A 56,821-nucleotide genomic window follows, 5' to 3' on the forward strand; every position below is an offset into this window, starting at 1 on the left:
GCCGGTGATCGCGCTGTGCGGCAAGGTGTGGGTCCCGGGGCGCGACCCGAGCAAGTTCCCCGTGTGCCCCACGTGCAAGGAGATCTACGAGGGTCTGCGTGAGCCGCAGGACGGCGAGGGTGACTCCGGCACGTGAGCGGCTCACCCCACCCGTCGTCCCCTGCTCAGTCCTCTCCCCGCACCACGCCCGGCGTCCCTGCGGCGCCCGTCGCCGGCGCTCCCCAGAGCCCGTCGTCGGCCGCCGCGTCGCACCTGTCCCCGGCGTTCCCGCGCCGCGCCCCGTGGGGCTCGGCGTCGAAGCTGCGCGCCTGGCAGGCCGAGGCTCTCGAGCTGTACCGCACGCGTGCGCCGCGTGACTTCCTCGCCGTCGCCACGCCCGGTGCCGGCAAGACGACCTTCGCGCTGCGCGTCGCCACCGAGCTCCTCGAGCAGGGTGCGGTGCGGCGCGTGACGGTCGTCGCGCCCACCGAGCACCTCAAGCACCAGTGGGCCGACGCCGCGGCGCGCGTCGGCATCCGGATCGACCCGAACTTCCGCAACAGCCAGGGCCGGCACGGCGCCCACTACGACGGCGTCGCGCTGACGTACGCGCAGGTCGCGGCCAAGCCCGCCCTGCACGCGGCGCGCACCACCGCGGACCGCACGCTCGTCATCCTCGACGAGGTGCACCACGGCGGTGACGCGCTGTCGTGGGGCGACGCGGTGCGCGAGGCGTTCGAGGACGCGGAGCGGCGGCTGTCCCTCACGGGCACGCCGTTCCGCTCGGACACGGCCGCGATCCCGTTCGTCGAGTACGAGCGCGGGACGGACGGCATCCGCCGCTCGAAGGCCGACTACACGTACGGGTACGGCGAGGCGCTGCGCGACCACGTCGTGCGCCCCGTGCTGTTCCTCACGTACTCCGGCCAGATGCGCTGGCGCACGAAGGCGGGCGACGAGGTCAGCGCGCGGCTCGGCGAGCCGCTGACGAAGGACATGACGGGGCAGGCGTGGCGCACCGCGCTGGACCCGAACGGCGAGTGGATCCCGTCCGTCCTCGCCGCGGCCGACAAGCGGCTGTCCGAGGTGCGGCGCGCGATCCCCGACGCGGGCGGCCTCGTCATCGCGACGGACCAGACGGACGCGCGCGCGTACGCCGGGCACCTCGCGCGCATCACCGGCACGTCGCCGACCGTCGTGCTCTCGGACGACGAGGGCGCGAGCAGCCGCATCGAGGAGTTCTCCGACGGCGACCAGCGCTGGATGGTCGCGGTGCGCATGGTGTCCGAGGGCGTGGACGTCCCGCGGCTCGCGGTCGGCGTCTACGCGACCTCGACCTCCACCCCGCTGTTCTTCGCGCAGGCCGTCGGGCGCTTCGTGCGCGCCCGCCGGCGCGGCGAGACCGCGTCGGTGTTCCTGCCGAGCGTCGCGCCGCTCCTCGAGCTCGCGAACGGCCTCGAGGCCGAGCGCGACCACGCGCTCGACCGGCCGCTGACGGCCGAGGAGCAGGGGGAGGGCTTCGACCCGGAGGCGGCCGAGCTCGCCGCCGCCAACCGCGAGGACAAGGCGTCCGGGGACCTCCTCCAGGGGTCGTTCGAGGCGCTGGAGGCGCAGGCGTCGTTCGACCGCGTGCTGTTCGACGGCGGCGAGTTCGGGACCGGCGCGGACGTCGGCTCCGACGAGGAGCTCGACTTCCTGGGCCTGCCGGGGCTGCTCGACGCGGACCAGGTGACGACGCTGCTGCGTCAGCGCCAGGCCGACCAGATGAGCGCCCGGTCGAAGAACGGCCCGTCGGCCGAGCGCGAGCGCTCCGAGCTCGAGCACCGTCGCGCCGCGGAGCTGCGCAAGGAGCTCCAGCAGCTCGTCTCGGCCTGGGCGCGCCGCAGCGGGCAACCCCACGGCACCGTGCACACCGAGCTGCGGCGCCGGTGCGGCGGCCCGGAGGTGCCGCTCGCGACGGTCGAGCAGCTCGACGCGCGCGTGGCGCTCGTGCGCCGGTGGTTCGTCGGGCAGAAGTAGCCGCCGGCCCGCGTCCCGCCGCCGGACGCGCGGTCTGCCCGCGCGCCGGTCAGTCGAGCCGGCGCACCGTGGTCGGGATCGCCGGGTCGCCCGCGGACAGGCGCCGCGCCCCGCGCGGCAGCTCGGCGCGAGCCTCCCGGTGCCGCTCGGCGGCGTTCTCCACCCCGTAGGAACCGACCCAGCGCGAGTCGACCGCACCGTCCACGACGAGCGGCACGTGCAGCGGGCGCACGTCGCCCGCCTCCTGCTCGGGGTCCCAGTCCCGCACGGCGAGGTCGGGGCCGGTGACGAGGAGCTCCTCGACGGCGCGGCCGTCGTCGTCGTAACGGCGGGCCGCCGCCTTGCGGCCGCCCGCGCTCGTCTTCGCCGTCGACGCCTTCGCGACGGGCTCGAGCATCCCCGAGCCGTTCGAGCGCGCGACGAGCTTGTAGACCATGCCGCACGTCGGGGCGCCGGACCCGGTGACCAGTGCCGTGCCCACGCCGTAGGAGTCGACCGGGGCCGCGGCGAGCGAGGCGATCGCGTGCTCGTCGAGGTCCGAGGTCACCGTGATGCGCGTGTCCCGGGCGCCGAGCGAGTCCAGCTGGCGCCGCACCTCGACCGCGAGGACCCCGAGGTCGCCCGAGTCGAGCCGCACCGCACCCAGCGCCGTCCCGGCGGCACGGACGGCGTTCGCGACGCCGCGGTGCACGTCGTAGGTGTCGACGAGCAGCGTCGTGCCGGGGCCCTGGGACGCGACCTGGGACGCGAAGGCGGACTGCTCGTCGTCGTGCAGGAGCGTGAACGCGTGGGCCGCGGTGCCGATGGTCGGCAGACCGTAGCGGCGTCCCGCCTCGAGGTTCGACGTCCCGGCGAACCCGGCGACGACCGCGGCGCGCGCGGCGGCGACCGCGGCCTGCTCGTTCGCGCGCCGCGCCCCCATCTCCAGGCACGGGCGGTCCACCGCGGCGCTCGTCATGCGGGAGGCCGCCGACGCGATCGCCGAGTCGTAGTTGAGGATCGACAGCACGAGCGTCTCGAGGACGACGGCCTCGGCGAACGTGCCCTCGACGAGCATGACGGGGGACTGCGGGAAGAACACCTCGCCCTCGGCGTACCCCGTGATCGTCCCGGTGAAGCGGTAGTCCGCGAGGTACTCGAGCGTGCGCTCGCCGACGACGCCGTTGTCGCGGAGCCAGTCGAGCTCGTGGGCGGAGAAGCGGAACGACGGCAGCGCCTCGAGGACGCGACCGGTGCCGGCGAGCACGCCGTAGCGGCGGCCCGCGGGGAGCCGGCGCGTGAAGACCTCGAACAGGCAGTGGCGGTGCGCGGTGCCGTCGGCGAGCGCGGCCTCGAGCATCGTGAGCTCGTACCGGTCCGTCAGGAGCGCGGTCGACGACGAGGGCGGGAGGTCGCTCGCCGGACCTGCGGGGCGGTCGAGCGTGAGGGCGTCGATCGTCATCGGCAGGGCGGCGCTGCCCTGGTGGGGGAGGCTCATGCGACAAACCTAGGACAGGTCGGCGCTCGACGGGCGGCGGACGGCCGGGCAAATACAGTGGTGGCGTGAGCCATCCCCCCAGCCTCGTGCGCGCCGGCCGGCCGCGGGTGTCCGTCACGGTCCCCGACGAGGCGACGCACGCCGACCTCGACGTGGCCACGGAACCGCCCTGGGTGACCCTCGTGTGGAACGACCCGGTGAACCTCATGAGCTACGTCTCGTACGTGTTCGAGTCCTACTTCGGCTACGCGCCGCCGCGCGCGAACGAGCTCATGCTGCAGGTCCACCACGAGGGGCGTGCCGTCGTCTCGACGGGGGACCGCGAGCGCATGGAGGTCGACGTGCAGGCGATGCACTCGTACGGGCTGTGGGCGACGATGCAGCGGAGCGACGCCTCGTGAGGCCGTTCCGGCCCGAGGCGCTGGGCTACGTCGCCGAGCTGGAGCCGTCCGAGCGCATCGTCCTCGCGCAGGTCGCGGGCGACGTCGCGCAGATGCTCCAGGACGAGGTCGGCGACCGCGCCGTCCCGCACGCCGGACCGGCGGGGGAGCCGTCCGGCGCCGAGGACGGTCCCGACGGCACGTGGGCGCCCCCGGGGTGGACCGGCCCGCCGCCCGCCGCGGCGGGAGCGACGGAGGGCGCGCCGGCGGACCCGGCGGTGCGTCGTCTGCTGCCGGACGCCTCCGACGACGCCGCGGTCGCGGACGAGTTCCGCCGCTTCACGCAGGGGGACCTCGCGGCGGAGAAGGTCGGCCGTCTCGTGCTGCTCGGGCAGATGCTCGTGGACGGCGAGCCGGCGTCGGCGGCGCCGTTCGTCGTGCCGCGCGACGCGGCGCGCCGCGTCGCGGGCGCGCTGACGGACGTACGCCTCGTCCTCGCGGAGCGGCTCGACCTGCGCACCGACGACCAGGTCGAGGGTCTGTACGACGAGCTGGACGCCGAGGGCGAGGACGGCCCGGAGCTCGACGGCGACGTCGACGGGCGTGCGGCGCGGCGCTTCCTGGTCAGCGTGTTCCTGCTCACGGGACTGCTGCAGGAGTCGCTCGTGGACGGCATGCTCGCGGACCTGCGCGCGGGGCACGGGGACGCCAGGGCCTGACGGGCGACGCGGGAGGAGACCCGCGGGGGGAGGTGGGGAGCGTGGACGGTCCGACGTCGGTCGGTGACGCCCGCTCGGCGCGCCGGGCCTCGATGCTCGCGACGGCGCTGATCGGTGTCGGGGTGATGGCGGCGGTCGACGAGATCGTCTTCCACCAGCTCCTGGCGTGGCACCACTTCTACGACCGGTCGACCGGTGACGTCGCGCTGCTGTCGGACGGGCTGCTGCACGCCGCCGAGCTCGTGCTCGTGGTCGGCGGGTTCTTCTGGTTCGCGGACCTGCGCCGCCGCCGAGCGCTCGCACCGCGGTTCGCGTGGGCCGGCGCGTTCCTGGGTGCGGGCGGTTTCCAGCTGTTCGACGGGTTGGTGAACCACAAGGTGCTCGGCCTGCACGAGGTGCGCTACGGCGTCGACCTCGTGCCGTACGACCTCGCGTGGAACGGCGCGGGCCTCGTGCTGCTGGCGGTCGGCCTGGTGCTGGCCGTGCGCAGCCGCGGCGAGGGCGCGGCCCCGGTGGCGGCGCCGGGCGCGTGACGACCCACGTCCACCACCCGGCGGCTCACGGCGCGGCGCCGGACGTCGTCGGCTGGCTCGTGCCCGTGGCCGTCGTCCTGATGCTCGTGGGCGCGTACCGGGCGCTCGCGGCCCGCCGCGAGCGCGCCCTGGACCGGCGGTGGGGCCGCGCGCGGACCACGGCCTGGGTCACCGGCGCGGCGCTCCTCGCGCTCGGCGTCTCGCCCCCGGTCGCCGAGCTCGCGCACGCGGACGCGCGCGGCCACATGCTCCAGCACCTGCTGCTCGGGATGTACGCGCCGCTCGGGCTCGTGCTGGGCGCCCCGGTGACGCTGCTGCTCGGCGCCGCCACGACGGCGGGCCGTCGACGGGTCGCCGCGGTGCTGCGCAGCGTCCCGGTACGCGTGCTGTCCCACCCGCTCGTCGCGGGCGCGATCGACATGGGCGGCCTCTACGTGCTCTACCTCACCGGTCTGTACGCGGCGAGCCTGTCGAGCACGCTGCTGCACGGCGCGGTGGGACTGCACCTCGTGCTCGCCGGCACGCTGTTCACGTGGGCCGTCGCCGGGCCGGACCCGGCACCGCACCGGCCCGGCGTGCGCGTGCGCGTCGTCGCGCTCGTGCTCGCGGCGGGCGCCCACGCGTACCTCGCCACGCTGCTGTACGCGCGCGCCCCCGCGCTGCCGCCGGGCGGTGGGCACACGGCGGCCGAGATGGAGCAGGCCGCGCAGTGGATGTACTACGGCGGCGACGTCGCCGAGGTCGCGCTCGCCGTCGCGCTGTTCGCCGGCTGGTACCGGGCTCGCGGACGGAGGGGGGACGCGGCCCGGGGCGTGTGGGCGCTGCCACAGGGTGACGCCGCGCGCACGGGCGGTCGTGCGGCGCCACCCCCACTAGGCTCGGGCGGGTGAACGACGCTCCCATCGGCATCTTCGACTCGGGCGTGGGCGGGCTGACGGTGGCGCGCGCGGTCCTCGACCAGCTGCCGAACGAGTCCCTGCTGTACATCGGGGACACCGCCAACGGCCCGTACGGGCCGAAGCCGCTCGCCGCCGTGCGCGCGATGGCGCTCGCGATCATGGACCAGCTCGTCGACGACGGCGTGAAGATGCTCGTCATCGCGTGCAACTCGGCGTCGTCCGCGGTGCTGCGCGACGCGCGCGAGCGCTACACGCAGCGGCACGGCCTGCCGGTGGTCGAGGTGATCCTGCCGGCGGCGCGCCGCGCGGTCGCGGCGACGCGCAACGGGCACGTCGGCGTGATCGGCACGCGCGCCACGGTCACCTCGCGCGCGTACGACGACGCGTTCGCCGTGACGCCGGGGCTCACCGTGACGTCGCAGGCGTGCCCGGAGTTCGTGCGGCTCGTCGAGAGCGGCGTGACGTCGGGCCCGGAGGTGCTGTCCGTGGCGCGCGAGTACCTCGACCCGGTGCGTGACGCGGGCGTGGACACGCTGGTGCTGGGCTGCACGCACTACCCGCTGCTCACGGGCGCGATCTCCTACGTCATGGGCGAGGAGGTCACGCTGGTGTCGAGCGCCGAGGAGACGGCGAAGGACGTCTACCGCACGCTCGTCGCGCACGACCTCGAGCGCTCGCGCGACGCCGGCCCGCCGCGCCACCGCTTCCTCGCCACGGGCAGCGTCGAGCCGTTCGACCACCTCGCGCGCCGCTTCCTCGGCCCCGAGGTGCTCAGCGTGGAGGCCGCCTGATGCGCCTGGTCACCGTCGGCTGCTCCGGGTCCTTCGCCGGCCCGGACTCGCCCGCGTCGTCGTACCTCGTGCAGGTTCCCGCCGCCGAGGCGGCCGCGGCGGGGTTCGAGGCACGGGACTGGAGCGTCGTGCTGGACCTCGGCAACGGGGCCTTCGGGACGCTGCAGCGGTTCGTCGACCCGCTCGACCTGGACGCCCTCGCCCTGTCGCACCTGCACCCCGACCACTTCGTCGACGTGTGCGGGCTCTACGTGTACCTGCGGTACCACCCGGAGCGCGGGTCCAGCCGTACCGGCTCCCCGTCCCGGCTGCCGGTGCTCGGGCCGTCGGGCACGGCGCGCCGCATCGCGGAGGCCTACGGGTCGGAGCCGGGCGACGGGCCCTCCGGCGAGCTCGACGTGCGCACGTGGGAGCCGGGCGTACCGGTGCGGGTCGGCCCGATGACGCTCGAGCCGTTCCGCGTGTTCCACCCGGTCGAGGCGTACGGCCTGCGCGTCACCGGGCCGTCGAGCGTGCGCCCGGGCGAGCAGGCCGTGCTCGCGTACACCGGGGACACGGACGCGTGCGACGGCGTGGTCGAGCTCGCGCGCGACGCCGACCTCCTGCTGTCCGAGGCCGCGTTCCACGAGGGCCGCGACGACGGTGTCGAGCGCGGCATCCACCTCACGGGACGTCGGGCCGGCGAGGTCGCGACGGCGGCCGGAGCCCGTCGGCTCGTCCTCACGCACCTGCCCGCCTGGAACGACCCCGAGCGCTCGGTGGCGGAGGCCCGCGCGACGTACACGGGTCCCGTGGGCGTCGCGACGACGGGCGCCGTCTTCGACGTCTGACCGTCGGCGTCCGACCGCCGCCGCGCGGTCCGGGCGAGCGCCCCGGACAGCCCCGAGGCGGTGGGTAGGGTGGCCGCATGACCACTGCTCCTGCCGCCGGCACGGCCGGCACCTCGGCCGTGCGCGCCGACGGCCGCGCGCACGACCAGCTCCGCCCCGTGACGATCACCCGCAGCTGGCTCGACCAGGCCGAGGGCTCCGTGCTCGTCGAGTTCGGTCGCACGCGCGTGCTGTGCGCGGCGTCGTTCACCGAGGGCGTGCCGCGCTGGCGCAAGGGCTCCGGCGAGGGCTGGGTCACCGCCGAGTACGCGATGCTCCCGCGCGCGACGAACGAGCGCAGCCAGCGCGAGTCGGTCAAGGGCAGGATCGGCGGCCGCACCCACGAGATCTCGCGCCTCATCGGGCGGTCGCTGCGCGCGGTCATCGACGTCTCCGCGCTCGGGGAGAACACCATCGTCCTCGACTGCGACGTGCTCCAGGCCGACGGCGGCACGCGCACCGCCGCGATCACCGGCGCCTACGTGGCGCTCGCGGACGCCGTCGCGTGGGGCCAGCGCCACGGGCACGTGAAGTCGGGCGGCAAGCCCGTGCTCACCGACTCCGTCGCGGCCGTGAGCGTCGGCATCGTCGACGGCGTGCCGATGCTCGACCTGCCGTACGTCGAGGACGTGCGCGCCGAGACGGACATGAACGTCGTCACCACGGGGTCGGGCACGTTCGTCGAGGTGCAGGGCACGGCCGAGCACGCGCCGTTCGACCGCGCCGAGCTCGACGCGCTCCTCGACCTGGCCGTCGCCGGCACGGCCGAGCTCACCGCGATCCAGCGGGCCGCGCTCGAGGCGGGCGCGTGAGCGGCGGGTCGCCCGTCCGGGTGCCGGACGGCGCCCGCCTCGTCCTCGCGACGCACAACCGCGGCAAGCTCGCCGAGCTGCGCGCGATCCTCGCGGCCGAGCTCGACGCCCACCCGGGGCTCGACCTCGCGCCCGAGCAGGTCGTGAGCGCCGGTGACGTGGGGGCCCCGGAGCCCGTCGAGGACGGCGTGACGTTCGCGGAGAACGCGCTCCTCAAGGCGCGGGCGCTCGTCGCCGCGACCGGCCTGCCCGCCGTGGCGGACGACTCCGGTCTCGCCGTCGACGTGCTCGGCGGCGCACCCGGAATCTTCAGCGCGCGCTGGGCCGGTCGCCACGGCGACGACGTCGCGAACCTCGAGCTCCTGCTCGCCCAGCTGCGCGACGTGCGGCCCGAGCACCGCGGTGCCGGGTTCGTGTGCGCCGCGGCGCTCGTGACGCCCGACGGCCGCGAGGTCGTGCGCACCGGTGCGATGCGGGGCGTGCTCCTCGAGGCCCCGCGCGGGACGAACGGCTTCGGCTACGACCCCGTCCTCGAGCCGCAGGACCAGCCCGCGGGCGCCCCGCGGCGCTCGGCCGCCGAGCTCGACCCGGCCGAGAAGAACGCCATCAGCCACCGCGGCACGGCGTTCCGCGCGCTCGCGCCGGAGGTCGTCGCGGCCCTGGTGCGGTAAGGGCCCGGGGCGCGGCGGTTCAGCGGCCCGCGAGGTCGCGCTCGCGGCGACGACGCTCCGCGGGGCGCAGCACCTCGACGAGCGCCACGACCCCGCGCCAGCCGAGCAGCGTCAGGCCGAGGAACCCGAACGACACGAGCTGGAAGGCGGGTGCGACGCCCTGGCCGGTGAGCACGCGCAGCAGCACGCCGAGCGCCCACGCGCAGCCCCACACCACGACGCCCGTCGGCCACAGGCGCCAGGGGCGGCGCCACGCGCGCGTGACCAGCCACCCGACGAGCGCGCCCGCGGCGAACGGCCACGCGACGTACAGCAGCCGCGCCGCGCCCTCGCCCGGCGTGTGCGCCGCGAGACCGCCGGAGGCGAGCGCGAGCACGCACGCGACGTCGGCGAGCGCGGCGAGCACGACGAGGCCGGCGGGGGAGCGCAGGGCGGCTGCGGTGCTCATGCCTCGACGGTACCCGCCGATCTCACAGGGGCGTGCCCACGTGCGTGCGCCCGGTGATGCGGGCGCCCGGGCGCGCGCCACCTAGGGTTGTGCCGTGCACCTCGCCGCCGACGACCTCGCCTTCTCCTACCCGGGGCGGCCCGTGCTCGACGGCGTGAGCGTCCGGGTGACGGAGGGCACACGCCTCGGCGTGGTGGGGGAGAACGGGACGGGCAAGTCCACGCTGCTGCACGTCCTGGCCGGGGGCCTGGTCCCGAGCCGTGGGCAGGTGCGCCGCACGGGCGACCTCGCCGTGGTCGAGCAGGAGCTCGCCGTGGCGACGGGTCAGACGGTGGGGGACCTCGTGCGCGCGACGCTCGCCGGCCTGCGCGCCGTCGCCGCGGAGCTCGACGCCGCGGCCCGCGACTTCGACCACGAGACCGGCGACCTGGCCGAGCTGACCGGCGTGCTGGCGCGCGCGGAGCACCTCGCGGTGTGGGACGCCGACCGCCGGGTCGACGTCGCGCTGTCCCGCCTCGGCGCGTGCCGCGACCACGCTCGCGAGCTCACGACCCTGTCCGTCGGCGAGCGCTACCGGGTGCGCCTCGCGTGCCGCCTCGCCGAGCGGGCCGAGCTCCTGCTGCTCGACGAGCCGACGAACCACCTCGACGCGAGCGGCATCGACTTCCTCACCGGAGAGCTCGTGGCGTGGCGGGGCGGCGTCGTCATGGTCACGCACGACCGCCAGCTGCTCGACGACGTCGCGACCGAGATCCTCGACCTCGACCCGGCGATGGACGGCCGGCCGGTCCTGTACGGGCAGCCGGGCTACCTCGCCTACCGGTTCGCCAAGAACCAGGCGCTGCACCGCTGGCGGCAGCGCTACCGCGCCGAGCGCAAGCGCGCCGAGAAGCTCGCCCAGGTGCTCGACGCGTCGTACGAGGGGCTGTCCGACGAGTGGCGCCCGCCCAAGGGCAGCGAGAAGCACCGGCGTGCCACGCGCGCCCGCATCCACGTCAAGGCGGCCGACCGCATGATCCAGCGCCTCGAGGCGGACGCCGTCGAGGTGCCCGTCCCGCCGCTGCAGCTCGCGTTCCCGGAGCTGCCCGCCATGTCTCCCGGCTGGGACCCCGCCGAGGCCGTCGTCGAGCTCCGCAGCCCGCGGGTCGGGGCACGCCTCGACCTGCCCGGCACACGCGTCGCGGTCCCGCCGTCCGGGCGACTGCTCGTGACCGGCCCCAACGGCAGCGGCAAGTCGACGTTCCTCGCCGCGCTCGCGGGTCTGGCGCCGCTCGACCGGGGCACCCGCTCCGTGGTCGACGGCGCCCGGCTGGGCGTCGTCGCGCAGGAGGGCCCGGACCTGCCGCCGGGCGCCGAGGACCGCACCGGGTTCGACGAGTACGCGCGCGAGGCGCTCGACCTGCTCGGCGCCCGGCGCCTGGACCCGGACCACCTGGTGCCCGTGGCGTTCCTCGGCCTGCTCACCGAGGGCGATCTCGAGCGGCCCCTGCGCGAGCTCTCGGCGGGTCAGCGGCGGAGGTTCGACCTCGCGCGGGCGCTCCTCGCGGCACCGCACGTGCTGCTGCTCGACGAGCCGACCAACCACCTGTCCATCGACCTCGTCGACGAGCTCACGCAGGCGCTGCGGGTCACGCCCGCCGCGGTCGTGGTCGCGACGCACGACCGCCGCATGCGCGAGGACCTCGAGGACTGGCCGCGCCTGGAGCTCGCCGGCTGAGCCGGTCCGGCGCGGCGGGCCGTCAGGCGTGCGGCGCCTGTGCGAGGGGCACGAGCGCGTCCGCCAGTCCTCGGCCCCACGTGCGGGCGCGGTCCAGCTCGCCGTCGCCGAGCGGCCCCTCGACGTCCCCGACGTAGAACGACGCCGGTGGCGTCACCATGCGGAACCCCGCGTGGCGCAGGACCTTCGCCGCGCCGCGCGCGGCGGACCCGGGCAGCGGCTTGACCTTGGTCACGCGCGTGTCGAACGTCGCGGCCAGGCGCTCCTGCGGCTGCCGCGGCACCGACTCGACCCACTCGCGCAGGCCGCGCGTGCGGTGCGAGACCTCCCCGGTCGCCCGCTGGACCGCGTCGGCGCGCGTTGCCGGGCGCGTCATGCCGAACGCGTGCGTCGGCCCACCCGCCACCACGAGGTCGGCCCCGGCCAGCGCGTCCTGCGCCGCGGCGTCGACCGCGTCGACGTCGACCACCGTGACGGCGACCCGCTCACCCAGACCCTCCGCGACGGCGCGCGCGACGCGCTCGCTGTTGCCGAACATCGACTCGTACACCACGACGGCGTCCATGACTGCTCCCTCGTCCCCGCGTCGGCGTCGGGCCGACGGCCTCCCGTCCTCCCACGGTCGGTCGGGACCGGTGCGCGGTGCGACGGGCGTCGGTCACGGGCGGAGGGGACCTCGGTCCCGCCGGGCGACGCTCAGGGCAGCCGGCCGACGAACGCCATCGCCTGGCGCAGCAGAACGCCCTGGCCGCCGTGCATCTCGAGCTGGACGGCGTCGCTGCACGCCTGCTCGGGCGTGAGCCACGCGAGCTCGAGGGCGTTCTGCTGCGGCCGGCAGTCGCCGGACACGGGGACCACGTAGGCGAGCGAGACCGCGTGCTGGCGGTCGTCGTGGTACGACGTGATGCCGGGCGTCGGGAAGTACTCGGCCACCGTGAACGGCTGCGGAGAGGCCGGCACCCGGGGCAGCGCGACGGGTCCGAGGTCCTTCTCGATGTGGCGCAGCAGCGCGTCGCGGATGCGCTCGTGGTACATCACGCGGCCGGAGACCAGCGCGCGCGTCATCATCCCGTCGGGTGCGACGCGCAGCAGGAGCCCGACGGCCACGACGTCGCCCGAGTCGTCGACCCGCACCGGCACCGCGTCGACGTAGACGAGGGGGAGCTGCGAGCGGGCGACCGCGATCTCCTCGGGGCTGAGCCACCCGGCGGGCCGGGGGTTCTCGTGCGAGAAGTCGTCAGGCGGGAAGTCGGCGGTGTCCGTCACCCGACTGTTCTACCCCGCGACGCCCGGGGGAGCGAGTTCATCCCGCGCGCGCCGCCCCGCCCGCCGGCTGGTCCCACGGCTCGGCGACGCGCGCGAGGAGCTCGACGAGCAGCCGCTCGGCGACGGGCCCGGGCAGCGACTCCATGATCGACATGAGGGGCGCGAGCCGGGTCGGCACGACCGAGCCCGCCGACCCGTCCTCCGGTGCACCGAGCACCGTCTGCAGCGTGGCCCACACCTCGTCGGAGGTGGGCGACCCGGCGCCCGCCACGCCGGCGAGCGCACCGAGGACCGAGGAGGTGTCGGGGCGCGGGTCGCCGCGCACCTCGTCGGCGCCCACGACGAGAGCCTCGACGAGCGACTCGACCGCGGCCTCCGTGACGGGGGTGACGGTGAGGTGGGTGGTGTGCGGCAGGCGGGTGCCGTCGTCCTGCGCGAGCCCGGGCTGCGGCTGGAGGACCCAGCCGCGCGCCCGGACGGCGTCCGCCCACAGGTGCGGGTCGACCCGCCGGCCGGGCGCCACGGCGTCGTCCGTCGCGACGGCGAGCAGGGGCCCGGTCGGCGAGCCGACGACGCGCAGGCCCTCGATCGCGGCCACCGCGTCGTGCAGCGCCCCGGCCGCGCGCACGCAGCGCGCCGTGAGCGCCGTGTACCCGTCGGTCCCGAGCGCCTGCGTCACGGCCCACGCCGCGGCGAGCGGTGCGGCCGAGCGCGAACCCGACACCCCCGAGTTGACCACCGGGTAGCCGGGCCAGCCGGTGGTCGCGAAGAACTGGTGCCGGTGCCGGTCGCGGCCGCGCACGAGCAGCACGGACGAGCCCTTCGGCGCGTACCCGTACTTGTGCACGTCCGCGGAGATGCTCGTCACCCCCGGGACCGCGAAGTCGAACGCGGGGACGGGCGCGCCGCCCGCGCGCTCCCAGAACGGCAGGACCCACCCGCCGACGCACGCGTCGACGTGGACGGGTACCCCGCGCGCGGCGGCCGCCGCGGCGACCTCGGCGACCGGGTCGACCACGCCGTGGGGGTACGACGGCGCGGAGACCACGACGAGCGCGACGTCGCCGTCGGGACTGTCCAGCTCGGCGACGAGGTCCGCCGCCGCCGTCACGCCGGTCGCCGGGTCCACCGGCACGAGCGTGAGCGCGAGCCCGAGGTACTGCGCCGCCTTGCGGAACGCCGCGTGCGCGCTCACGGGCGCGACGAGCCGGGGGCGTGCGCCCGGGCGGCGCGCGGCGAGCTGGTCGCGCGCCGTCTTCACCGCGAGCAGGCAGCTCTCGGTCCCGCCTGACGTGACGGAGCCGACGACCGCGTCCGGGCCCTGCGCCGGCCCGTGCAGCACGTCGCGCGCGAACGCGACGAGCTCGCGCTCCATGACCGCGACCGACGTGAACGTCGTCGGGTCGAGGCCGTTGACCGGCAGCACCGCGCGGGCGGCCGCGCCCGCGAGCTCGTCGAGCTCGGCCAGGCCCGGGTCGTAGACGTAGGACAGGACGCGGCCGCCGTGCGTCGGGGCGTCGGCGGCGCGCAGCCGGGCCAGGCGGTCGAGGATGCCCTCGGTGCGCACCGGGACGGCGCCGGAGGCGGGGGGCGACCCGGTGCGGTGGGCGCGCGCGGCGGTCGGGCTGGGCGGGGTGGTCATGCAGCGGCTCCGTCGTGGTCGTGCGGCAGCTCCGTCGCGGTGCCGTCGACATCCCCCCTGCGCAGACCGTACCGCACCAGCGGGAGGAGGCTGGCGAGGATCAGCAGGGCGGGCACGACGGAGAACGACAGCGCGATCCCGTCGACGGCGCTCGTCGGCTGCGCGGCCGCCTCGCCCGCGCGCGTCGAGACGTAGCCCGTCGCCGCCAGCACGACCGACAGCACCGCGGGGCCGAGGGCCATGCCGGCGGTCTCGCCCGCGGTCCACACCCCGCTGAACGTGCCGCCGTGACCGTCGCCGTGCGACCGCGCGTCGTGGGCGATCACGTCGGGCAGCATCGCCAGCGGGAGCACCTGCATCCCGGCGTACGCGACGCCGGCGAGGGCCGTCGGGACGTACACCCACGCCCCGGGCGCCCAGGCGAGCGGCACCATGCCGAGCGCGGCGACGGCGAACAGCACGGTGGCGACGACGAACCCCCGCTCCTTGCCGTCGCGGCGCGCGAGCCGCGTCCACAGCGGCATGCAGGCGAGCGCCGGGGCGATGAGCGCGGCGAACAGCAGGCTCACGGCCGCCTCGTCGCGCAGCACGTGGCGCGCGACGTAGGCGGCGCCGGCGAGCATGAGACCGATCGCGACGGCCTGGAGGAAGAACGCCGCCAGGAGCGTGCGGAACGGGCGCGACCGGCGCAGCGCGTCGAGCGCCTGGCGCACGGCCGTCACCCAGACGCCGCGCGCGGTGGGCGCGGGAGCCGTCGCACCGTCGCCCGCGGGCCGGTCCGGCGCCGGGCGCCCGCGCGGGGCGATGCGTGCGGTGACGAGCATGCCGGCGCCGAGCAGCACGCCGCACACGGCGCCCATGAGGAGGTACCCGGACAGGGAGTCGGGGTCGCCGCGCAGCGCCGGCCCGCCGGCGCCGAAGACCAGGATGGCCAGCGCGAGGGCGGCGACGCGCCACGCGAGCAGACGGGTGCGGCCGTCGTAGGTGAGGTCGAGCTCGGCCGGCAGCGCGATGTACGGGACCTGGAACAGGCTGAAGGCCGTCGCCGCCAGGACGAAGGCGACCAGCACCCACAGCGCCGCGGCGGTCGGTCCCGCGGCCGCGGGCACGGCGAACGTCAGCGTGAAGAGCACGGGGAGGGTGAGCGCCCCGACCGTCAGGAACCGGCGGCGCGAGCCGGTGCGGGCGAGGTCGCGGTCCGAGCCGTACCCGATGAACGGGTCGACCAGCACGTCCCACACCTTCGCGCCGGTGACGATGAGGCCCGCGACGGCGGCCGGGACGGCGAGCGCGTCGGTGAGGTACACGAGGAGCACGAGGCCCGGCAACGTCCCGAACCCGCCGGTGCCGACCGAGCCCGCGGCGTACCCGACGACGGTGCGCCGGTCGGGGCGCGCGAGCCGAGGACGAGGGCCGGACAGGTCGTCGCGCGGGCCGGAGGCCCCGGTGGCGTGCGTCACAGCCACAGCGTAGGGGGCGGGGTGCTGCCGCAGGGGGAATACTCGCTGTTCCCGCGTTGCTTCACCCAGCGGACGCTGACACACCCTCGGAAGGACCCGACATGGCCACGCAGACGCTCACCGAGACGACCTTCGAGCAGACGATCAAGGACAACGACATCGTGCTGGTCGACTTCTGGGCGGACTGGTGCGGCCCGTGCAAGATGTTCGCGCCGGTGTTCGAGGCGTCGTCGGAGGAGAACCCCGACGTCGTCCACGCCAAGATCGACACCGAGGCGGAGCGCGGCCTGGCGGCCGCCGCCAACATCACGTCGATCCCGACGCTCATGGCGTTCCGCGAGGGCATCCTCGTCTTCTCGCAGCCCGGCGCGCTGCCCGCACCGGCGCTCAAGCAGGTCGTCGACGCCGTCAAGGGCCTCGACATGGAGGACGTGCGCCGGCAGATCGCCGCGGCGGACGACGGCGCGCCCGCGCAGGAGGCCTGAGCCCCCGCCGCGCGACGGCCGCGACCACGGTCGCACCACGACGGACGGCCCGTCACCCCGGCAGGGGTGGCGGGCCGTCCGAGCGCCGTGCGCGAGGCGGGACTCGAACCCGCACGTCCGAGGACACCAGGACCTAAACCTGGCGCGGCTGCCAGTTACGCCACTCGCGCGCGGGCGTCAGTCTACGGCGGGGCGCGGTGACTACCGCGGATCGATGCCCAGGTCGCGGCGGAGCTTCGCCACGTGGCCGGTCGCCTTGACGTTGTACTGCGCGAGCTCGACGGTGCCCTCGGGGTCCACGACGACGGTCGAGCGGATCACGCCCACCACGGTCCGGCCGTAGTTCTTCTTCTCGCCCCACGCGCCGTACGCCTCGAGGGCCGACTTCTCGACGTCGGACACGAGGGGGAAGGTCAGCTGCTCCGCCTCGGCGAACGCGGCGAGCTTCTCCACCGGGTCGGGCGAGACGCCCACGACCGTGTACCCCGCGCCCTGCAGCGACGCGAGGCTGTCGCGGAAGTCGCACGCCTGCTTCGTGCAGCCGGGCGTCCCGGCGGCCGGGTAGAAGTAGACGACGACGTGCCGGCCGCGCAGGTCCGACAGCGTGACGGTGCTGCCGTCGGCGGCGGGCAGGGTGAAGTCGGGTGCGGTGTCGCCGGCGGTGAGGCGCGTGGCCATGGGACTCCTTGGTGCAGGGGAGGGACGGTGCTCTCCGAGGGTAGGCGACCCGGGTAGCGTGGTCGCGTGAGCACGACGACGCCCCCGTCCTCCTCCCGTCCCGCACCCTCGGGCGGACGCACCGACCTCCCCGTCCGCATGCTGCACGACCGGCTGCTCGTCGAGCCGGAGGTGGACGCGAGCGAGCGGCAGAGCTCGGCGGGGCTCGTCATCCCCGCGACGGCGGCCGGCCCGAAGCGGCTCGCGTGGGCCGTCGTGGTGGCGGCGGGCGAGCACGTGCGCCAGGTCGCCGTGGGGGACCGCGTCCTGTTCGACCCGGACGAGCGCGCCGAGGTCGAGCTCGGCGGCAAGGACCTCGTGCTCCTGCGCGAGCGCGACGTGCACGCGGTCTCCCAGCTCGTGCTCCTGCGCGAGCGCGACGTGCACGCGGTCTCCCAGGAGGTCGACGAGAGCGGTCCGACGGGCCTGTACCTGTAGCGCCACCTGCAGCGCCCGGGCGGTGTCGCGCACCTCACAGGTGTCCTGGCCGGATCGATTTCCGGCCCCGGTCGGCCTGCTGCTAGTGTTTCTTCTCGCGCGCCATTAGCTCAACTGGCAGAGCAGCTGACTCTTAATCAGCGGGTTCGGGGTTCGAGTCCCTGATGGCGCACCACGCCGCTCACCGGCGCACGACGGCCGTCCACCCCACGGGTGGGCGGCCGTCGTCGTTCCTGCCGCCGCGCGCCCGGCCTTCCGCGCCCGGCCTTCCGCGCCCGGTCCCGCGGCGTCACCCGACCGTCGTCGGTCGTTCCGCGCGCGTTCCTCCTGGCTCGTCCAGGAGTTCACCACCGCCCGGGATCGTCCCGTACCGGGTACGGGTGCCCCGGACGACGGTCGGCCGTGCCCTTCGCCTGTCGACGACGAAAGGACACCCGATGCACGTCCACGTGCACACGCCCCCGCCCCGCAGGAGACGACGCGCGGTCGCCGCAGCGCTCGGGGCGACCCTCGCCGCAGGGGCCCTCGCCCCGGTGACCGCAGGTGCGGTCCTGGCGCCGCCGAGCGCCGCCGCGACCACGAGCGGTCCCGAGGAACCCAGCGGCACCCCGGTCCTGCACCCCACGACGGGGACGTACCTCGACGGCACGGCGACCGTCGAGGCGCAGCCGGTCATGGCGGGCGACCCGGTGGCCGAGCTCGCCGTCGACGGCGAGCCGCTCGACGCGGTGCCGACGCCCGCGACGGCGCGCCTGCTCTTCGACGTCGGCAGCAACTCGATCGAGGCGCGGTACGGCAGCTACGTGCTCGTCAACGGCACACGCCTCGACCTCGACCGCGACATGGTCTCCGAGCGCGTCGCGCTCGACGTCCCGGCCGACCTGCTCGTCCGGGGCACCAACGACGTGCGCTTCGTCGTCGGGACGTTCGAGACGTCGTGCGGCGCGAACTACGACGACTACGACGTCACCGAGGTCTCCCTCGAGCTCCTCGGCGAGGTCGCCGACGGCTCGGGCAACAGCTTCTCCTACGCGTTCGGTGACGGCTCGTGCGGCACGAACACGGCGCGCATCCAGAGCGCCGACCTGGAGTTCGACCTCGCGCAGGACCCGACGGCCACCACCGGCCTCGCGGCCGAGCTCGACACCGCGACGCTCGAGAACGGCGCGCACACCCTCACCGCGACGACCGCGGCGGGCCTCGCGGCGTCGAGCGCGGTCACCGTGAACAACTCCGCGCCCGGCGCCCCCGCGATCACCCCGGCCGACGGCGCCCTGCTCGACGGCACGCAGACGATCCTCGCCACCCCGCCCGACGGCGGCGACACACCCACCGGGATCGCCGTCGACGGCACCGCGCTGGTCACGACCGAGACGCTGGGCGCCGGGACGTCGGCGTTCGTCCTCACCGTCGGGTCGAACTCGATCGAGGCGCGCTACACCAACCACCTGCTCGTCAACGGCCAGCGCATCGACCTCGTCGACCGCGACTACGCGAGCGAGACGGTCCGCATCGACGTGCCCAACGCCTACCTGCGCGAAGGGGCCAACACGGTCCGCTTCGTCGCCGGCACCTACCCGACGTCGTGCGGCGCCAACCGCGACGACTTCACGGTCTCCGGCCTCGGGTTGGAGGTCACCGACGGCACGGCCACCCCGGTGGGGGTCGCGCCGTCGTACACGCTCGGCGACGGGAACTGCGGCTCCGCGACGACGCGCCCGCGCGAGGTCGACCTCCGCTTCGACGTCGTCCGGGACGCCGACGCCCCCGCGCCCGGCCTGCGCGCGGAGCTGGACACCGCGACGCTCGCCGACGGCGTGCACGAGATCACCTCGGCGACGGCCGCCGGGGCGACCGCCCGCCGCACCGTCACGACCGACAACACCGGTCCCGCGATCGCGTCGAGCACCCCCGCCGCCGGCGACCGGCTCGCGACGGCCACGACGCTCGCGGTCGAGCTCACGGACGCCTCGGGCGTCCTCGAGGGCCCGCACGTGGTGCTCGACGGCGAGACGCTCGAGCCCGGCGCCGCGGTCGGTCCGGGTCTCGCGCCCGGCGAGCACGCGCTGGTCGTCACCGCGACGGACGTGCTCGGCAACGAGAGCAGCCACGAGATCGCGTTCACGAGCCTGGGCGTCCCCGACGTGCCGACCGATCTGACCCCGACGACGGGCGCGACCGGCATCGAGGGCTCGGTGGAGCTCGGCGCCCGCGTGGCCGTCCCGGGCGGCGGTGACGTGACCGCGACGTTCTCGCGCGCGGAGGTCGCCTCGCCGGTCGTCGCCGCGCAGGGAGAGACCGCCGCGGTGCCGACGAGCACGCTCGAGGTCGAGGGCGAGCAGCCGGCCGCCGTCGACGCGCTCGTCCCCGGCGACGACGCCGTGCTCGAGTCCGCGGCGTCGCGCGACGTCGCGTTCCAGCGGTTCGAGATCCCGGCAGAGGGTGACGCGACCGGTCAGGTCGTGCGCTGGGAGGGCGTGGTCGACCCGCAGCGCCTGGCCACGCTCCACGTCTGGGACGGCTCCGCCTGGGACGAGCTCGCGGCCGCGCGCGGCGCGGTCGACGGCCCGACGACCCTCGCGGCCACGCTCGGCGCCGGGCACGCCCACGACGGCACGGTGCACGTGCTCGTCACGGGCACCGACCCCTTCGCCGACGACATCGGCGCGGGCGGTTCGCGCGAGGAGACCGACTTCGCCGACCGTGGGGCCTACGACTTCTCGATGGTCCACCTCACCGACACCCAGTACCTGTCCGAGGGCGCGGTCGAGCAGGAGACGCCCGAGGAGCGCGCCGTGTGGGCGCAGGCCTACACGGACGTGGCGCAGTGGGTCGTCGACAACGCCGACGACCGCAACATCGCCTACATGGCCCACACGGGCGACGTGAACGAGAACTACACGCGCGTCCCGGCGGACGAGGCGATGGCCGCGCAGATCCGCGGTGAGTACGAGTTCTCGTCCTCCGTACAGCGCATCGTCGACGAGGCGGGCATCCCCAACGGCGTGCTCGCGGGGAACCACGACAACCTCACCGGGCAGGACAACGGGCCCGGCGCGCTGTTCAACGAGTACTACGGTCCCGAGCGCTACGCGGCCCTGTCGCAGGGCTGGGAGCACGCGTCGTACGGCGGCCCGTGGCGCGAGGGCGACAACCAGAACCACTACGACCTGTTCACCGCGGGCGGTCTCGACTTCGTCGCGGTGTACCTCTCGTACGGCGTGACGGACGAGGAGGCCGCCTGGGCCGACGACGTGCTCGCGCAGTTCGCGGACCGCAACGCGATCGTGCTCACGCACGACTACCTCGTGCCGAGCACGAGCCCGGACGGTCGCGGGTCCCCGCACTCGACGCCCGACGGCCGCCTCGTGCACGCCAAGGTCGTCGAGCCGAACCCCAACGTGTTCCTCGTCCTGACCGGGCACCGGCACGGCGTCGGCATCAACGTCCGCCAGGACGTCGGCACGCAGGGCAGCGGCGTCGTCGAGCTCCTCGCCGACTACCAGTTCTACGAGATCACGGCCGAGGAGGCAGGCCTCACGGAGGTCGGCGGCTACGAGCCCGGGCAGGGCCTGCGCCTCGGCGCGAGCTTCTTCCGGCTGCTCCAGTTCGACGTCGACCGGTCCGAGATGATCGTCGACACGTACTCGCCGTGGCTGGAGGACTTCGGCGCGACGGAGTACGACGACGAGCAGCGCTACGACGGCCGCGAGGACGACTTCACGGTTCCCGTCGACCTTACGAGCCGCACGACGACCCTCTCGACCGACGCGGTCTCGCTCTTCTCGCCGGCCGAGGAGATCGGTGCCGTGACCGTGCCCTCTGGCGAGGTCGCGACGGTCACGTGGGACGGCCTCGAGCCGGGCACGCGCCACGCGTGGTCCGTCACGGCGACCAGCGCGGACGGCGGCCGGACCGTCTCCCCGGTGCAGTCCTTCACGACGGCGCCCGCCCCCGACGGCCTCGTCGTCTCGGCGCAGGCCCGTGCCCAGTGCATGGCGGGCACGGCGTACGTCGCCGTGCGGGCGACCAACGACGACACCGTCCCGGTGGACGTCACGCTCGAGACGCCGTTCGGGTCGCGCACCGTGACGGACGTGGCGCCCGGCCGCTCCGCGTACCAGGCGTTCCCCGTGCGCGCGGCCGACGTCGAGGCGGGCAGCGCGCGCGTGACGGCGAGCGGCGACGGCCGGTCCGCGGAGCTCGACGTCGCGTTCGACGCGGTCGGCTGCGGCTGACCGCGACGGGGCGCGGCGCACGCCGCGGCCCGTGACGACGGCGGCCCGCACGTCCCGTACCGGGCGTGCGGGCCGTCGCCGTACCCTGGTCCGGTGCCCGAGCCCACCCCCGCCCCGACGACCCCCCGATTCCGCACGCAGCCGGTGTCGTTCGTGCGCCGCAGCGGTCGCCTCGGCGCGCGCCAGCAGCGCGCGTGGGACGCGCACGCCGACCGCTACCTCCTCGAGGTCCCGCGCGACGTCGCGCGCACGTCGGTCGACCCGTCGTTCGTCGTCGACCCGCAGGTGCTGTTCGGGCGGACGGCCCCGCTCGTCGTCGAGATCGGCTCGGGGCAGGGCGAGGCGGTCGTCGCCGCCGCGGAGGCGGACCCGGCCACGGACTTCCTCGCCGTCGAGGTGTACACGCCCGGCCTGGCGCAGACGGTGCTGCGCGCCGCGCAGCGCGACCTGACGAACCTGCGGCTCGTGCAGGTCAACGCCGTCGAGCTCCTCGCCACGACGCTCCCGGAGGGCGGCGTCGACGAGCTGTGGGTGTTCTTCCCCGACCCGTGGCACAAGTCGCGGCACCACAAGCGCCGGCTCGTGACGGCGTCGTTCGCCGAGCTCGCCGTGCGCGTCCTGCGCGCCCCGACGGAGGGCATGACGGAGGGCACGGCGGGGGGCACCCTGCGCCTCGCGACGGACTGGGCGGAGTACGCCGAGCAGATGGTCCAGGTGCTCGACGCTGAGCCCGGCCTGCGCAACGTCCACGGGACCGGCGGCGTCGCGCCGCGGTTCGACGGGCGCGTCCTCACGGGCTTCGAGCGCAAGGGCACAGCGGCCGGTCGCGTCATCACCGACCTGGAGTACGTGCGCGTCTGAGGTCCGTCGGTGAGCGCTCGACGCTCCGGACCGCCACCATGGGGGCATGACGACGGACATCCCGACCGGTACCCCGACCGCTCACGACACCGACCCCGCGGGCGGTGCGACCGACACCTTCGACGTGATCGTCGTCGGCGGCGGACCGGTCGGCGAGAACGTCGCGGACCGCGCCGGCCGGACCGGCCTGTCGGTGGCGCTCGTGGAGGCGGAGCTCGTCGGCGGCGAGTGCTCCTACTGGGCGTGCATCCCGTCCAAGACGCTGCTGCGACCCGGCGCGGTGCGCGCCGAGGCGGCCGGCGTACCGGGCGCCCGGGTGGACGCGGACCTCGACGTGCCCGCCGTGCTCGCGCGACGCGACGCGATGGTGTCCGACTGGGACGACGCGGGCCAGGTGAAGTGGGTCGAGGGCGCGGGCATCACGCTCGTGCGCGGCCTCGGCCGGCTGGTCGGGCCGCGCCGCGTCGAGGTGGTCGCCGAGGACGCCGACGCGGACGTCGACGACCTGCCCCGCTCGCGCGTGCTCGAGGCGCGCGACGCGGTCGTCGTCGCGACCGGCAGCGTGCCCGTCCTGCCCGACGTGCCGGGCCTCGCCGAGGTCAACCCGTGGACGAGCCGCGAGGCGACCGGGGTCGAGGACGTGCCGGAGAGCCTCGCGATCGTCGGCGGCGGTGTGGTCGCGTGCGAGATGGCCTTCGCACTCACCGACCTCGGCGCGCAGGTCACCGTCCTCGCCCGGGGCGGGCTCCTGGAGCGCACCGAGCCCTGGGCGGGCGAGGCCGTCGCGGCCTCGCTGCGCGAGCTCGGCGTCGACGTGCGGCTCGGGGTCGAGGCGAGCGCGGTGGAGGCGCTGCCCGACGGCGGCGCGCGCCTCGTGCTCGAGCCCACCGGCAGGGGCGGGGACGAGGCGCCCGACCTCGGGACCGTCGACGTCGCCCGGGTGCTCGTGGCGACGGGCCGCGCCCCGCGCACGCAGGACGTCGGCGTCGAGACGTTCGGCCTGACGCCCGGGCGCGGGCTCGACGTCGACGACACCATGCTCGTGCGCGGTGTCGAGGGCGGCTGGCTCTACGCCGCGGGCGACGTCACCGGGCGCGTCGCGACGACGCACCAGGGCAAGTACCAGGGACGTGTCGCCGGCGACGTGGTCGCCGCACGGTTCGGCGGCGCCGACGCGCCCGACGCGCCGACCGCGGGGGAGTCCGCGCCGCCGGCGGGCGAGGAGCCGCGCCCGTGGACGCGGTACGCCGCGACCGCCGACCACGTCGCGTCGCCCCAGGTCGTGTTCACACGCCCCGAGGTGGCCGCCGTCGGGCACACCGAGCGCAGCGCGCGCGACGCCGGCCTCGACGTGCGGGTCGCGCGCTACGACCTCGCGAACGTCTCCGGGGCCGCCGTGCGCGCCACCGGCTACGCGGGCACCGCGCAGATCGTGGTCGACGCGGCCCGGGAGGTGGTCGTGGGGGCGACGTTCGTCGGCCCGGACGCGGCGGAGATGCTCCACGCCGCGACCATCGCCGTCGTCGGCGAGGTGCCGCTCGGGCGGCTCTGGCACGCCGTGCCCTCCTACCCGACGGTGAGCGAGGTCTGGCTGCGCTTCCTGGAGGAGTACGGGCTCTGACGCGCCCCGCGCACGCCCGGTCGCCTAGGCTCGGGCGCGTGACGACCGAGAACCCCGCCCCGCGCGTCGCGCTCGCGACCTGCTCCGTCCTGCCGCACCTCGACCCTGACGACGCGCCGCTCGTGCGTGCGCTCGAGACGCGAGGCGTCACCGCCGAGGTCGCGGTGTGGGACGACCCCGACGTCGACTGGGACGCCTACGCCGCGGTCGTCGTGCGCTCGACGTGGGACTACTCCGCGCGCCGGGACGACTACGTGGCGTGGGCCGCGCGCGTCCCGCGCCTGCTCAACAGCGAGCGTGTGCTGCGGTGGAACACCGACAAGGGGTACCTGCGCGACCTCGACGCCGCGGGCGTGCCCACGATCCCGACGCTCTGGCTCGACCCCGAGCGCAACCTGTCGTCCCGCGCGATCCACACGCGGCTGCCCGCGCAGGGCGACTTCGTCATCAAGCCGGTCGTGAGCGCGGGCGCGAAGGACACCGGGCGCTACCAGTCGGGCGAGGCGCACTCGCGCGGTCTCGCGATCCAGCACGCGAAGAACCTGCTGGCGTCGGGCCGCGAGGTCATGGTCCAGCCGTACGTCACGAGCGTCGACACCGCGGGCGAGGCGCGCCTCGTCTTCCTCGACGGGAAGCACTCGCACACCGTGCGGAACAACGCGCACCTCACCGGCCCGCACCGCCCGACGCGCGGGCTCTACCCGCAGGAGCGCATGACCGCGGTCGAGGCGTCCGACGAGCAGGTGGAGGTCGCGCGCCGCACCCTCCAGGTCGCGGCCGACGCGGTCGCCGACGGGGACGCGTCCAGCTTCCTCTACGCGCGCGTGGACATCGTGACGGGCGACGACGGGGCGCCCGTCGTCATCGAGCTCGAGCTCACCGAGCCCTCGCTGTTCCTGTCGCTGGCGCCCGGGGCGCTCGACCGCTTCGCGGACGCCATCGCGGCGCGGGTCGGCACGGACTGAGGTCCGTCCCGCCCGCGCCGCGGGCGTCGAGCCGGCGCAGGTGACGCGGCTCAGGCCAGGTCGTTCTCCGCCAGCCAGTCAGCGGCGATGTCCTCGGGGGAGCGCTGCTCCTCGGTGGACTGCACGTTGAGGTCGACGAGGCCCTCGGGCGTGAGCGCCGCGCTCACCGGGTCGATCACGTCGGCGATCTCCTCGGCGACGTCGGCGTCGACGAGCGGCACCACGTTGGACGCGAGGAACAGGCCCTCGGGGTCCTCGAGCGTGACGAGGTCCTCGGTCTGGATGCGCGGGTCGGCGCTGAAGACGTTGGCGACGTTGACCGTGCCCGCGACGAGGTCCTGGACGGTGGTGTCGCCGGTGGCGACGAACGACGCGTCGACGCCGTAGACGTCCTCCAGGCCCTGCGGCCCGTACGGACGCTGCTCGAGCTCGGCGGGGCCGCCGAGGACGATGTCGGTGTCGAGCCCGGCGAGGTCCGCGAGGCTCTCGACGTCGTTCTCGGACGCGAAGGCCTGCGTCACGTTGTACGAGTCCTGGTCCGTCGCGGGCGCCTGGTCGAGCACGGCGAGGCCCTCGGGCAGCGCCTCCTGGAGGGCCGCGTAGACGTCGTCGGACGACGTCGCCGTGGTCTCCGGCTCGAAGAACTGGAGCAGGTTCCCGGTGTACTCCGGGAACAGCTGGATCTCGCCGGCCTCGAGCGCGGGCATGTACGCGTCGCGCTGGCCGATGCTGAAGTTCCGCTCGACGTCGAACCCCTCGGCCTCGAGCGCCTGGGCGTAGATCTCGGCGATGATCTCGTTCGAGTAGTAGGCCTGCGAGCCGACGACGATGGTCTCGGACGCGCCGTCGCCGCCGGCGTCGGACGTCGTGGTGTCGTCGAGCGGGTCGGAGCCGCCGCCGCAGGCGCCGAGCGCGAGGACGGCGGTCGCCGCCCCGGCGAGGACGGTGGCGGTGCGTCGTGTCGTGCGCATTGGTGTCCCTTTCTGGGTGCCCCCGCGTGGGGGCTGGATCTGGGCTGGGGCTTGGGGGTGGTTCGGGGTCAGGACGGGCTCGGGGCGGCGGCGGTGCGGCGGCGCCGGCGCGGGGCGTCGTCGCGCGAGCGGCCGGCCCGCACGCCGCGCGGTGTGACGACGCGCTCGAGGACCGCGAAGACCGCGTCGAGCACGACGGCCAGCACGACGATGAGGAGCGCCGCGCCGAGGATCTGCGAGAAGTCGCGGATCTGGATGCCCTGGACGATGTAGAAGCCGAGGCCCCAGTTCCCGACGTACCCCGCGAGGGTCACGGTCGCGACGACCTGGAGCGTGGCGGAGCGCAGGCCGCCGATGAGCAGCGGCAGGCCGAGCGGCGCCTCCACCTTGCGCAGCACCTGCCAGGGCGTCATGCCGACGCTGCGTGCGCCGTCGACGACGCGCGGGGAGACGGCCTCCACCCCGGCGTACGCCCCGGCGAGGATGGGCGGGATCGCGAGGAGGACGAACGCCGTCGTGGACGCCGCCACCTTGTGGGTCACGCCCAGGAGCAGGACGAGGAGCAGGACGAGGCCGAACGACGGCACGGCACGCGCCGCGCCGGACAGCGCGACGGCGATCTCGCGACCGCGGCCCGTGTGCCCGATGAGCCAGCCCGCGGGGATGGCGATCAGCGCGGCGACGACCACGGCGGCGAACGTGAACGCGAGGTGGGTCCAGACGGCCTCGGGCAGGGGGAGCGAGCCCTCGAGGCGGGCCGGGGAGAAGATCCAGGCGATCGCGTCGGAGAAGAGGTTCATGCGCGCGCCCTCCGCGTCCAGGGCAGCAGCAGCCGGCCGACGAGGACGAGCAGCCCGTCGACGACGAGGGCGATCACGACGACGGCGACGACGCCCGCGAGGATCTCCTCGACGATCTGGCGCTGGTACCCGTTCGTGAACAGGTAGCCGAGGTTGTCGATGCCGATGAGGATGCCGACGGTGGCGAGCGAGATCGTCGAGACGGCGGTGACGCGCAGCCCGGCGAGCACGACCGGTCCGGCGAGCGGCAGGTCCACCTGCCAGAACCGGCGCCACGGGCCGTAGCCGACCGCGACGGCCGCCTGGCGCACGCCCGGGTCGACCGAGCCGAGCGCGTCCGCGACGAACCGGGTCATGATCGCGACGGCGTAGATCGTCAGCGCGACGACGAGGTTGACCTCGGACAGGAAGCTGATGCCGAGCAGCGGGGGCAGCAGGGCGAACAGCGCGAGCGAGGGGATCGTGTACAGCAGGCCCACGACCGTGAGGACGAGGCCGCGCGTGAGGCGGAAGCGGTAGGCGAACCATCCCGCCGGGACGGACACGACGAGGCCGAGCAGGATCGGGACGGCGCTCTGGCGCAGGTGCTCGACGGTGAGGCGGCCGATGAGGTCGAGGTTGTCGAGGACCCAGGTCATGCGCCGTCCTCGACGAGGACCCCCTGCGTGCGCCCCGCGGTGTCCACGAGGACCGTCCCGCGGTCCGTGGGCTTGGGCCGCAGCGCCCGGGTGCCGCGCTCGATGCCGATGAAGCTCGCGACGAAGTCGCTCGCGGGGTTCTCGATGATCTCGCTCGGCGACCCGATCTGCGCGACCTGCGCCGCCGTCTCGAGGATGACGACCTGGTCGCCGAGCAGGAACGCCTCGTCGACGTCGTGCGTGACGAAGACGACCGTCTTGTGCAGCTCCTGCTGCAGGCGCAGCGTCTCGGTCTGCAGCTCGGCCCGGACGATCGGGTCGACGGCGCCGAAGGGCTCGTCCATGAGCAGGATGTTCGGGTCCGCGGCGAGCGCCCGCGCGACGCCGACGCGCTGCTGCTGGCCGCCGGAGAGCTGGCTGGGATACCGCTCGGCGAGCCCGCGGTCGAGACCGACCGTGTCGAGCAGCTCGAGCGCCCGTGCCCGCGCCTCGCCCTTGGGCGTGCCCTCGAGGCGCAGCACCGTCGCGACGTTGTCGACGACCCGGTGGTGGGGCAGGAGCCCGCCGTTCTGGAGGACGTACCCGATGCTGCGGCGCAGCCGCACGGGGTCCTTGTCCAGGACGGACCGGCCGTCGATCTCGATCGTGCCCGACGTCGGGTCCACCATGCGGTTGATCATCCGCAGGAGCGTCGTCTTGCCGCTCCCGGACGAGCCGACGAGCACCGTGGTGCGGTGCGGCGGGATGACGAGGTCGAAGTCGGCGACCGCGGTCGTGCCGTCGGGGTACGTCTTGGTGACCGATCGGAACTCGATCATGGAGCGGTGCCTCCCGACACTCGGTGGTCCGGCGACCAAGCCGACCACAGTCGCGGGCCGGGCGCGAGCCGATCAGCCGGTGCGGCGCACATCGTGATGCGACCGTATGCCAGCGGGGCGGTACGCCGCATTCGCGCCGGTACGCTCCCAGCGAACACGTCGGGGGCGGCTACGCCGGAGCAGTCCTGGCGGCGCGGACCGGTTGCCGCAGGATGGTGCGCAGCTTCTCGGGCGCGGTCCGGCGCGGGTCGCTGAGGTAGATCTCGTGGTGCGTGCCGACCATGCGCAGGCCGTTGCCCGGGATGAACTCCTCGTGCATGCGGGCCAGCACGGGCGCCTCGTCGTCGAACGAGCCGACGTGCAGCGTCTGCACGCACCTGCCCTCGGACAGCGTCGCGAACCGGACGTCGGCCAGGCGCGCCGGGCGGTTCCTCGCGCCGGCCCGCTCGACGGCGGCCTCCACCATCTGCGGGCCGATCCAGTCGGGGACCATGATCATCATCGTCCAGTGCCACCGGGACTTGTCCCGCGCGGTGGTGAACGTCTCCATGTCGTCCGCCCACCACAGGCCCTCCAGCGGCATGACGACGTGGTCACGGCCGAGGTCGCGCCTGCTGGCGAACTTCAGCGCGTAGGCCACGGGGTACAGGGCGGCGAGCGCCTGCGCGTAGCCGGGCGCGGTGTTCGGGTCGCCGTGGCCGTCGACCATGAGGTACTGCAGGTCGGGCACGTCCACGACGCGGAACCGGCCCCGCCGGGCCTGGTAGGCGTCGAGGGTCCTCTTGAGGTCGACCTTCTCGGGCACGGCGCGACTGTAGCGCCGGGCGCGGGGGCCGGGAAGGGGCCGGCCCGGACGGGGAACGCACGAGGCCCGAGCCTCCGCCGAGGTCCTCCCTCGTGCGGCCGCTCGGGCCTCGTGCGTCTGGGGTGAGTAACGGGACTTGAACCCGCGACCCCCTGGACCACAACCAGGTGCTCTACCAGCTGAGCTATACCCACCAGGACCGGGTCGACACCGTCGACCCCGAGGGGAAACGGTGCACCGGCCGTCGAAAAGTGTACCCGGTCCGCCGGGTGCTTCAGGACGCGTGCGGCGTCGGGGCGTCGGCGGGGCCGGTGACGGTGGTCACGGGTGCGGTGTCGCCCACGGTGCTCTCCTCGCGCACCCCGGTGACCGACGTGGCCTTGACCTGCGCGGCGATGCGGCGTGCGGTCGCCGAGTCGGGACCCGGAGCGGGCACGAAGACGGCCTGCCGGTAGTACCGCAGCTCGTCGATGCTCTCGAGGATGTCGGCGAGCGCGCGGTGGCCGCCTTGCTTGTCGGGCGAGGCGAAGTACGCGCGGGGGAACCAGCGGCGGGAGAGCTCCTTGACGGAGGAGACGTCGACGATCCGGTAGTGCAGGTGGCCGACGAGGGCCGGCATGTCCCGGTCGAGGAACGCCTTGTCCGTGGCGACGGAGTTGCCCGCCAGCGGTGCCTTGCCGGGCTCGGGCACCCAGGCGCGCACGTAGTCGAGGACCAGCTGCTCGGCCTCGGCGAGCGTGACGCCGGCGTCCAGCTCCTCCAGCAGGCCCGAGGTCGTGTGCATGTCGCGCACGAAGTCGCCCATCTTCTCGAGGGCCTCGGCCGGTGGGCGGACGACGACGTCGACGCCCTCCCCGAGCACGTTGAGGTCGGAGTCGGTGACCACGGCGGCGACCTCGACGAGGGCGTCGGCGCCCAGGTCGAGCCCGGTCATCTCGCAGTCGATCCAGACGATGCGCTCGTTGGCGTTCACAGGGCTCACCCGGACAGCCTAGTCGTGAGCCCGGTGCGCACGCGGGACGGCGAAGGCCCCGGCTGCGCGGACCGTGCGTGGTCCGGCGGGCCGGGGCCTTCGGGGAGGGCCGTCGTCCGGGGAGGGGGTCCTCGCCGGCGAGCGGTCGGAGCGTGTCATGCGGTGCGGCGCGGCAGGCGGGCCTGCCGGGTCCGCGCCGGGACGCGGGTGGTGGTGCGGCGCAGCTGCGACCGGCGCAGGCTCTGCTCCTGCAGCTGCTCGCGACGGCTCAGGGCCGCCACGTCGAACGTGATCAAGGGGTGCATGGTGCTGCTCTCGTGACGTCGGACCGATGGGTCTGGCCGGACCCTCCGCCGCCCGGTACGGACCGGACGGACGCCACCGCGGTGTGTGACCACACAACCACGCCGCCCCGCGCGGGCGCACGGCATTTACGTGCCGCGACGTCCTCGTCGGCACCCCTTGGCACTCACCGGGTGAGAGTGCTAGAACGGGACGTGTAGCCGCCGCGGGGCGCCTGCCTCGCGGAGCACCGACCGGTCCCGGACCGTCCGGGACCGCCGACGAGGAGGTGATGAGGTGTGGCTGCGATGACCGACCCGTTCACGAGCACCCTGGACGCGATGGACCGTCTCGTGAGCCAGATGGCTCCCGGCGGCAGGGTCTCCGCCGCGTCCTCCGCGATGCCGCTCGACCTGTTCCGCGCGGGGGACCACTACGTCCTGACGATGGACCTGCCGGGGGTCGACCCGGGGACGATCGACGTCTCCGTGGACGACCGAACCCTGACGGTCCGGGCCGAGCGCAGCCCGCGCACCGACCCTGACGTGCAGTGGCTGGCGCGGGAGCGCCCCTCCGGCACGTTCGCGCGCCAGCTCACGGTCGGCCGGGGCCTCGCGCTCGACCGGATCACGGCCTCCTACGAGGACGGCGTCCTGTCGCTGACGATCCCCGTCGCCGAGGAGGCCCGGCCGCGTCGCATCGAGGTCGCGCACCGCGCGGGCGGCGGTGCGACGCAGATCGACGCGGGCCCGGACGAGGCGTCGCGCACCGTCACGGACCCGCCCGCCACGCAGGGGTGACGCCCACGCGGCGGGGCTGATCTCTCGGGCTCAGACCTCGCCGGGGAGCGCCTTGCGCACGACCAGGCGGGTCCACGCCCCGAGGTACACCCGGTCCCCGTCGTCCAGCTCGCGCCGCTGGCCGGCGGGGACCGGCTCGTCCGGCAGCGGTTCGCCCGCGGGGCTGACGTACGTGCCGTTGGACGACTGCAGGTCCTCGACCCACCAGCGCTGGCCGTCCGTGCTCAGCTGGCAGTGCCGGCGCGAGACGCCCGTGTCCGCCCCGCAGTCGACCTGGGGGTGGATGCCGCGCGACGCCGACGGGCGGCCGACGAGCACGCTGCGCTCGCGGAGCACCACGAGGCCGGGCAGACCGGCGGACGGCATGGGGTCCTCCGGCTGCTGGGCGGCGTACCAGTCGGGGTCGACCCAGATCTCGACGACCCACTGGTCCGGTCCCGGCACCGCCGGGGTGGGCAGGTGGGTCGCCGGAGCGGGGGACGGCTCCGAGGGCGTCGACGGCGCCGGGGTGGACGACGGCGTCGGCGGGTCCAGCGAGAGGGCCGAGGGCGGCTCGACCGGCTCCGGGACGGCGCCGGTCGTGAAGTCGTACCCGCAGCTCTCGCAGAACAGCGCGCCGGCCGCCGCCTCGGCGCCGCAGTGCGGGCAGGTCGTGCTCGCGGGGGCCGACGACGCGGCGGGGCCCTCCGGCGCGGGCTCGGCCGGGGCGGCGGGAGCGGGCGGTGCGGCCGGAGCCGTCAGAGGCTCGCCGCAGACGTCGCAGTAGTCCGTCGCCGTGGAGGTGTGTCCGTTGGGGCAGACGACGGGGCTCATCGACGCACCCGCGTCGTCTTCGTCGAGGCGGTGTCGAGCGCCATCTCGTCGAGCTTGTCCGTGTTGCGCTTGAGCCGCACCGTGCCCTGCTCCTCGCTGTCGACGTCGACCACCTTGCGCAGGCGCGTCGTCGCCTCGGCGTTGCCGGTCTGCTGCGCGAGCTGGACGGCGCGGCCGAGCTTGACCGTGGCCGTCGCCTCGTCGCCGGCCGCCTTCGCCGCCAGACCTTCCTGGATGGCCGCCGCGAGCTCGGTCTGGCCGGTGTAGTGCGCGACCTCGGCGTTGATGCGCGTGGTGAGCGACTCGTCGTCGGACCACCGGGCCTTGACGAGGCCCGACGCGACGACCTCGCCCTGCACCGCGAGCTGGACGCGCGCGGCGAGCTGTTCGGAGCCCACCGGCTTCGACGCGACCCGGACGGCGACGTGGTAGTCGCGCGACTCGTCGCCCCACGACCCGGTCGGGTAGGCCCCGGTGAGCGCGTTGACCTCCGACCGCCGCGCCGTGAGGTCCTCGACGGTCGGGGCGACCTGACGGACGAACAGGACCTGCGCACCCTGCGGCGCCCACACGCGCAGGTCGGCCGACGCGACGCCACGCCCCATCGACGCGCGCATGAGCGCCTCGAAGTCCGCCGCGATCTCGCTCGGGTCCGCGATGAGGTCCACCGTGCCGAGCAGCGCCGTCGCGATCTCGCGCAGCTCGTCGACCTGCCAGCGGGAGCCGACGCCGCGCGCGTCGCACTGGAAGCGGCCCGTGACGTCCCGGACGGCGGCGGAGAGGTTGGCGCGCGGCTCGGACTCGTTCTTGCCGTCCGTGAGCAGGATCGCGTGCCGCTGCGTGGCCTGCGGCACGGTCTCGAAGAGCTGGTCGGCCAGGCGCAGCCAGGTGCTCATCGCGGTGCCGCCGCCCGGCGCCATCATCGAGATCGCCCGCTTCGCCTCCGCGCGGGCGCCCGGCTCCATCTGCACCATCGCCATCCGGGCGTTCGGGTACGGGAACGCCCGGTTCGCGACGTGGCTGCCGCCGACGATCGCGAACCACGTGCCGTCGAGGATCTGGTCGACGGCGACCTGCGCCGCGTGCTTGGCGGCCTCGATGTTGCGCCCGGACATCGACCCCGACGTGTCGACCATGATGATCTCCGCCACCCCGCCGGCCGCGCCGCCCCCGGCCGTCCCGGCGCCCGAGCAGGAGACGGTGACGATCGCGTGGACGTCCGTCCCGCCGTCGGACAGGAACTCGTTCTGGTAGACCTCGGCGGAGAACTCGGCCATGGGGGCTCCTTCGGTGGTGCGGTGTGCGGGCAGGCTACCGGGTCGGCGGACCCGGTTCGAAGCGGGCGAGCGCCACGGTGATGTTGTCGCGACCGCCCTGCGCGTTGGCCCACCGGACGAGCGCCGCGCCCAGCGCGCCCGGCTCGCGCCCGGTCGTCGCCTCGGTGGTGCGCACCAGGGCGGCGAGGTCGTCCGCGGGGGAGCAGTAGTTCCACAGCCCGTCCGAGCACACGAGCACCCAGCCCGGCCCGTCGGGGAGCGTCGCGGCGGTGCGCGCGGTCGGGTCGGGGGCGTCCGGGCCGAGCCAGCGCGTGATGGCGTGGGCCTGCGGGGAGGACTCGGCCTGCGCACGCGGGACCCCCTGGGCGATCATCTCCTGCGTCCAGGAGTCGTCGACGCTGAGCTGGTGGGCGCCGCCCGCGTCGGGCAGCCAGTACGCGCGCGAGTCGCCCACCCAGCCCGTCACGACGAGCGGCCCGTCGACGACCGCGGCCACGAACGTGCAGGACGGCGGGTTGGCGCGGTCGCTCACGTCGCCCGCCGACACGCGCACGGCGTCGTCGGCCGCGCGCACCGCGTCGCCGAGCAGCGCCGACCACGCGCCCATCCGGGCGGTCGTCTCGCCGACCACGGGAGCGGCGCCCGTGGGTCCGCCCGCCGCCAGGAGGTCGCACGCCGCGCGCGCCGCGGCGAGGCTCGCGACGTCCGAGTCGGGTGCGCTCGACACCCCGTCGCACACCACGAGCGCCGCGAACGGGCCGCTCGCGGCGAGCGCCATCGCGTCCTCGTTGCGCGCGTGCCGGACCCCGCGGTCGCAGACCCCGGCGACCCACGCGACCGGGTGCTCGGCCCAGTGGTCGCGCTCGGACGCCGCCGGCTCGCCGCACTCGGTGCAGTAGCCGTCGTCGGCGACCGCGCCGCCGCAGCGCACGCACGGACGGCTGCCGGGCGCACCCGCTGCACCCGCCGTGCCCGCCGCGACCGGCGCGGACGGGAAGGTCTCCATCGGCTCGGGGTCCGGGTCGGTGCGCACGGCACCAGGACCGGGGAGGGGACCGGCGGGCGGGAACGGGGCGAGCGGCGTGCCGCACGCCTCGCAGAACCGCGCGCCGTCGTGCGTCGGCTCGCCGCACGCCGGGCACGCCAGGGGCGGCACGTGCCCGCCCGGCCCGGGAGCGGCCCCCGCCGGGTCGACCGCGCCGCTCACCGCAGCGTCCACCGTCGGACCTCGTTCGCCCGGTCCACGAGCTCGATGCGCTCGTCGCGGGCGTCGGTGTGCGCGGCGAGGTCGCGGTACGCGGCCTCGAGCGCGTCGCGCAGCGCCGGCTCCTCGGCCGGGACGCCCGCGATGGTCGTGGTCGGCTCCGGACCCGTGGTCGTCACGGTCTCGAGCGCCGAGCGCAGCACGCCGACGGCGAGACCGGCACGCTCGCGCGGGGCGATCGCCACCGACCCGACGCTCGCGAGCGCGTCGCCCAGGGCGGGCAGCCCGCGTCCCGAGCCCGCCAGCAGGTGGGCGCGCAGCACGCGCGACTCGACGTAGGACCCGCGCGTCGGCGTGACGAGGTCGAGCGCCTGCAGCGCGCCGTCCAGGTCACCGCGCGCGCGGCGCACGCGCGTCAGGCCGAACGCCGCCGGTGCCGTGTAGTTGGCGTCGGTGCGGGCGCAGATGACGTAGAGCGACTCCGCGATGTCCGGCTCGCCGCTCAGCTCGCACGCGGTCGCGAGGGCGAGCTTCGGGGCGAGCTCGCCGGGCACCTGGCCGTAGACGGCGTTGAACGACGCGCGGGCGGTGACGGCGTCGCCGCGCGCCAGCTCCGCGAGGCCGCTCGTCCAGGCGGCGCGCCACTCCCACGGGTCCTCCGCGAGCATCTGCGCGATGGCGTCGCGCACGACGTCGTCGCGGCCGGCCTCGATCGCCGCGCGCGCCCGGGCGAGCCGCACCTCGACGGTGTCCTGCGGCGCGTCGGCGAGGGCGGCGAGCCGCGCGTCGGGCTCGGCGACGTTCACGCCGGCGAGCCAGCTCGCCATGGGGTCGTGCTCGTCGGTGCGCAGCCCGGGCAGCTCGTCCCACGCGAGCGGGCGCTCCGCGACGTCCGACACGGGGGTCTCGAACAGCACGGACGCCGCCGAGTGCAGCGCAGCGCTGCCCGGCCCGCGGTCGGTCGCGACGACCTCGCGCAGCACGCCGAGGATCTGGGCGCGCATCTCGTCCACGGTCGCGAACCGGTCGGACGGGTCGAGCGCGCAGGCCTTGGCGAGCAGGCGGTAGAACGAGTCGTAGGCCTGGAACACGGGCGTGTCCGCGACCGGGGGCAGCGACGCGACGTAGGTCGTCGTGTTGCCCCGGAAGTCGAGCACGAGCGTCGCGAGCGTGCGCCCGATCGTGTAGATGTCCGAGGCCACCGACGGGCCGACCTCGGCCACCTCGGGCGCCTGGTAGCCGATCGTGCCGAAGATCGCCGACGTCAGGTCGTCCACGCGCCGCACGCCGCCGAGGTCGATGAGCTTGACGCCGTCGCCCTGCTGGATGATGTTGTCCGGCTTGAAGTCGCAGAACAGCAGGTTCTGGTCGTGCAGGTAGGCGAACGCGGGCAGGATCTCCAGCACGTACGCGAGCGCCTGGTCGACCGGCAGCGGGCTGATCGCGCCGCCGTTGTCCTCGCGGCGGTCCTTGAGGATCTCCTTGAGGGACTTGCCGCCCACGTACTCCATGACGGTGTAGCCCGCGCCGTCGTGCATCGCGAAGTTGTAGATCTCCACGATCAGGGGGTGCTCGACCTCGGCGAGGAACTGGCGCTCGGAGATCGCCGCGGCGTAGGCGTCGGGGTCCCCGGAGTTCAGCAGGCCCTTCAGCACGACCCAGCGGCCGGAGACGTTCTGGTCGCGCGCGAGGTAGATCCACCCGAGACCGCCGTGCGCGAGGCAGCCGACGACCTCGTACTGGCCGCCGACCAGGTCGCCGGGGGACAGCTGCGGCGTGAAGTCGAAGCGGTTGCCGCAGTGGGGGCAGAACCCGGACGTGCGGCCGGGGCGGCCGTCGCGCCCGCGGCCGACCTTCTCGCCGCACGCGGGGCAGTAGCGCTTGTGCTCCGGCACCTCGGGGACGGCCATGACGGCCTGGAGCGGGTCGGCGACAGGGGCGGACGGCACGGTCGTCAGCCCGGCGCCGAGCCGGTGGCCGCGCAGGCGCGTCGACGACGTGCCGACGCGGCGCGTCGCGCGGGAGCCGGTCGCGGCGGTGCGCGCCGAGCCGAGGGCGGCCGAGGCGAGCCGGCTCGAGCTGGTGCGGCCGGTGCGGGTCGAGCGCTCGGCGTCCGGGTCGGCGCCGGAGGAGACGACGCCGGTGCGGCCCTCGACGAAGCCGGTGCCGAGCACGGCGGACGGGGACGCGGCGGTGGCGCCGGTCGCGGTCCCGGTCGCGACGGCCGGTCCCGAGCCACCGGCGGGCGCACCGCAGACGTTGCAGTAGCCGTCCTCGATGGTGCCCGGGCAGCCGGGCTCCGAGCACGGGACGGTCGCGGTGGTCGTCACGACGACGCTCCTTCCGGGGTGGGCAGGTCGCGGGTGAGGAACTGGTACTGCTCGACGAGGAAGCGCGCCAGGGTGATGTCGCAGGGCGTCGCCTCGACCGCCTCGCGCGCCTCGAGGAGGCCGGAGCGGACGGTCGGCGAGGAGGACCGGCCGTTGGTGCGCGCGCGCTCCGCGAGCCGGTCGAGGCTGTACCGCAGCTCGGCCCGCTCGCGCAGCGGCGCGGTGTAGGCCGACTCGACCGCCTTCACGGCGCGCTCGACGGCGTCGAGACGAGCGGCGTAGGCGTCGAGCTCGAAGCGCGAGTCGGGCACCGGCCCGAGCCGCGACACGTCCGGGACCGCGAGGCGGGGCGGGTGGGCCACCTCCCGGCGGCAGCGGGCCACGAGCTCGCGCAGGGCGGGCTCGCGCGCCTCGAGCGCGTCGCGGCGCTCGGTCGTGCGGGTGCGGTCGCGGGACAGCTCGCGGCGCTGGGCGGACGCCACGATGAGGTCGCGCTCGGCGCGCGCGACCTCCGCCTCGAGCTCGGCGAGCGGACCGGACACGTCGGCGCCGCGCTCCGCCTGGGCGACGAGCCGCTCCAGCCGCTCGCGCAGCGCCGCCACCCGGCCGCGGGCGTCGGGGTCGGACCCGGCGAGGTCCTCGCAGCGCACGAGCTCCGCCCGCACGCCCCGCAGGCGGGCCACCTGGTCCGCGGTGTGGGGGTCGAACGACAGCCGCGTGCGCAGCTGGACGACGAGCGCGTCGCACAGCTTGACCGCCTCGACGAGCGAGACGAGCGCCGCGCCCGACCCGGAGTCGAGCCGGCCCCACACGAGCACGGACATCTTCTCGCGCGCCACCGCGTCGACACGCCCGGAGTCCCACGTGACGCGCAGCTCGTCGGCACGCCCGCGGATCGCCTGCCACAGGGAGAGGGCGAGCACGAGGTCGGCCGTGTACGCGTCCGGCGTCGCCGCGGCCTGCGCGGCGGCGTCGAGGCGGTCCAGCTCCGTGCGGCGCTCGTCGAGCCACGTCTCGAGCGCGCCGAGGTACGCCAGGAGCTCCGCGGCAGGGATCGCCTCGCCGAGCCGCCCGGGTGCCTCGGGGGCGACGGCGCGGGTCACGGCGTGCGGCCGTACACCGCGGCCGGCGGCGCCGGGGCGGGGCCGAGCACACCGAGCCACCGGTCGTAGCTCGCCGCCCACGTGCCGTCGGCCTTGACGCGCTCGAGCACGGCGTTGACGAAGCGCACCAGGTCGGTGTCCTCCGCGGGGACCCCGATGCCGTACGGCTCGTCGCTGATCGCCTCGCCGACGACCTTGGCGTAGGGGTCCTGGGCGGCGAAGCCCGCGAGGACCGTGTCGTCGCCGGTGATCGCGTCGACCCGGCCCTGCTGGAAGAGCACGAGGCACTGGGTGTGCGTCGTCGCGGGCACCGGCTCGATGCCGGAGAACTCCTCCAGGCGCGTGAGCGTCGTCGTGCCCTCCGGCGCGCACACGCGCTGCCCCTCGAGGTCGGCGATGCCCGACGCCGTCGAGTCGCGGTTCACCAGCACCTTCTGACCGGCGTGGTAGTACTCGGCCGAGAACGCGATCTCCTCCCACCGCTCGCAGTTCATCGTGAACGCGCGCGCCACGAGGTCGACGCCGTCGTCCTGGAGCACCTCGATGCGCTGGCCCGAGGTGATCACGCGGAACGTGAGCCGGTCCGGGTCGCCGAAGATCGCGCGCGAGACCTCCCGGAGCATGTCGATGTCGAACCCCTCGATCTGGCCCGAGAGCGGGTTGCGCGCCCCCATGAGGAGGGTGTCCGCCGAGACGCCGACGACGAGCGAGCCGCGCTCGCGGATCTCGGCCATGGTGCTGCCGGCGGGCAGCGCGTCGGGCGACGGCAGCGGGCCGTCGGGCGCGTAGGAGGCGAGGGGGTCCGCGCACTGCACCGGCTCGGCGGGGGAGGGGGCGGCCGTCGTGGCCTCGGGCTCGGCCTCGGGCGTCAGGCGCAGGTCGTCGGCGCCGGACGGGCCGGAGCACGCGGTGAGCAGCAGCGCGGTCGCGGTCAGCGCCGCGACGAGGGCCGAGCGGGCAGCGGTCGTCGTCCTCACCGGTACTCCTCCAGTCGTGCCGTGACGCCGCGCCACGACAGCAGGGCCGCGGCCGCACCGGCCGCGAGCAGCAGCCAGCCCGCGACGGCGGACCGCGTGCCGGCCGACGCCAGGTCGTCGCGCGTCGCGGCGGCGTTCGTCTCGATGTCGTCGCGCGCGGATGCCGAGAACTCCTCGAACGCGGCGTTCGGGCTCCCCTCGTCGATGCTCGTCGCGAGCGCGACGGCGCCCTCCCAGTCGCCCTCGTCGTCGAGCGCGCGGATCTCGGCGTGCCGGGCGACCCACGCGTCGAGGGCCTGCGCGCTCGACCCGTCGAGGACGCCGTCCGCCGCCGCGTCGTCCAGGCGCTGCGCGGCGTCGTCCGTCGCGGCGACGAACTCCTCCTCGTACGCCTGGCCCGACCCGCGCTTGATGAGCGTGAAGGCCTCCATCGACTTCGCGTCGTTCGCGAGCGCGTACGCCTGCGACGCGGCGAGCGTCGCGGCGTACGAGCCGGTCCGCACGTCGTGCGCGCGGGCGCTCGCCTGGGACAGCAGGACCGTGCCGACGACGCCGACGACCACCACGACGGCCGTCGCGGCGGCGAGCCCCACGTTGAGCACGCGGTGCGTGCGCCGCGCGAGCCAGACCTGGCTCAGCACCAGCGCCGCGAGGGCGAGCAGCCCGCCGGCAAGGACCCACAGCGCGTTGCGCACGCCCGAGAAGTCCGCCGCGACCCGGTCGGCGTCGTCGAGCACGACCTCGTCGAGCGTGGGGAGCATCTCCTCGCGCAGGATGGTCGACGCCTGGTCCAGGTAGGCGGAGCCGACGGGGAAGCCCTGCCGGTTGGCGGCGCGCGCCTGCTCGACGAGCCCCGTGTACGTCGTGAGGTCGGCCGCGACCTCGCCGAGGAGCTCGGCGTCGGCCTCGTTGTTGCCGGACAGGGTCGCGAGGTCGCTCGCCGCCCCGTCGACCAGCTCGTCGTAGCGCGCGCGCTGCTCGGCGGGCTCGAGGCCGCCGACGAGGAACGCGCCGGTCGCCGTGGCGTCCGCCGCGACGAGCGCGTTGCGCACCTCCTGGACCCCCACGAGCTGCGCGGCGTCCTCGGCGGCCGCGTCGAGCGCGCGCGACTGCACGGCGCCCGCCTGGAAGCCGAGCGCGCCGAGCACGACCGAGGCGAGCACGCACAGCGCCATCACGAGGCGGAGCCGACCGGGCGTGCGGCGCAGGGCGCCCCGCGCACGGGCGACGCGGGCGACGCGGGCGCTGCCGTCGCCGGACGGCCCGGGTGCCCCGGGGGCGCCCACGGGCGCGGCCGGGGCGGGCACCACGACGCCGGGCGCGGGCGGGCCCGCCGGGCGGACCGGTGTGGTCGTCATGCGTTCTCCTCGACGGTGGGTGGTGCCGGCGGCTCGGCGGGGCCGGCGGGCTCGGCCGGGCCGGGCGTCGGCGGGGCGAGCGTGGCGAGCGACGCAGGCGCGCCCTCGGCGTCGACCACGTCGACGGGCAGGAGCAGGCGCAGCTCGTCGACGGTGGGCTCGGGGGTGTCGCGCAGTCGCCACGCGTGCCGCGCGACCGCCGCGTCGAGCACGTTGCGCGCCCAGCGCGCGTTGCCGAACCCCTCGGTGCGGGGCTGGGCGGCGGCGAGCCGCTCGAACGCGTCGAGCGCCTCCGGCGTCGGCTCGAAGTCGGCGCGCCGCGCCATGCCCGCGAAGATCTCGCGCAGCTCGCCGGCGGTGTAGTCCTCGAACGTGATCGTCGTCGAGAAGCGCGACTCGAGCCCCGGGTTGGTGGCGAGGAAGTCCGCCATCGGCCCCGGGTACCCCGCGACGACCACCACCAGCTCGTCGCGGTGGTCCTCCATGTCCTTGACGAGCGTCGTGACCGCCTCCGCGCCATACTGGTCCTCCGCGAGCCCGTACGCCTCGTCGACGAACAGCACGCCGTCGAGCGCGGTCGCCACCACCTCGGACGTCTTGACCGCCGTCTGCCCGAGGTATCCCGCGACCAGCTCGGAGCGGTCCACCTCGACGAGGTGTCCCTTCTCCAGGAGCCCCAGCGCGCGGTAGATCCCCGCGACGAGCCGCGCGACCGTCGTCTTGCCGGTGCCCGGGTTGCCGAGGAACACGAGGTGGCGCGTGAGCGTGGGCCGCGTGAGACCGGCCTCCGTCCTCAGCCTCTCGACCCGCAGCAGCTCGGTCTGGCGCCGGATCTCCGCCTTGACCCGCTCGAGACCGGTCAGGGCGTCCAGCTCGGCGAGCAGCTCCTCGAGCGAGCGCGGGGGCTCGTCGGCGTCGGCGTCCGCGGGCGCCTCGCCGTCCGCCGTGGGGACCCGTTCGCCGGTGGTGCCCGGGGTCGGTGCCGTTCCTGACGGCGACGGGTCGCCGGGCACCGCCGGTCCACCGGGGCGGTGGGTGGCGAGCGCGTCGAGGATCGCGTCGACGGACGGCACGTCCGGCTCGGGCGCACGGGGCACGCCGAGCGGGGCGAGCGCGTCGAGGTCGAACGAGCTGCCGGCCGAGGGACGCGCGGTCAGGGGCCCGGCGGTCGTGCGCGACGGCGTCGGGACGGGGCGCGCGGCGGCGGGACGGGCGACGGGACGACCCGGGGCGGGCGCGCCGCCTCCCGGGACGGCCGAGCGCTGGACCGCAGCGGCCGCCGCGGCGCTCCCGGCGACGTGCGGGCCGGGCGTGCCCAGCCGCCCTGCGGCCGACGCGACGTCGGCCAGGGCGCCACCGTACGCCGCGGCGTGGGTCGATCGGGCGGCGAGGAGACCGGAGAGCACGTCGCTCGGCGACGTGCGCCAGCGGCGTGCGCTCGACGCGGCCGTGAAGAACGCGCCGGTGGCGGCCGGGTCGTGACCGAGCGCGGCGAGCCACGCGGCCGGGGCGCCGGGGGACGACTCGGCGACGGCGGCGGCGAGGCGGGCCCCCTCGTCGCGCGCGGCGTCCTCGTCGACGCCCGCGGCGCGCGCGGCCGCCGCCAGGGCGTCGAGCGCCTGGTCGAGGTCCGCCGGCGTCGTCACGGGGCCTCCAGGCGCCCGGTGGGGTCCGTGGGCTGCGGGGTGCCCGCGCCCGCGTCCGGGGACAGCGAGACGGAGGACTCGCGGAACTTGTCGGCCAGGAACTGCCCGTGCGCCACGAGCGCGGCGGCGTCGGCGCGCGAGACCGCGTCGGAGATCTTGTCGAGCGTGACGCCCAGCAGGTCGAGCTGGTCGCACAGCAGCATCAGGGACGTCTTGCCGTGCGCGACCACGCGCCGGTCCGCGAAGTCGCGCGGCAGGCGCAGGTACGCGCCGACGGCCTCCGGCAGGTAGCTCGTCGCGGTGGCCACCACCGTGTGCGCCTGCTGCGAGCCGCCACCGAGCCGGTCGAGGCGCGGCACCATCTCCTCGACCGTGCCGGTGATGCGGTGCACGCGCGCCGTGACCGCGGGCGGCACGCGGCCGACGATCTGCTGCTCGACGCGTTCCACGGACGCCAGGATGTCCGCGCTCGTCGGCGGCGGCGGCAGCGCGACGCCGGGCTCCGGTGGGTCCTGGCGCCCGCCGAGCCGCCCGAGCACGTCGGAGAACCAGCCCATGTGGAGGTCTCGTCCCGGCTCAGAGGCGGCCGAGGTCGAGCGCGCCGTCGCCCGCCGCCTGGGACACGTCGGACCGCCGCGCGCGGTCCAGGTACTCGTTCGCCTTGGTCGTCTCGGTCTCGAGCACGCCGATCGTCTGCGCCATCGAGTCCAGCGCCTGCGTCTTGAACGTCGAGATCGAGTCGAGCGTCGCGTAGATGTTGGCGAACGCCTGCTGGAGCTGGGGGAGCCCGACGCTCGCGCTCGCGGCCTGCGACTGGATCGTCGCCGACTGGTCGGCGAGCATCTTCGACGTCGACGCGATCATGTTCGAGGTCGTCGTGTTGAGCGCCGTGATCTGGTCCAGCACGAGGCGCTGGTTCGCCAGCGCCTGCGCGACGATCACGGCGGTGCGCAGCGCGGAGACCGTCGTGGTGGTGGCGCGGTCGACGCCCTTGATGAGCTCGAGGTTGTTCTTCATGATGATGTCCATCGCGAGGTAGCCCTGGATGGACACGGCGAGCTGCGTGAGCAGGTCCTGGTGCTTCTGACGCACGTAGAACAGCACGTCCTCGCGCAGCGCCTGCGCGCGCTCGGGGTCCGTCGCCTCGAGCTCGGCGATCTTCGTCGAGAGCTCGGTGTCGAGGCGCTCGGCGATGAAGATGTACTGGTTGAGCCGCGCCATCGTGTCCCAGAGGTTCTGCTTCTCCAGGTTGAGGGCGGCGTTGTCCTTGCGGAGCTCGTCCTGGCCGTTGTACAGCGACTGGACGATGGCGTTGATCTGCGACTGCGAGCTCTCGTACCGGCGGAAGTAGTCCTGCATCTTGCCGCCGAGCGGGATGAAGCCGAGCAGCTTCTTGCCGAAGGACGCCTCGCTCGGGTCGAGCTCCTCGACCGTGCGGCGCAGCTCCAGCAGCGACCGGCTCACCCTGGAGCCGTCGGAGACGCCGCCCTCGCGCAGCTCCTTGACGGGCATCTCGAGCATGCGGTTGGAGACGTCCGCGGCCGCGCGGATGTCGGCGTCGCCCATCTTGCGCACGTCGTCGGCCTTCGCCGCGAACTCGGGGGAGCGGGTGTCGGCCGCGAGCAGCTGGTCGAGGTACGAGCCGACCTTGGCCTCGAGCCCGGGGATCGCCGCCTCGTCCACGCGCGGCGCCATCGCGGGAGCCTGCGTCGAGGCCACCGGCTTGACCGGCTCGGGCGCCGTCAGCGAGAGGGTCTCGGCGGGGGGCTGGAGCGGTGCTGCCTCGGTCATCTCGGTCCTTCGCTCGTGCGTGCCGTCGGTCGCCGTCGGTGGCGGGGCGGAGCGGCGCGAGGTCGCCCCACGGCCCGGGCGGACCGGGCGCAACCGGCACCGGGCCGGTCCGGCGAGTATATCTGCGACGGGTGGCCGAATCTTTACCCTTTCCCTGCTCGGGAGGGGTGAGAGGTCGCCGGGGCGGTGGGGCGAGCGGGAGCGGTGAGGAGGGAGGCGAGGGCGGACCTCGGTCGTCAGGACGCGACGGGCACCGAGGCGTAGTAGGCACGGATGCGCTCGCGCGTCGTCGGGTCGAGTCGTCGGCGCGGGCCGCCGGAGCTGCCGGGCTCGTGCACGGCGAGCCACGACCGCAGCACCGAGGCGGCGAGTCCGAGCTCGCGCGCGAACTCGGCGACCGTGGGCCAGCCCGGCTGCGGCTCGCGGGCGACGGCGCCGCGCTGCACGGCGTGCAGGTCGGCCCCCCACGCCATCGCCTCGGCGGGCGTCGAGAATCCGCCGATCCGCGTGGTGCGTGCGCCGGGACGCTCCAGGCACCACTCGTCGCCCCGCGGCAGGACCCGGTAGGTGCCCTCGGTGGCGGTGGCCTCGTAGCCGTCCCCGCCGGCGCTCCACTGCAAGTACATGGGCGGATTCTGCACAGATGCTCCACATGCTCCCGCGCACGACACCACGGGAGGGCACACTTTCACCCTGACGTCTACTGGACGCTCGTCCAACTGCGCACGTACCGTCGTGCCCGACGGCGCCCTCGCCCCTGCCCCCGCGGGCGAGGGCGCCGACCACGTGCCCGGGCGTGACGGCGGCTGGTGCCCCGAGCAGGACTCGAACCTGCAACCTACGGATTAGAAGGCCGTTGCTCTATCCATTGAGCTATCGAGGCGCGCAGCCATCGTAGTGGGCGCCGGAGCCACTGGGGAGGTCCGCACGGCGCGACGTCGGCGAGGGGCGGTGCCGCCGACCAGCACCGACGCCCGGGCCGGCCGCACGCCTCCACCGCGCGGTCGACCGGGCCCGGGCGCCGTCGGCGCGTACGTTTTGCGGCGTCGGTCCGAGCCGTCACTATGAACCCGTGAGAACCCCAGACGTCGCCTCGGGCGCGCGCGCCACCGGTCCGGACGCCGTGCCGGGTGCCCGCCCGGGCGCCCAGGGGGACGAGCTGGGCGTCACCGTCTTCGACGTCGCACGTGATCTGCGCCGGGACGTCGCGCGCGTCGAGCTGCCGCTCGCGGTCGCCGGGCGGGACGAGGCCGCGGCGTCGCGCGACCGCCTGCTCACGCAGCTCGAGGAGCACCTCCTGCCGCGGCTCAAGGAGCTGTCGTCGCCGGCGGTCGTCGTCGTCGCCGGCTCGACGGGTGCCGGCAAGTCGACGCTGTACAACTCGCTGCTGGGGGAGGAGGTCTCCCAGGCGGGCGTGCTGCGCCCGACGACGCGCGAGCCCGTCCTCGCGTTCAACCCGCTCGACGCGGACGTGGTCGTCGAGGGCCCGGCGACCCGCATGTCGCGCGTCCTCGAGCACGACGGCGTACCGCGCGGCACCGCGCTCCTCGACGCCCCGGACCTCGACTCGCTGCTGTCGGAGAACCGGGAGACGGCCGGCCTGCTGCTCGAGGCCGCGGACCTGTGGCTCTTCGTCACGACCGCGTCCCGCTACGGGGACGCGCTGCCGTGGAAGGCGCTCGGGCGGGCGATGGAGCGCGGCGCGAGCGTCGCGATGGTCCTCAACCGGGTGCCGCGGGAGACGCTCACCACGATCCGCGGCGACCTCCTCCAGCGCCTGCGCGACCACGGGATGGAGGGCGTGCCGCTGTTCGTCGTGCCCGACGTCGGCCCGCACGAGGGGCTGCTGGACCGTGAGGTCGTCGCCCCGGTCGCGCGCTGGCTGACGATGCTCGCCGGCCCGGACCGGTCGCGCGCCGTGATCGTGCGCACGCTCAAGGGCTCCCTCGCGGCGCTCCCGGAGTGGGTCACGGGCGTCGCGGACGCGGTCGAGCAGCAGGTCGACACCGCCGAGCGGCTGCGTGCGGCGGTGGCGCGCGCGCTGCCGCCCGTGCGCGAGCAGGTCCGCGAGACCGTCCTGCGCGGCGACGCGGCGCGCGGCGCGCTCGAGGCGCGCTGGGCCCAGGTGATCGGAACCGAGCGGGTGGACCGCGTCACGGTGCGCAAGGGCGTCGTCCGCTCGACGCGCCGTCGGGGCAGGGCGCGCGACGCGGCCCTCGGTCCGCTACGCGAGGAGGCGCTCGCCGTCGTCCGCCGCACGCTCGTGGCCGACGGCGTGCGCGCCGCCGGCGCGGTGCGCACCGCGCTCGCGGGTCCCGCGCCGCTGCCCGGGGCGGGCGACGTCCTGCCCGACGACGAGCGCGCCGCCGAGCGTCGCGAGGCCGCGGCCGCCGAGCAGGCGGACGGGTGGTCCGAGCGTGCCGCGGGCGTCGTCGCCGACCTCGGTGACGACACGGCCCCCGAGGCGTCCAGGGCCGCGGTCAAGGCGTTCGGGGGGACGGGGCTCGCGGCCCTGCTCCTCGCGGGCGCCGCCGGCGACGACGACGCCGCGCGCCTGCTCGGCACCGTCCTGCCGGGGACCGCGGACGAGCTCCTCGAGGCCCTGAAGGACGACCTGGCCGACCGTGCCGCCGCGATGGTCGACCGCGAGGCGGAGCCGGTGCTCTCCGCGCTCGACGTGCCCGCGCTGGCGGGCGACGCGGCTGCCGGTCTGCGCCTACGACTCGCCGAGCTGAGGAGGCTCATGTGACGTCCCACGACGCCCAGCTCCGCGCCCGGACGGACGACCTCGCCCGCGCGGTGGACCTCGCGGGCGACCGCCTCGACCCTGCCGTCGCGGCGCAGGTGCGCGACGCCGTCGCCGGCGTGCGCGAGCGGCTCGCGCTGGGCGTGGACCACACCGTCGTCGCGCTCGCCGGCGGCACCGGGTCCGGCAAGTCGAGCCTGTTCAACCGGGTCACGCGCCTGGACTTCGCCGACGTCGGGGTCAAGCGGCCCACGACGGCGCGCGTCACGGCGTGCTCGTGGAGCGACGCCGCCACGGCGCTGCTCGACTGGCTCGAGGTCGACCCCGAGCGGCGCATCACGCGCGACGGCGAGCTCGACGGCGACGACGAGACGGGTCTCGGTGGCCTCGTCCTGCTGGACCTGCCCGACCACGACTCGATCGAGCCGGCCCACCGGGCGGTCGTGGACCGGGTGCTGCCGCTCGTGGACCTGCTGGTGTGGGTCGTGGACCCGCAGAAGTACGCCGACGACGCCCTGCACTCGGGCTACCTGCGCAAGTCCGGCGGCCTCGAGGGGTCGATGGTCGTGGCGCTCAACCAGATCGACACCGTGCCCGAGAGCCGCCGGGCCTCGCTCGTGACCGACATGGGCCGCCTCCTGGAGGAGGACGGGCTGTCGGGCGTCTACGTGACGACGGTCTCGGCGCGCACGGGGGACGGGCTGGACGAGCTCCGCGGCCTGCTCGAGCAGGCGGTGGCCCGGCGCAGCGTCGCGGCGAGCCGCGTCGCGGGCGAGCTCGACCGCGCGGGCGCGCTGCTCCTCGAGCAGATCCCCGGCGAGGTGCCCTGGACCATGAGCACGGCGGTCGAGGACGAGGTCGACGCGCTCGCGGACGCGACCGGGCTGGCCGCGGTCGCGGGGCAGGTCGGTGCCGCGGTGCGCAACGGCTACGGGCGCCCGGAGTTCGCCCCGCCGCAGCCCGACGCCGTCGCCCTGTCCCGCGCGCGCTGGATCGAGCGTGCCGGTCGTGCGCTGCGGCCCGGGTGGCGCGACGCCCTCGACGCGGCGGTCGCCCCGGCGCCGACGATCATGCAGTCGACACGGTCGGCGCTGTCCAAGGTCCCGCTCGACACGCGCGGCCCGGCGTCCGCGCGGCCGACGCGCCGGGTGGCGTGGGCCGCTCTCGCGGTGGGGGTCGTCGCGGGCGTGCTCGCCGTGCTGGGCTCGCTCGGGGTGCTCGACCTGTCCAGGACCCTGCTCGCCGTGTGCGCGGTCCTCGCGGCCGTGGCCGTGGTCGTGGCGGTGGGGTGCTTCCTCGCCGTGCTGCAGGTGCGGCGCACGCTCGCGCGCCGGCGCGAGCAGCAGGTGCTGGCCTCGGGCCGGGGAGCGATCGGGCGCGTGGTGCAGGAGGCGATGGGACGGCCCACGCAGGAGCTGCTCGACACCCACCGGCAGGTGCGCGAGCTGGCGCAGTCCGCGCGGGACCGCACGCCCGCGGCCCCGCTGAGCGGCGCTCTCCGCTTACCCACAGCCCCGGAGCTGGACGGTCCGTCCACAGGCGAGGGGCCGACGGCGGACGGCGGCACCGCGCGCACCGCACCCTGAGGCGGTGCCGGGACGGACCCGGCGCACCGACCCTCGGGAGGCACCCATGCACGGTGACGTCACCGTCACGTTCTCCGGCTTCGTCGCGACGACGCCCACGCTGTTCACGTCCCCGTCCGGCACCGACTACACGAGCTTCCGCATCGCGCAGACGCGGCGCTACCTCGACCGCGAGCGCGGGCAGTGGGTCGACGGCCGGACGCTGTGGTTCACCGTCAAGGCGTTCAAGCACGTGGCGCGCAACGTCGCGACGTCGCTGCACAAGGGTGACCCCGTCGTGGTGACCGGTCGCCTGTCCGTCGACGAGTGGACCGGTCCGGACGGCCCGCGGTCCAGCCTCGTCGTGGAGGCGACGTCGCTCGGGCACGACCTCACGCTGGGCGAGTCCCGCTTCGCCCGCACGGTCCACCGGCGCGACGAGGGGGCGGGTGAGCCGCGCCCCGGCGACCCCGGCACGTCCGAGGCCGAGGACGCGCCCTTCGACACCGACGACGCCGCACCCGGCACCGCGGACGACGACGTGCCGGAGGAGGCCCGCCTCGCCACGGTGTGAGGTCTCGCCGCCGCACGGGTGCGGACCGGCGCGACCGCGATCACCCGTGCGGCGGCCCGACCGCGTAGGCTGAGGGGTCGACAACCCGCGAGCGACCGAAACGGTGGAACAACAGGCTGTGGCTGAGTTCATCTACTCCATGTACAAGGCGCGCAAGGCGCACGGCGACAAGGTCATCCTCGACGACGTCTCCCTGAACTTCCTGCCCGGCGCGAAGATCGGCGTCGTCGGCCCGAACGGCGCCGGGAAGTCGACGATCCTCAAGATCATGGCGGGCCTCGACACGCCGTCGAACGGCGAGGCGCGCCTCTCCCCGGGGTACAGCGTCGGCATCCTCCAGCAGGAGCCGCCGCTGAACGAGGAGAAGACCGTCCTCGGCAACGTCCAGGAGGCGGTCGGCGACATCCTGGCCAAGAAGCAGCGGTTCGACGAGATCTCCGCGCTCATGGCCGAGCCCGACGCCGACTTCGACGCCCTCCTCGCCGAGATGGGCACCCTCCAGGAGGCCATCGACGCGGCGGACGCCTGGGACCTCGACTCCCAGCTCGAGCAGGCGATGGACGCGCTGCGCTGCCCGCCGCCGGACGCGGACGTGTCCGTGCTCTCCGGTGGTGAGCGTCGCCGCGTCGCGCTGTGCAAGCTCCTGCTCGAGAAGCCCGACCTCCTGCTCCTCGACGAGCCGACCAACCACCTCGACGCCGAGTCGGTGCTGTGGCTCGAGCAGCACCTCGCGACGTACCCCGGCGCGATCCTCGCCGTCACGCACGACCGGTACTTCCTCGACCACGTCGCCGAGTGGATCTGCGAGGTGGACCGCGGTCGCCTCTACCCGTACGAGGGCAACTACTCGACGTACCTCGAGAAGAAGGGCGAGCGCCTGCAGGTCCAGGGCAAGAAGGACGCGAAGCTCGCCAAGCGCCTCAAGGACGAGCTCGAGTGGGTCCGGTCCAACGCCAAGGGCCGCCAGACCAAGTCCAAGGCACGCCTCGCCCGCTACGAGGAGATGGCGGCCGAGGCCGAGCGCACGAGGAAGCTCGACTTCGAGGAGATCCAGATCCCGCCGGGCCCGCGCCTGGGCAACGTGGTCCTCGAGGCGACCAACCTCCAGAAGGGCTTCGGCGACCGCCAGCTCATCGACGGGCTGAGCTTCACGCTGCCGCGCAACGGCATCGTCGGCGTCATCGGTCCCAACGGCGTCGGCAAGACGACGCTGTTCAAGACGATCGTCGGCCTCGAGCCGCTCGACGGCGGCGACCTCAAGGTCGGCGAGACCGTGTCGATCTCGTACGTCGACCAGTCGCGCGGCGGCATCGACCCGAAGAAGACGCTGTGGGAGGTCGTGTCCGACGGGCTCGACTTCATCAAGGTCGGCAACGTCGAGATCCCGTCGCGCGCGTACGTCGCGTCGTTCGGGTTCAAGGGACCGGACCAGCAGAAGCCCGCCGGCGTGCTGTCGGGCGGCGAGCGCAACCGCCTCAACCTCGCGCTCACGCTCAAGCAGGGCGGCAACCTCCTGCTGCTCGACGAGCCGACGAACGACCTCGACGTCGAGACGCTCGGCTCGCTGGAGAACGCACTGCTCGAGTTCCCCGGCTGCGCCGTCGTGGTGTCCCACGACCGCTGGTTCCTCGACCGCGTCGCGACGCACATCCTCGCCTACGAGGGCACCGAGGAGGACCCGGCGAACTGGTACTGGTTCGAGGGGAACTTCGCCTCGTACGAGGAGAACAAGGTCGAGCGCCTCGGCGCCGACGCGGCGCGCCCGCACCGCGTGACGTACCGCAAGCTCACGCGCGACTGATCCACGTCGACGCCGGGCGGCGTGGGATGCGTCCGCCCGGCGTCCACGACGGCGCGCGCGGTCTACCATCGGGTCGCTCGTGCCTCGCGGCCTCCCGCCAGGTCCGCCACGACCGCGCGCGCCGTCGTTCCCGCCGGGCCCGTCCTCGGCCGGCCACGACCGCGCATGACCAGGGCCGTTGGGGCAGACTGACCGGATGACGGAGCCCCTGCCGCCGCGCGACGACGCCGCTCAGCCGGCTGCCGCCGACCGCGGCGCCGCGGGGCTCGTGGAGGCGCTCGAGCTGCTGCGGGGGCGGCTCGCCGCGCTGCGGCTGCCGCTCGAGGTGCCGGGCGTCGAGACGGCGCGGCACGACCTCGCGCTCGCCGTCGACCAGCTCGACGACTACCTGCTGCCGCGGCTGCGGTCGCACGCCGCGCCGCTGCTCGTGGTCGTCGGCGGGTCGACCGGCGCGGGGAAGTCGACGCTCGTCAACTCCCTGCTCGGCGAGCACGTGTCCGCGCCCGGCGTGCTGCGGCCCACGACGCGGGCGCCCGTCCTCGTGCACCACCCGCTCGACGAGCGATGGTTCTCCACCGACCGGGTGCTGCCCGGTCTGGCGCGCGTCAGCACGCACGGCGAGACGCCGGGCACGGTCGAGCCGGCACGCTCGCTGCGGCTCGTCGCGAGCGACGCGCTCCCGCAGGGGCTCGCGCTCGTGGACGCTCCCGACGTGGACTCCGTCGAGACGGCGAACCGGGAGCTCGCGGCCCAGCTGCTCGGCGCGGCCGACCTGTGGCTCTTCGTCACGACGGCCGCGCGGTATGCCGACGCCGTGCCGTGGGACCTCCTGCACGGCGCCGCCGAGCGTCGCGCGCAGGTCGCGATGGTCCTCGACCGTGTCGACCCCGGCGCCGAGGCCGTCGCCGACGACCTGCGCCGCATGATGACCGAGAACGGGTTGGGCGACGCGTCGATGTTCGTGGTCCCCGAGGCCGACCTCGTGGAGGGGTTCCTCCCGGAGCGCGCGGTCGCGCAGGTGTCCGGGTGGTTGACCGCGCTCGGGTCCGACGGCGCCGAGCGGGACCGCGTGGCTCTCGCGACGCGCGACGGCGTCGTCGACGACCTCGTGCGGCGAGCGGTGCTCGTCGCCGGTGCCGCCGACGCGCAGGGTGCGTCGGACGCCCGGCTCCGGGACGCCGTCGCACGGGCGTACGCCGACGCCGCCGCGCAGGTGGACGCCGCGACGAGCGACGGCGTCCTCCTGCGCGGGGAGGTCCTCGCCCGCTGGCAGGACTTCGTCGGCACGAGCGAGATCTTCCGGTCCGTGGAGCAGGGCGTGGGGCGCGTGCGCGACGCGATCGCCGCGTTCTTCCGCGGCCGGCCCGCCCAGGCGCCGCAGGTGGAGCGGGCGATCGCGCACGGGCTGGAGGCGGTGGTCCTCGACGCCGCGGACGCCGGTGCCGAGCGTGCGCACGGCACCTGGCGCGCCGACCCCGCGGGGAACGCGCTGCTCGGCGGGCTCGAGCTCGCACGGTCCTCGCCGGGCGTGCGTGCCGAGGTCGCGGCCCAGATCCGCGCGTGGCAGGGCGACGTCCTCGAGCTCGTGCGCGAGCAGGGCGCGGGCAAGCGCGGTGCGGCGCGCGCGCTCTCCTTCGGCATCAACGGGCTCGGGGTGAGCCTCATGGTCGTCGTGTTCGCGTCCACCGGCGGCATCACCGGTGCGGAGATCGGGATCGCGGGCGGCACGGCGGTCGTGGCGCAGAAGCTCCTCGAGGCCGTCTTCGGCGACGACGCGGTCCGGCGCCTGACCCGCACGGTGCGGGACCGTCTGACGGCGCGCGTGGGCGACGTCCTCGACGCGGAGGCGAGGCGGTTCACCGCGCAGCTCGACGCGCTGGGCACCGGTGACGCGGCGTCCGCGGCGCAGGGCGTGCGCGACGCCACCCGCGTCGTGGAGACCGCGTCGCGCGCCGAGCGGTCCGCCCGTCCCGCCGCGAGCGGCGACGTCGTGGGCCGGCACGCGGCGCGACCGCTGCGGGGGGCGGCGTACGTCGAGGAGACGGCGGGCGCGGAGGGGCGGCCGGGCGAGCCCGGAGACGGTGGCGCGAGCGGTGCGGCGCCCGGGTTCTGGCGACGGCTGCTCGGTCGGGGGGCGCGCACGTGAGCATCGACCTCCTGGACCGGACCGCCGCGCTCGAGTCCGCCGTCCTCGCAGGGGACGGACGCGTCGACGCCGACGTCCTCGCCGAGGCCCGCGACGTCGTGCGACGCGCCCGCGAGCGGGCCGGGCTCTCCGCGGAGCACACGGTGGTCGCGCTCGCCGGCGCGACCGGGTCCGGGAAGTCCTCGGTCCTCAACGCGCTCGCCGGGTCCGAGCTCGCGACGGCGGGAGTGCGTCGCCCGACCACCTCGCACGCGCTCGCCGCGGTGTGGGGACCGGGCGGGGCCGGGCCGGCGGGGCCGCTGCTCGACTGGCTCGAGGTGCACCGCCGGCACGAGATGGGCACGCCGCTCGCCTCGGGGGACGTCGGTGACGACGAACCCCGCCCGGGCGCGTTGCGGAGCCTGCTGCGCGGGACGGGCCGGCGCAGCCAGGACCTGACGGACGGTCTCGTGCTGCTCGACCTGCCGGACCACGACTCGGTCGTCACCGAGCACCGGGTGCGCGCCGAGCGCCTCGTGGAGCGCGCGGACCTCCTGGTGTGGGTCGTCGACCCGCAGAAGTACGCCGACGCCGCCCTCCACGAGCGCTACCTGCGCCCGCTCGCCGGGTACGCCGGCGTGGTCGTGGTCGTGCTGAACCAGGTCGACCGGCTGTCGCCCCAGGACGCCGAGGCGTGCCTGGCGGACCTGCGCCGCCTCACCGCGCAGGACGGCCTGGGCGACGCGCGCGTCCTCGCGGTCTCGGCGCGCACCGGCCAGGGCATGGACACGCTGCGCGACCTCCTCGCCGACGCCGCCGCGCGCCGCCGCGCGGCGAACGACCGGCACGCGGCGGACGAGCGGGCCGTGGCCCGCCGTGTCGCCGCGGAGTGCGGGGACCCGCCGCCGGTCCGGGCGGCGCAGCACGCGCGCGACGGCCTGCTCGACGCGCTCGAGGCCGCCGCCGGCGTGCCGACGGTGGTCGCCGCGGTGCGCGGCTCGGCGGTGCGGGACGCACGGGCGGCGACGGGCTGGCCCGTGACGCGGTGGCTCGGCCGGTTCCGCGCAGACCCGCTGCGCAGGATCGGTCTGCGGTCGGGCCCGGCGCCGGGGGCTCGTGCCGCACGGACGCCGGTGCGCGACGCGGACGCCGCACCGGCCCGCGAGGACCTTGCACGCACGTCCCTGCCGGCCGTACCGGCGACGGTGCGCGCAGGGGCGCGGACCGCGGTGCGCGACTACGTCGACGCGGCGACGCGCGGGGTCCCGGACGCCTGGGCTCTCGCCGCGCGCCGGCGGGCGGGGGAGGGCGCCGCCGACCTCGCGGACGCGCTCGACCAGGCCGTGGCAGGAACCGAGCTCGAGGCGTCGCGCCGTCCCGTGTGGTGGCGCGTCGTCGGGGCGGTGCAGTGGCTCGTGCTCGGAGCGCTCGTGGCCGGGCTCGTGTGGCTCGGCGTGCTGTGGGTCTTCGCGTACCTGCGGCTCCCGGAGCCGCCGACCCCGGTGCTCACGCTCGGCGCGCCCGGCTCCGCGGAGCTCCCGTGGCCCACCCTCCTCGTCCTCGGCGGCGCGCTCGTCGGGGTGCTCCTGGCGCTCGCGTCACGGGGCGCCGCGGCGGTCGGGGCCCGCCGCCGCGCGGCACGCGCCCGGCGGCGCCTGCGCCAGGCCGTCGGCGAGGTCGCCGACCGCCTGGTCCGGCTGCCCGTCGGCGAGGAGCTCGCGGCGCTCGCCCGGTGCCGGGCGGCCGCGCTCGTCGCCGCCTCCCCCTGACGCGCGGGCAGAATGGTCGCGCACGGACCCCCGTGGCGCACACCCGTGAGGAAGGACCCCCATGACCCGCCTGCACGTCCCCGTCGCCCTGCGGTGGTCGGACCTCGACGCGTACGCGCACGTCAACAACGTCGAGATGTTCCGGTTGCTCGAGGACGCGCGGATCACCGCGTTCTGGACGCACCCGGAGGCGGGGGAGTCCGCGTGGCCGACGGCCGTGCTCGAGACCGGCCCGCACGCGACGAGCCACACGCTCGTGGCGCGCCAGGAGATCGAGTACCTGCGCCCGCTGTCGTTCACGCGCACCCCGGTGCGGGTCGAGCTGTGGGTGGGCCGGCTCGGCGGGGCGAGCCTCGAGGTGTGCTACGAGGTGCACGACGGCGCGCCCGGTGGCTTCGACCGGACCGGACCGACGTCGGGCGGGGCGGCGTACGCGAAGGCGGCGACGACGATCGTCGTCGTCGACGCGGCCACCGGCCGCCCGCGTCGGATCAGCGACGCGGAGCGCGCGGCGTGGGAGCCGTTCGCCGAGGAGCCGCTGACGTTCCGTCGTCGCGGGTGACTCCGCCGTCGGCTCGCGCCGCCGCCTCGGCCGCCTCGGCGACGTTGCGCTGCATGCCGCCGAACACGACGCCGTGGAACGGCTTGACCGACCACCAGTAGAGCTGGCCGGCGAGCCCGTGCGGGTAGAAGAGCGCGCGCTGGGCGAAGTAGGTGCGGTCGGGGCCGCTCGCCTCCTCGGGCGTGGGCCCCGGTGCCGAGGGGTCGGTGGCGTCCTCGAGGGCCGCCGCAGCCTCGTCGACGCGCAGCTCGAGCCAGGCGAGCCCGGGCAGCCGCATCTCGGCGCGCAGCAGCAGGCGGCTGCCGGGCTCGATGTCCTCCACGCGCCAGAAGTCGAGCTCGTCGTCGACGCGCAGGCGGTGCTCGTCGCGGCGCCCCCGCCGCAGGCCGGGCCCGCCGACGAGGCGGTCGAGCAGCCCGCGGGCGCGCCACGCGAGCGACCACGAGTACCAGCCGCCCTGCCCGCCGATCTCCTCGATCACGCGCCACAGCACGTCCCGGGGCGCGTCGACGACGGTGCGCCGCTCGTCGACGTACAGGGAGCCGCCCGCCCAGTCCGGGTCGGTCGGCAGCGGGTCCGACGGCGCCCCCGGCACCGACGCCGACGACCACCGCGTGGTCACCTCGCCGTCGTGGACGCGCTGGAGCGCGAGCTCGACGGCGCGGTCGAACCCGACGAGGCCCTCCGGCGGGTCCGGGACGTACTGCTCGATGTCGTCCTCCTGGCACACGACCTCGTGCTGGAGGGACTCGACGAGGGGACGCGCGATGCCGCTGGGCACGGGCGTGACCAGGCCGACCCAGTGCGACGACAGCCGGGGCGTGAGCACGGGCACGCTGACGATGTGCCGGCGCGGGAGCCCGGCGACGCGCGCGTAGCGCTGCATCATGTCGCGGTAGGTGAGCACCTCCGGCCCGCCGATGTCGAAGGCGCGCGAGACGTCGTGCGGCAGGGTCGCGGCCCCGACGAGGTAGCGCAGGACGTCGCGGACGGCGATGGGCTGGATGCGGTTGTCGACCCATCTCGGGGTCGTCATCGCCGGGAGGCGCTCGGTGAGGTAGCGCATCATCTCGAAGCTCGCGGAGCCGGAGCCGAGGATCACCGCCGCCTGGAGCACGGTCGTGGGCACGCCCGACGCCAGGAGGATGTCCCCGACCTCCTTGCGGGAGGCGAGGTGCGGGGAGAGCTCGCCCTCGGGCACGTCGGGGTACATGCCGCCGAGGTAGACGATGCGACCGACGCCCGCCTCGCGCGCCGCGCGCGCGAACGTCAGCGCCGTGCGGCGGTCGCGCGCCTCGAACGTCGGGCCCGTGCCGAGCGAGTGGATGAGGTAGTACGCCACGTCGCACCCCTCGAGCGCGGCGCGGATGTCGTCGAGGTCGCTCGCGTCCGCCTCGACCGCCTCCACCCGGTCGGCCCACTCCCGCCCGGCGAGCCGCGCGGGGTTGCGCGCCAGCGCCCGCACGTCGTGCCCGGCGGCGAGCAGCTCGGGCACGAGCCGGCCCCCGACGTAACCCGTGACCCCTGTGACCGCGATCTTCATCCCAGCAGCTCCAGCACCTCGTTCTCGGCACGCGTCTGCGACGTCGTGCCCCCGATGGTCTCCCCGCGCTCCCACAGGTCGAACAGGCGCGGGTCGATGTACGACGAGCGCGCCACCGCGGGCGTGTTGCCCAGCTCCTCGGCGACGTCCTTGACGATGCCGGTCACGACGCGCTTGCGGGCACGCTCCGAGCGGGGTGGCGCGCCGGCGTCGGCGAGCGCGCGGGCCGCGAGCACCGTGGCGTGCCAGGTGCGGAAGTCCTTGGGCGTGGCGTCCGGCCCGAGCCGTTCCTTGATGTCGGCCTGCACGTCCGCGCTCGTCACGTCGCGCCACACGGTCGCCGCACCGCCGCCCGGCGCCGCCTCGCGCCACGCGAGCAGCTCGGCACCGCCCCGCCGGCGCTTGAGCGTCGTGACGAGCTCGGCGACCACCGGGTCGTCGACCACGACGTCACGCACCTGCCCCGACTTCGCGGGGTAGTGGAAGTGCACGCTCCCGTCGCGCCGCACGCGCGCGTGCTCTTTGCGGATGGTCGCGAGGCCG

General features: G+C 75.4%; 52 protein-coding genes and 4 tRNA genes (2 of these 56 running past the window's edge). 26 read left to right on the forward strand and 30 right to left on the reverse strand.

Annotation, left to right across the window (positions count from 1 at the left end; translation table 11 throughout):
* On the forward strand, positions 1–136 hold the final stretch of the coding sequence (locus ACFTZA_RS01970; RefSeq protein ID WP_378190211.1) for a DUF3039 domain-containing protein. It extends 206 nt beyond the left edge of the window; only the last 136 of its 342 coding nucleotides appear in the window; its start codon lies beyond the left edge, outside the window; its stop codon occupies positions 134–136.
* 116 nt (positions 137–252) lie between these two features.
* Complete coding sequence (locus ACFTZA_RS01975; RefSeq protein WP_378190748.1) at positions 253–1,998, forward strand: DEAD/DEAH box helicase; 1,746 nt, start codon at positions 253–255, stop codon at positions 1,996–1,998.
* Between the two features lie 49 nt (positions 1,999–2,047).
* Here the strand turns inward: ACFTZA_RS01975 and ACFTZA_RS01980 are convergent, their stop codons facing one another.
* Positions 2,048–3,439: a nicotinate phosphoribosyltransferase gene (locus ACFTZA_RS01980; RefSeq protein WP_378190750.1), complete on the reverse strand. Its 1,392-nt coding sequence runs from the start codon at positions 3,437–3,439 to the stop codon at positions 2,048–2,050.
* Positions 3,440–3,582: 143 nt separating this feature from the next.
* On the opposite strand from ACFTZA_RS01980, the gene clpS reads away from it, so the two are divergent.
* The 8 genes from clpS to rdgB all read left to right on the forward strand — a co-directional run bounded on the left by clpS (position 3,583) and on the right by rdgB (position 9,149).
* On the forward strand, positions 3,583–3,876 hold the full coding sequence (gene clpS, locus ACFTZA_RS01985) for an ATP-dependent Clp protease adapter ClpS (protein WP_378190752.1): 294 nt from the start codon (positions 3,583–3,585) through the stop codon (positions 3,874–3,876).
* Positions 3,873–4,574 (forward strand): DUF2017 family protein, encoded by a 702-nt coding sequence (locus ACFTZA_RS01990; protein WP_378190213.1) that lies wholly within the window; start codon positions 3,873–3,875, stop codon positions 4,572–4,574. Before clpS ends, ACFTZA_RS01990 begins: the two co-directional genes overlap by 4 nt.
* 41 nt (positions 4,575–4,615) lie before the next feature.
* Entirely contained in the window at positions 4,616–5,107 is a 492-nt protein-coding gene (locus ACFTZA_RS01995; protein WP_378190215.1) for a DUF2243 domain-containing protein, read from the forward strand.
* Positions 5,104–5,997 carry a cytochrome c oxidase assembly protein gene (locus ACFTZA_RS02000; RefSeq protein ID WP_378190217.1) on the forward strand — a complete coding sequence of 298 codons (894 nt, stop codon included), beginning with the start codon at positions 5,104–5,106 and terminating at the stop codon, positions 5,995–5,997. The genes ACFTZA_RS01995 and ACFTZA_RS02000 overlap by 4 nt, the downstream gene beginning before the upstream one ends.
* Positions 5,994–6,797, forward strand: a complete 804-nt coding sequence (gene murI, locus ACFTZA_RS02005; protein ID WP_378190219.1) for a glutamate racemase — start codon at positions 5,994–5,996, stop codon at positions 6,795–6,797. Before ACFTZA_RS02000 ends, murI begins: the two co-directional genes overlap by 4 nt.
* Positions 6,797–7,627 (forward strand): MBL fold metallo-hydrolase, encoded by an 831-nt coding sequence (locus ACFTZA_RS02010; protein ID WP_378190220.1) that lies wholly within the window; start codon positions 6,797–6,799, stop codon positions 7,625–7,627. The genes murI and ACFTZA_RS02010 overlap by 1 nt, the downstream gene beginning before the upstream one ends.
* 77 nt (positions 7,628–7,704) lie before the next feature.
* A complete protein-coding gene (rph, locus tag ACFTZA_RS02015; protein WP_378190222.1) occupies positions 7,705–8,478 on the forward strand; it encodes a ribonuclease PH in 774 nt (257 codons plus the stop codon).
* A complete protein-coding gene (gene rdgB, locus ACFTZA_RS02020) occupies positions 8,475–9,149 on the forward strand; it encodes an RdgB/HAM1 family non-canonical purine NTP pyrophosphatase (protein WP_378190224.1) in 675 nt (224 codons plus the stop codon). Before rph ends, rdgB begins: the two co-directional genes overlap by 4 nt.
* Positions 9,150–9,168: 19 nt before the next feature.
* Here rdgB and ACFTZA_RS02025 read toward each other — a convergent pair whose 3' ends face one another.
* Positions 9,169–9,597 carry a DUF3054 domain-containing protein gene (locus ACFTZA_RS02025; RefSeq protein WP_378190226.1) on the reverse strand — a complete coding sequence of 143 codons (429 nt, stop codon included), beginning with the start codon at positions 9,595–9,597 and terminating at the stop codon, positions 9,169–9,171.
* A 94-nt stretch (positions 9,598–9,691) separates the two neighbouring features.
* Here ACFTZA_RS02025 and ACFTZA_RS02030 point away from each other — a divergent pair, with 94 nt between their 5' ends.
* Positions 9,692–11,314, forward strand: a complete 1,623-nt coding sequence (locus tag ACFTZA_RS02030; protein WP_378190229.1) for an ATP-binding cassette domain-containing protein — start codon at positions 9,692–9,694, stop codon at positions 11,312–11,314.
* Positions 11,315–11,336: 22 nt separating this feature from the next.
* Here ACFTZA_RS02030 and ACFTZA_RS02035 read toward each other — a convergent pair whose 3' ends face one another.
* From ACFTZA_RS02035 to ACFTZA_RS02050, 4 genes are all read right to left on the reverse strand, one after another.
* Positions 11,337–11,879: a flavodoxin domain-containing protein gene (locus tag ACFTZA_RS02035; RefSeq protein ID WP_378190232.1), complete on the reverse strand. Its 543-nt coding sequence runs from the start codon at positions 11,877–11,879 to the stop codon at positions 11,337–11,339.
* A 131-nt stretch (positions 11,880–12,010) separates the two neighbouring features.
* Positions 12,011–12,580, reverse strand: coding sequence for an NUDIX hydrolase family protein (locus ACFTZA_RS02040; protein ID WP_378190234.1), 570 nt, complete (start codon positions 12,578–12,580; stop codon positions 12,011–12,013).
* Positions 12,581–12,617: 37 nt separating this feature from the next.
* Entirely contained in the window at positions 12,618–14,222 is a 1,605-nt protein-coding gene (locus tag ACFTZA_RS02045) for a pyridoxal phosphate-dependent decarboxylase family protein (RefSeq protein ID WP_378190237.1), read from the reverse strand.
* Positions 14,219–15,682: an MFS transporter gene (locus ACFTZA_RS02050; protein ID WP_378190239.1), complete on the reverse strand. Its 1,464-nt coding sequence runs from the start codon at positions 15,680–15,682 to the stop codon at positions 14,219–14,221. The genes ACFTZA_RS02045 and ACFTZA_RS02050 overlap by 4 nt, the downstream gene beginning before the upstream one ends.
* A 101-nt stretch (positions 15,683–15,783) precedes the next feature.
* Here ACFTZA_RS02050 and trxA point away from each other — a divergent pair, with 101 nt between their 5' ends.
* Positions 15,784–16,167 (forward strand): thioredoxin, encoded by a 384-nt coding sequence (gene trxA, locus ACFTZA_RS02055; RefSeq protein WP_075827748.1) that lies wholly within the window; start codon positions 15,784–15,786, stop codon positions 16,165–16,167.
* An 88-nt stretch (positions 16,168–16,255) separates the two neighbouring features.
* Here the strand turns inward: trxA and ACFTZA_RS02060 are convergent.
* Together ACFTZA_RS02060 and bcp are read right to left on the reverse strand one after the other, a co-directional pair.
* Positions 16,256–16,337: transfer RNA gene (locus tag ACFTZA_RS02060), tRNA-Leu, on the reverse strand.
* Positions 16,338–16,368: 31 nt separating this feature from the next.
* Positions 16,369–16,845 carry a thioredoxin-dependent thiol peroxidase gene (gene bcp, locus ACFTZA_RS02065; protein ID WP_378190241.1) on the reverse strand — a complete coding sequence of 159 codons (477 nt, stop codon included), beginning with the start codon at positions 16,843–16,845 and terminating at the stop codon, positions 16,369–16,371.
* A 138-nt stretch (positions 16,846–16,983) separates the two neighbouring features.
* On the opposite strand from bcp, the gene ACFTZA_RS02070 reads away from it, so the two are divergent.
* From ACFTZA_RS02070 to ACFTZA_RS02095, 6 genes are all read left to right on the forward strand, one after another.
* Positions 16,984–17,322: a GroES family chaperonin gene (locus tag ACFTZA_RS02070; RefSeq protein WP_378190754.1), complete on the forward strand. Its 339-nt coding sequence runs from the start codon at positions 16,984–16,986 to the stop codon at positions 17,320–17,322.
* Between the two features lie 99 nt (positions 17,323–17,421).
* Positions 17,422–17,497, forward strand: a tRNA-Lys gene (locus ACFTZA_RS02075).
* Between the two features lie 262 nt (positions 17,498–17,759).
* Positions 17,760–21,560, forward strand: a complete 3,801-nt coding sequence (locus ACFTZA_RS02080; RefSeq protein WP_378190243.1) for a hypothetical protein — start codon at positions 17,760–17,762, stop codon at positions 21,558–21,560.
* A 93-nt stretch (positions 21,561–21,653) separates the two neighbouring features.
* Positions 21,654–22,421: a tRNA (guanosine(46)-N7)-methyltransferase TrmB gene (trmB, locus tag ACFTZA_RS02085; RefSeq protein ID WP_378190246.1), complete on the forward strand. Its 768-nt coding sequence runs from the start codon at positions 21,654–21,656 to the stop codon at positions 22,419–22,421.
* A gap of 46 nt (positions 22,422–22,467) precedes the next feature.
* A complete protein-coding gene (locus ACFTZA_RS02090; RefSeq protein ID WP_378190248.1) occupies positions 22,468–24,042 on the forward strand; it encodes a dihydrolipoyl dehydrogenase family protein in 1,575 nt (524 codons plus the stop codon).
* A gap of 38 nt (positions 24,043–24,080) precedes the next feature.
* Positions 24,081–25,007: a RimK family alpha-L-glutamate ligase gene (locus tag ACFTZA_RS02095; RefSeq protein WP_378190252.1), complete on the forward strand. Its 927-nt coding sequence runs from the start codon at positions 24,081–24,083 to the stop codon at positions 25,005–25,007.
* A 50-nt stretch (positions 25,008–25,057) separates the two neighbouring features.
* Here ACFTZA_RS02095 and ACFTZA_RS02100 read toward each other — a convergent pair whose 3' ends face one another.
* The 8 genes from ACFTZA_RS02100 to ACFTZA_RS02135 form a co-directional block, all read right to left on the reverse strand.
* Complete coding sequence (locus ACFTZA_RS02100; protein WP_378190254.1) at positions 25,058–25,978, reverse strand: ABC transporter substrate-binding protein; 921 nt, start codon at positions 25,976–25,978, stop codon at positions 25,058–25,060.
* A 68-nt stretch (positions 25,979–26,046) separates the two neighbouring features.
* Positions 26,047–26,778 carry an ABC transporter permease gene (locus tag ACFTZA_RS02105; protein WP_378190256.1) on the reverse strand — a complete coding sequence of 244 codons (732 nt, stop codon included), beginning with the start codon at positions 26,776–26,778 and terminating at the stop codon, positions 26,047–26,049.
* Entirely contained in the window at positions 26,775–27,416 is a 642-nt protein-coding gene (locus ACFTZA_RS02110) for an ABC transporter permease (protein ID WP_378190258.1), read from the reverse strand. The genes ACFTZA_RS02105 and ACFTZA_RS02110 overlap by 4 nt, the downstream gene beginning before the upstream one ends.
* Positions 27,413–28,234 carry an ABC transporter ATP-binding protein gene (locus ACFTZA_RS02115; protein ID WP_378190260.1) on the reverse strand — a complete coding sequence of 274 codons (822 nt, stop codon included), beginning with the start codon at positions 28,232–28,234 and terminating at the stop codon, positions 27,413–27,415. Before ACFTZA_RS02115 ends, ACFTZA_RS02110 begins: the two co-directional genes overlap by 4 nt.
* A 169-nt stretch (positions 28,235–28,403) precedes the next feature.
* Positions 28,404–29,039 (reverse strand): GyrI-like domain-containing protein, encoded by a 636-nt coding sequence (locus ACFTZA_RS02120; protein ID WP_378190262.1) that lies wholly within the window; start codon positions 29,037–29,039, stop codon positions 28,404–28,406.
* 118 nt (positions 29,040–29,157) lie between these two features.
* A tRNA-His gene (locus tag ACFTZA_RS02125) sits at positions 29,158–29,233 on the reverse strand.
* Between the two features lie 80 nt (positions 29,234–29,313).
* The gene (orn, locus tag ACFTZA_RS02130; protein ID WP_378190264.1) at positions 29,314–30,021 is read right to left on the reverse strand and encodes an oligoribonuclease; all 708 of its coding nucleotides are present in this window, start codon (positions 30,019–30,021) and stop codon (positions 29,314–29,316) included.
* A 146-nt stretch (positions 30,022–30,167) separates the two neighbouring features.
* Positions 30,168–30,317 carry a hypothetical protein gene (locus ACFTZA_RS02135; RefSeq protein WP_378190266.1) on the reverse strand — a complete coding sequence of 50 codons (150 nt, stop codon included), beginning with the start codon at positions 30,315–30,317 and terminating at the stop codon, positions 30,168–30,170.
* A gap of 276 nt (positions 30,318–30,593) precedes the next feature.
* Here ACFTZA_RS02135 and ACFTZA_RS02140 point away from each other — a divergent pair, with 276 nt between their 5' ends.
* Positions 30,594–31,094 (forward strand): Hsp20/alpha crystallin family protein, encoded by a 501-nt coding sequence (locus ACFTZA_RS02140; protein ID WP_378190268.1) that lies wholly within the window; start codon positions 30,594–30,596, stop codon positions 31,092–31,094.
* Positions 31,095–31,124: 30 nt separating this feature from the next.
* Here the strand turns inward: ACFTZA_RS02140 and ACFTZA_RS02145 are convergent, their stop codons facing one another.
* From ACFTZA_RS02145 to ACFTZA_RS02200, 12 genes are all read right to left on the reverse strand, one after another.
* Positions 31,125–31,907: an FHA domain-containing protein gene (locus ACFTZA_RS02145; RefSeq protein WP_378190271.1), complete on the reverse strand. Its 783-nt coding sequence runs from the start codon at positions 31,905–31,907 to the stop codon at positions 31,125–31,127.
* Positions 31,904–33,184 carry a VWA domain-containing protein gene (locus tag ACFTZA_RS02150; protein WP_378190273.1) on the reverse strand — a complete coding sequence of 427 codons (1,281 nt, stop codon included), beginning with the start codon at positions 33,182–33,184 and terminating at the stop codon, positions 31,904–31,906. The genes ACFTZA_RS02145 and ACFTZA_RS02150 overlap by 4 nt, the downstream gene beginning before the upstream one ends.
* Before the next feature lie 34 nt (positions 33,185–33,218).
* Positions 33,219–34,403, reverse strand: coding sequence for a PP2C family serine/threonine-protein phosphatase (locus ACFTZA_RS02155; RefSeq protein ID WP_378190274.1), 1,185 nt, complete (start codon positions 34,401–34,403; stop codon positions 33,219–33,221).
* The gene (locus tag ACFTZA_RS02160) at positions 34,388–36,718 is read right to left on the reverse strand and encodes a tetratricopeptide repeat protein (RefSeq protein WP_378190276.1); all 2,331 of its coding nucleotides are present in this window, start codon (positions 36,716–36,718) and stop codon (positions 34,388–34,390) included. Before ACFTZA_RS02160 ends, ACFTZA_RS02155 begins: the two co-directional genes overlap by 16 nt.
* The gene (locus tag ACFTZA_RS02165) at positions 36,715–37,821 is read right to left on the reverse strand and encodes a hypothetical protein (RefSeq protein ID WP_378190279.1); all 1,107 of its coding nucleotides are present in this window, start codon (positions 37,819–37,821) and stop codon (positions 36,715–36,717) included. The genes ACFTZA_RS02160 and ACFTZA_RS02165 overlap by 4 nt, the downstream gene beginning before the upstream one ends.
* Positions 37,818–38,798: a glutamate ABC transporter substrate-binding protein gene (locus tag ACFTZA_RS02170; RefSeq protein WP_378190280.1), complete on the reverse strand. Its 981-nt coding sequence runs from the start codon at positions 38,796–38,798 to the stop codon at positions 37,818–37,820. The genes ACFTZA_RS02165 and ACFTZA_RS02170 overlap by 4 nt, the downstream gene beginning before the upstream one ends.
* Entirely contained in the window at positions 38,795–40,156 is a 1,362-nt protein-coding gene (locus ACFTZA_RS02175; RefSeq protein ID WP_378190282.1) for a hypothetical protein, read from the reverse strand. Before ACFTZA_RS02175 ends, ACFTZA_RS02170 begins: the two co-directional genes overlap by 4 nt.
* Complete coding sequence (locus ACFTZA_RS02180; protein ID WP_378190284.1) at positions 40,153–41,802, reverse strand: AAA family ATPase; 1,650 nt, start codon at positions 41,800–41,802, stop codon at positions 40,153–40,155. The genes ACFTZA_RS02175 and ACFTZA_RS02180 overlap by 4 nt, the downstream gene beginning before the upstream one ends.
* On the reverse strand, positions 41,799–42,359 hold the full coding sequence (locus ACFTZA_RS02185) for a hypothetical protein (RefSeq protein ID WP_378190286.1): 561 nt from the start codon (positions 42,357–42,359) through the stop codon (positions 41,799–41,801). The genes ACFTZA_RS02180 and ACFTZA_RS02185 overlap by 4 nt, the downstream gene beginning before the upstream one ends.
* Before the next feature lie 19 nt (positions 42,360–42,378).
* Positions 42,379–43,593, reverse strand: coding sequence for a toxic anion resistance protein (locus ACFTZA_RS02190; protein WP_378190288.1), 1,215 nt, complete (start codon positions 43,591–43,593; stop codon positions 42,379–42,381).
* 236 nt (positions 43,594–43,829) lie between these two features.
* Entirely contained in the window at positions 43,830–44,219 is a 390-nt protein-coding gene (locus tag ACFTZA_RS02195) for a hypothetical protein (protein WP_378190290.1), read from the reverse strand.
* Between the two features lie 181 nt (positions 44,220–44,400).
* Positions 44,401–44,476: transfer RNA gene (locus ACFTZA_RS02200), tRNA-Arg, on the reverse strand.
* Between the two features lie 189 nt (positions 44,477–44,665).
* Here ACFTZA_RS02200 and ACFTZA_RS02205 point away from each other — a divergent pair.
* The 7 genes from ACFTZA_RS02205 to ACFTZA_RS02235 all read left to right on the forward strand — a co-directional run bounded on the left by ACFTZA_RS02205 (position 44,666) and on the right by ACFTZA_RS02235 (position 54,735).
* On the forward strand, positions 44,666–46,342 hold the full coding sequence (locus tag ACFTZA_RS02205; protein ID WP_378190292.1) for a GTPase: 1,677 nt from the start codon (positions 44,666–44,668) through the stop codon (positions 46,340–46,342).
* The gene (locus tag ACFTZA_RS02210; RefSeq protein WP_378190294.1) at positions 46,339–47,925 is read left to right on the forward strand and encodes an ABC transporter; all 1,587 of its coding nucleotides are present in this window, start codon (positions 46,339–46,341) and stop codon (positions 47,923–47,925) included. The genes ACFTZA_RS02205 and ACFTZA_RS02210 overlap by 4 nt, the downstream gene beginning before the upstream one ends.
* Before the next feature lie 46 nt (positions 47,926–47,971).
* On the forward strand, positions 47,972–48,478 hold the full coding sequence (locus ACFTZA_RS02215) for a single-stranded DNA-binding protein (RefSeq protein WP_378190296.1): 507 nt from the start codon (positions 47,972–47,974) through the stop codon (positions 48,476–48,478).
* 118 nt (positions 48,479–48,596) lie between these two features.
* Positions 48,597–50,279, forward strand: a complete 1,683-nt coding sequence (gene ettA / locus ACFTZA_RS02220) for an energy-dependent translational throttle protein EttA (protein ID WP_378190298.1) — start codon at positions 48,597–48,599, stop codon at positions 50,277–50,279.
* A gap of 196 nt (positions 50,280–50,475) precedes the next feature.
* Positions 50,476–52,425, forward strand: coding sequence for a dynamin family protein (locus ACFTZA_RS02225; RefSeq protein ID WP_378190300.1), 1,950 nt, complete (start codon positions 50,476–50,478; stop codon positions 52,423–52,425).
* Positions 52,422–54,173 (forward strand): GTPase, encoded by a 1,752-nt coding sequence (locus ACFTZA_RS02230; protein WP_378190301.1) that lies wholly within the window; start codon positions 52,422–52,424, stop codon positions 54,171–54,173. The genes ACFTZA_RS02225 and ACFTZA_RS02230 overlap by 4 nt, the downstream gene beginning before the upstream one ends.
* 61 nt (positions 54,174–54,234) lie before the next feature.
* The gene (locus ACFTZA_RS02235) at positions 54,235–54,735 is read left to right on the forward strand and encodes an acyl-CoA thioesterase (protein ID WP_378190303.1); all 501 of its coding nucleotides are present in this window, start codon (positions 54,235–54,237) and stop codon (positions 54,733–54,735) included.
* Here ACFTZA_RS02235 and ACFTZA_RS02240 read toward each other — a convergent pair.
* Both ACFTZA_RS02240 and ACFTZA_RS02245 read right to left on the reverse strand, forming a co-directional pair.
* A complete protein-coding gene (locus ACFTZA_RS02240; protein ID WP_378190305.1) occupies positions 54,665–56,278 on the reverse strand; it encodes an SDR family oxidoreductase in 1,614 nt (537 codons plus the stop codon). The genes ACFTZA_RS02235 and ACFTZA_RS02240 overlap by 71 nt on opposite strands.
* A protein-coding gene (locus tag ACFTZA_RS02245; protein ID WP_378190308.1) for a DNA topoisomerase IB crosses the window boundary here: on the reverse strand, positions 56,275–56,821 show its 3' portion. 446 nt of this gene lie beyond the right edge of the window; only the last 547 of its 993 coding nucleotides appear in the window; its start codon lies beyond the right edge, outside the window; it ends in the stop codon at positions 56,275–56,277. Before ACFTZA_RS02245 ends, ACFTZA_RS02240 begins: the two co-directional genes overlap by 4 nt.

The sequence above is a fragment of the Cellulosimicrobium sp. NPDC057127 genome, from assembly GCF_042670945.1.
Taxonomy (GTDB): Bacteria; Actinomycetota; Actinomycetes; order Actinomycetales; family Cellulomonadaceae; genus Cellulosimicrobium.

Excerpts from the sequence above, each read along its gene's own strand:
- ACFTZA_RS01980 (WP_378190750.1), bottom strand. The coding sequence starts at position 3,439 with ATGACGATCGACGCCCTCACGCTCGACCGCCCCGCAGGTCCGGCGAGC.
- ACFTZA_RS02010 (WP_378190220.1), top strand. The coding sequence starts at position 6,797 with ATGCGCCTGGTCACCGTCGGCTGCTCCGGGTCCTTCGCCGGCCCGGAC.
- rph (WP_378190222.1), top strand. The coding sequence starts at position 7,705 with ATGACCACTGCTCCTGCCGCCGGCACGGCCGGCACCTCGGCCGTGCGC.
- ACFTZA_RS02025 (WP_378190226.1), bottom strand. The coding sequence starts at position 9,597 with ATGAGCACCGCAGCCGCCCTGCGCTCCCCCGCCGGCCTCGTCGTGCTC.
- ACFTZA_RS02035 (WP_378190232.1), bottom strand. The coding sequence starts at position 11,879 with ATGGACGCCGTCGTGGTGTACGAGTCGATGTTCGGCAACAGCGAGCGC.
- ACFTZA_RS02045 (WP_378190237.1), bottom strand. The coding sequence starts at position 14,222 with ATGACCACCCCGCCCAGCCCGACCGCCGCGCGCGCCCACCGCACCGGG.
- trxA (WP_075827748.1), top strand. The coding sequence starts at position 15,784 with ATGGCCACGCAGACGCTCACCGAGACGACCTTCGAGCAGACGATCAAG.
- bcp (WP_378190241.1), bottom strand. The coding sequence starts at position 16,845 with ATGGCCACGCGCCTCACCGCCGGCGACACCGCACCCGACTTCACCCTG.
- ACFTZA_RS02070 (WP_378190754.1), top strand. The coding sequence starts at position 16,984 with ATGCTGCACGACCGGCTGCTCGTCGAGCCGGAGGTGGACGCGAGCGAG.
- ACFTZA_RS02080 (WP_378190243.1), top strand. The coding sequence starts at position 17,760 with ATGCACGTCCACGTGCACACGCCCCCGCCCCGCAGGAGACGACGCGCG.
- ACFTZA_RS02090 (WP_378190248.1), top strand. The coding sequence starts at position 22,468 with ATGACGACGGACATCCCGACCGGTACCCCGACCGCTCACGACACCGAC.
- ACFTZA_RS02100 (WP_378190254.1), bottom strand. The coding sequence starts at position 25,978 with ATGCGCACGACACGACGCACCGCCACCGTCCTCGCCGGGGCGGCGACC.
- ACFTZA_RS02105 (WP_378190256.1), bottom strand. The coding sequence starts at position 26,778 with ATGAACCTCTTCTCCGACGCGATCGCCTGGATCTTCTCCCCGGCCCGC.
- ACFTZA_RS02110 (WP_378190258.1), bottom strand. The coding sequence starts at position 27,416 with ATGACCTGGGTCCTCGACAACCTCGACCTCATCGGCCGCCTCACCGTC.
- ACFTZA_RS02115 (WP_378190260.1), bottom strand. The coding sequence starts at position 28,234 with ATGATCGAGTTCCGATCGGTCACCAAGACGTACCCCGACGGCACGACC.
- ACFTZA_RS02135 (WP_378190266.1), bottom strand. The coding sequence starts at position 30,317 with ATGCACCCCTTGATCACGTTCGACGTGGCGGCCCTGAGCCGTCGCGAG.
- ACFTZA_RS02145 (WP_378190271.1), bottom strand. The coding sequence starts at position 31,907 with ATGAGCCCCGTCGTCTGCCCCAACGGACACACCTCCACGGCGACGGAC.
- ACFTZA_RS02150 (WP_378190273.1), bottom strand. The coding sequence starts at position 33,184 with ATGGCCGAGTTCTCCGCCGAGGTCTACCAGAACGAGTTCCTGTCCGAC.
- ACFTZA_RS02175 (WP_378190282.1), bottom strand. The coding sequence starts at position 40,156 with ATGACGACCACACCGGTCCGCCCGGCGGGCCCGCCCGCGCCCGGCGTC.
- ACFTZA_RS02185 (WP_378190286.1), bottom strand. The coding sequence starts at position 42,359 with ATGGGCTGGTTCTCCGACGTGCTCGGGCGGCTCGGCGGGCGCCAGGAC.
- ACFTZA_RS02190 (WP_378190288.1), bottom strand. The coding sequence starts at position 43,593 with ATGACCGAGGCAGCACCGCTCCAGCCCCCCGCCGAGACCCTCTCGCTG.
- ACFTZA_RS02195 (WP_378190290.1), bottom strand. The coding sequence starts at position 44,219 with ATGTACTTGCAGTGGAGCGCCGGCGGGGACGGCTACGAGGCCACCGCC.
- ACFTZA_RS02215 (WP_378190296.1), top strand. The coding sequence starts at position 47,972 with ATGCACGGTGACGTCACCGTCACGTTCTCCGGCTTCGTCGCGACGACG.
- ACFTZA_RS02225 (WP_378190300.1), top strand. The coding sequence starts at position 50,476 with ATGACGGAGCCCCTGCCGCCGCGCGACGACGCCGCTCAGCCGGCTGCC.
- ACFTZA_RS02235 (WP_378190303.1), top strand. The coding sequence starts at position 54,235 with ATGACCCGCCTGCACGTCCCCGTCGCCCTGCGGTGGTCGGACCTCGAC.
- ACFTZA_RS02240 (WP_378190305.1), bottom strand. The coding sequence starts at position 56,278 with ATGAAGATCGCGGTCACAGGGGTCACGGGTTACGTCGGGGGCCGGCTC.